Annotated in this window: 40 protein-coding genes and 1 tRNA gene (1 of these 41 running past the window's edge); 21 read left to right on the forward strand and 20 right to left on the reverse strand. The window is 69.4% G+C overall.

Going from position 1 to position 57,671, the window contains the following annotated elements; genetic code table 11:
• The 12 genes from tuf to fusA form a co-directional block, all read left to right on the forward strand.
• Window positions 1-125: elongation factor Tu (gene tuf, locus IT371_07105; GenBank protein MCC6747408.1), on the forward strand; the 125-nt coding region annotated here is incomplete at its 5' end.
• 45 nt (window positions 126-170) lie between these two features.
• Window positions 171-243, forward strand: a tRNA-Trp gene (locus IT371_07110).
• Window positions 244-264: 21 nt separating this feature from the next.
• Window positions 265-621, forward strand: coding sequence for a preprotein translocase subunit SecE (secE, locus tag IT371_07115; GenBank protein ID MCC6747409.1), 357 nt, complete (start codon window positions 265-267; stop codon window positions 619-621).
• Window positions 622-686: 65 nt separating this feature from the next.
• Complete coding sequence (gene nusG, locus IT371_07120; protein ID MCC6747410.1) at window positions 687-1,214, forward strand: transcription termination/antitermination protein NusG; 528 nt, start codon at window positions 687-689, stop codon at window positions 1,212-1,214.
• Between the two features lie 76 nt (window positions 1,215-1,290).
• Window positions 1,291-1,713 (forward strand): 50S ribosomal protein L11, encoded by a 423-nt coding sequence (gene rplK / locus IT371_07125; GenBank protein ID MCC6747411.1) that lies wholly within the window; start codon window positions 1,291-1,293, stop codon window positions 1,711-1,713.
• A 9-nt stretch (window positions 1,714-1,722) separates the two neighbouring features.
• On the forward strand, window positions 1,723-2,436 hold the full coding sequence (locus tag IT371_07130) for a 50S ribosomal protein L1 (protein ID MCC6747412.1): 714 nt from the start codon (window positions 1,723-1,725) through the stop codon (window positions 2,434-2,436).
• A 9-nt stretch (window positions 2,437-2,445) separates the two neighbouring features.
• The gene (gene rplJ, locus IT371_07135; protein MCC6747413.1) at window positions 2,446-2,970 is read left to right on the forward strand and encodes a 50S ribosomal protein L10; all 525 of its coding nucleotides are present in this window, start codon (window positions 2,446-2,448) and stop codon (window positions 2,968-2,970) included.
• A gap of 91 nt (window positions 2,971-3,061) precedes the next feature.
• The gene (gene rplL / locus IT371_07140) at window positions 3,062-3,445 is read left to right on the forward strand and encodes a 50S ribosomal protein L7/L12 (protein MCC6747414.1); all 384 of its coding nucleotides are present in this window, start codon (window positions 3,062-3,064) and stop codon (window positions 3,443-3,445) included.
• Between the two features lie 212 nt (window positions 3,446-3,657).
• Complete coding sequence (rpoB, locus tag IT371_07145; GenBank protein MCC6747415.1) at window positions 3,658-7,857, forward strand: DNA-directed RNA polymerase subunit beta; 4,200 nt, start codon at window positions 3,658-3,660, stop codon at window positions 7,855-7,857.
• 80 nt (window positions 7,858-7,937) lie between these two features.
• Window positions 7,938-12,152, forward strand: a complete 4,215-nt coding sequence (gene rpoC / locus IT371_07150; GenBank protein MCC6747416.1) for a DNA-directed RNA polymerase subunit beta' — start codon at window positions 7,938-7,940, stop codon at window positions 12,150-12,152.
• 26 nt (window positions 12,153-12,178) lie between these two features.
• On the forward strand, window positions 12,179-12,346 hold the full coding sequence (gene rpmG, locus IT371_07155; GenBank protein ID MCC6747417.1) for a 50S ribosomal protein L33: 168 nt from the start codon (window positions 12,179-12,181) through the stop codon (window positions 12,344-12,346).
• A 154-nt stretch (window positions 12,347-12,500) separates the two neighbouring features.
• Window positions 12,501-14,609 (forward strand): elongation factor G, encoded by a 2,109-nt coding sequence (gene fusA / locus IT371_07160; GenBank protein ID MCC6747418.1) that lies wholly within the window; start codon window positions 12,501-12,503, stop codon window positions 14,607-14,609.
• Between the two features lie 15 nt (window positions 14,610-14,624).
• Here fusA and IT371_07165 read toward each other — a convergent pair whose 3' ends face one another.
• From IT371_07165 to IT371_07175, 3 genes are all read right to left on the reverse strand, one after another.
• On the reverse strand, window positions 14,625-17,273 hold the full coding sequence (locus IT371_07165) for a protein kinase (GenBank protein ID MCC6747419.1): 2,649 nt from the start codon (window positions 17,271-17,273) through the stop codon (window positions 14,625-14,627).
• 61 nt (window positions 17,274-17,334) lie between these two features.
• Window positions 17,335-17,931, reverse strand: coding sequence for a hypothetical protein (locus IT371_07170; GenBank protein ID MCC6747420.1), 597 nt, complete (start codon window positions 17,929-17,931; stop codon window positions 17,335-17,337).
• Between the two features lie 10 nt (window positions 17,932-17,941).
• Window positions 17,942-18,541 (reverse strand): hypothetical protein, encoded by a 600-nt coding sequence (locus tag IT371_07175; protein ID MCC6747421.1) that lies wholly within the window; start codon window positions 18,539-18,541, stop codon window positions 17,942-17,944.
• 242 nt (window positions 18,542-18,783) lie between these two features.
• Here IT371_07175 and groES point away from each other — a divergent pair, with 242 nt between their 5' ends.
• The gene (gene groES, locus IT371_07180) at window positions 18,784-19,074 is read left to right on the forward strand and encodes a co-chaperone GroES (GenBank protein MCC6747422.1); all 291 of its coding nucleotides are present in this window, start codon (window positions 18,784-18,786) and stop codon (window positions 19,072-19,074) included.
• A gap of 80 nt (window positions 19,075-19,154) precedes the next feature.
• Entirely contained in the window at window positions 19,155-20,834 is a 1,680-nt protein-coding gene (gene groL, locus IT371_07185; GenBank protein MCC6747423.1) for a chaperonin GroEL, read from the forward strand.
• Between the two features lie 101 nt (window positions 20,835-20,935).
• On the opposite strand, the gene IT371_07190 is transcribed toward groL, so the two are convergent.
• Both IT371_07190 and IT371_07195 read right to left on the reverse strand, forming a co-directional pair.
• Window positions 20,936-21,685, reverse strand: coding sequence for a hypothetical protein (locus IT371_07190; GenBank protein ID MCC6747424.1), 750 nt, complete (start codon window positions 21,683-21,685; stop codon window positions 20,936-20,938).
• Between the two features lie 106 nt (window positions 21,686-21,791).
• Window positions 21,792-22,400, reverse strand: coding sequence for a sigma-70 family RNA polymerase sigma factor (locus tag IT371_07195; protein ID MCC6747425.1), 609 nt, complete (start codon window positions 22,398-22,400; stop codon window positions 21,792-21,794).
• Between the two features lie 121 nt (window positions 22,401-22,521).
• Here IT371_07195 and IT371_07200 point away from each other — a divergent pair, with 121 nt between their 5' ends.
• Window positions 22,522-23,715 carry a hypothetical protein gene (locus IT371_07200; GenBank protein MCC6747426.1) on the forward strand — a complete coding sequence of 398 codons (1,194 nt, stop codon included), beginning with the start codon at window positions 22,522-22,524 and terminating at the stop codon, window positions 23,713-23,715.
• A gap of 24 nt (window positions 23,716-23,739) precedes the next feature.
• On the opposite strand, the gene IT371_07205 is transcribed toward IT371_07200, so the two are convergent.
• From IT371_07205 to rplM, 6 genes are all read right to left on the reverse strand, one after another.
• The gene (locus tag IT371_07205; protein ID MCC6747427.1) at window positions 23,740-24,858 is read right to left on the reverse strand and encodes a hypothetical protein; all 1,119 of its coding nucleotides are present in this window, start codon (window positions 24,856-24,858) and stop codon (window positions 23,740-23,742) included.
• A gap of 245 nt (window positions 24,859-25,103) precedes the next feature.
• On the reverse strand, window positions 25,104-26,477 hold the full coding sequence (locus tag IT371_07210) for a sigma-54-dependent Fis family transcriptional regulator (GenBank protein MCC6747428.1): 1,374 nt from the start codon (window positions 26,475-26,477) through the stop codon (window positions 25,104-25,106).
• Window positions 26,478-26,508: 31 nt separating this feature from the next.
• Window positions 26,509-27,933 (reverse strand): HAMP domain-containing histidine kinase, encoded by a 1,425-nt coding sequence (locus IT371_07215; GenBank protein MCC6747429.1) that lies wholly within the window; start codon window positions 27,931-27,933, stop codon window positions 26,509-26,511.
• Window positions 27,930-28,151 carry a hypothetical protein gene (locus tag IT371_07220; GenBank protein MCC6747430.1) on the reverse strand — a complete coding sequence of 74 codons (222 nt, stop codon included), beginning with the start codon at window positions 28,149-28,151 and terminating at the stop codon, window positions 27,930-27,932. Before IT371_07220 ends, IT371_07215 begins: the two co-directional genes overlap by 4 nt.
• A gap of 78 nt (window positions 28,152-28,229) precedes the next feature.
• Window positions 28,230-28,628, reverse strand: coding sequence for a 30S ribosomal protein S9 (gene rpsI / locus IT371_07225; GenBank protein ID MCC6747431.1), 399 nt, complete (start codon window positions 28,626-28,628; stop codon window positions 28,230-28,232).
• A 1-nt stretch (window position 28,629) separates the two neighbouring features.
• Window positions 28,630-29,058 (reverse strand): 50S ribosomal protein L13, encoded by a 429-nt coding sequence (rplM, locus tag IT371_07230; protein MCC6747432.1) that lies wholly within the window; start codon window positions 29,056-29,058, stop codon window positions 28,630-28,632.
• Between the two features lie 220 nt (window positions 29,059-29,278).
• Between rplM and recN the strand changes: the two genes are divergently transcribed.
• Both recN and IT371_07240 read left to right on the forward strand, forming a co-directional pair.
• On the forward strand, window positions 29,279-30,994 hold the full coding sequence (gene recN / locus IT371_07235) for a DNA repair protein RecN (GenBank protein ID MCC6747433.1): 1,716 nt from the start codon (window positions 29,279-29,281) through the stop codon (window positions 30,992-30,994).
• Window positions 30,995-31,193: 199 nt separating this feature from the next.
• Window positions 31,194-32,552 (forward strand): peptidoglycan DD-metalloendopeptidase family protein, encoded by a 1,359-nt coding sequence (locus IT371_07240; GenBank protein MCC6747434.1) that lies wholly within the window; start codon window positions 31,194-31,196, stop codon window positions 32,550-32,552.
• Window positions 32,553-32,567: 15 nt separating this feature from the next.
• Here IT371_07240 and IT371_07245 read toward each other — a convergent pair whose 3' ends face one another.
• From IT371_07245 to IT371_07270, 6 genes are all read right to left on the reverse strand, one after another.
• Window positions 32,568-34,118: a bifunctional metallophosphatase/5'-nucleotidase gene (locus tag IT371_07245; GenBank protein MCC6747435.1), complete on the reverse strand. Its 1,551-nt coding sequence runs from the start codon at window positions 34,116-34,118 to the stop codon at window positions 32,568-32,570.
• Between the two features lie 244 nt (window positions 34,119-34,362).
• Window positions 34,363-35,196, reverse strand: coding sequence for a trypsin-like serine protease (locus tag IT371_07250; GenBank protein MCC6747436.1), 834 nt, complete (start codon window positions 35,194-35,196; stop codon window positions 34,363-34,365).
• Window positions 35,197-35,487: 291 nt separating this feature from the next.
• The gene (locus tag IT371_07255; protein ID MCC6747437.1) at window positions 35,488-36,807 is read right to left on the reverse strand and encodes a 2-oxo acid dehydrogenase subunit E2; all 1,320 of its coding nucleotides are present in this window, start codon (window positions 36,805-36,807) and stop codon (window positions 35,488-35,490) included.
• 13 nt (window positions 36,808-36,820) lie between these two features.
• Window positions 36,821-37,858: an alpha-ketoacid dehydrogenase subunit beta gene (locus tag IT371_07260; GenBank protein MCC6747438.1), complete on the reverse strand. Its 1,038-nt coding sequence runs from the start codon at window positions 37,856-37,858 to the stop codon at window positions 36,821-36,823.
• Window positions 37,855-38,928: a pyruvate dehydrogenase (acetyl-transferring) E1 component subunit alpha gene (gene pdhA / locus IT371_07265; GenBank protein MCC6747439.1), complete on the reverse strand. Its 1,074-nt coding sequence runs from the start codon at window positions 38,926-38,928 to the stop codon at window positions 37,855-37,857. The genes IT371_07260 and pdhA overlap by 4 nt, the downstream gene beginning before the upstream one ends.
• A 116-nt stretch (window positions 38,929-39,044) precedes the next feature.
• The gene (locus tag IT371_07270) at window positions 39,045-41,450 is read right to left on the reverse strand and encodes a hypothetical protein (GenBank protein ID MCC6747440.1); all 2,406 of its coding nucleotides are present in this window, start codon (window positions 41,448-41,450) and stop codon (window positions 39,045-39,047) included.
• Between the two features lie 439 nt (window positions 41,451-41,889).
• Between IT371_07270 and IT371_07275 the strand changes: the two genes are divergently transcribed.
• The 4 genes from IT371_07275 to carB all read left to right on the forward strand — a co-directional run bounded on the left by IT371_07275 (window position 41,890) and on the right by carB (window position 47,687).
• On the forward strand, window positions 41,890-42,492 hold the full coding sequence (locus tag IT371_07275; GenBank protein ID MCC6747441.1) for a fasciclin domain-containing protein: 603 nt from the start codon (window positions 41,890-41,892) through the stop codon (window positions 42,490-42,492).
• A gap of 35 nt (window positions 42,493-42,527) precedes the next feature.
• Complete coding sequence (locus IT371_07280; protein ID MCC6747442.1) at window positions 42,528-43,307, forward strand: NAD-dependent protein deacylase; 780 nt, start codon at window positions 42,528-42,530, stop codon at window positions 43,305-43,307.
• 74 nt (window positions 43,308-43,381) lie between these two features.
• Window positions 43,382-44,485, forward strand: a complete 1,104-nt coding sequence (gene carA / locus IT371_07285; protein ID MCC6747443.1) for a glutamine-hydrolyzing carbamoyl-phosphate synthase small subunit — start codon at window positions 43,382-43,384, stop codon at window positions 44,483-44,485.
• Window positions 44,478-47,687, forward strand: coding sequence for a carbamoyl-phosphate synthase large subunit (gene carB / locus IT371_07290; GenBank protein MCC6747444.1), 3,210 nt, complete (start codon window positions 44,478-44,480; stop codon window positions 47,685-47,687). The genes carA and carB overlap by 8 nt, the downstream gene beginning before the upstream one ends.
• On the opposite strand, the gene IT371_07295 is transcribed toward carB, so the two are convergent.
• From IT371_07295 to lon, 3 genes are all read right to left on the reverse strand, one after another.
• Entirely contained in the window at window positions 47,684-48,616 is a 933-nt protein-coding gene (locus IT371_07295) for a Ppx/GppA family phosphatase (protein ID MCC6747445.1), read from the reverse strand. The genes carB and IT371_07295 overlap by 4 nt on opposite strands.
• Before the next feature lie 3 nt (window positions 48,617-48,619).
• Window positions 48,620-56,440, reverse strand: coding sequence for a hypothetical protein (locus IT371_07300; GenBank protein MCC6747446.1), 7,821 nt, complete (start codon window positions 56,438-56,440; stop codon window positions 48,620-48,622).
• A gap of 134 nt (window positions 56,441-56,574) precedes the next feature.
• Window positions 56,575-57,671, reverse strand: the end of a protein-coding gene (gene lon, locus IT371_07305) for an endopeptidase La (GenBank protein MCC6747447.1). 1,330 nt of this gene lie beyond the right edge of the window; 1,097 of the gene's 2,427 nt are visible here — the last part of the coding sequence; its start codon lies off the right edge, out of view — the gene reads right to left on this strand; its stop codon occupies window positions 56,575-56,577.

Below are 57,671 nucleotides of genomic sequence, written 5' to 3' on the forward strand. Positions count from 1 at the left end.
GCGACAACGTGAATCTGGTCGTCAACCTCATCACCCCGATCGCCGCCGAGAAGGGTCTTCACTTCGCCATCCGCGAAGGCGGCCGCACTGTCGGCGCCGGCGTGGTGACGGAGATCATCGAGTAGGAGTCGAGAGTGCCGAGCCGAGGCCGTCATGGGCGGTTCGTGCATAGGGCAGTAGCTCCAATGGTAGAGCGGCGGTCTCCAAAACCGCATGATGGGGGTTCGAGTCCCTCCTGCCCTGCCGAGAAGTGAGCGCGACGCCATGGGCAACAATAAGTGGGTCCATCTGACATTCGTCGGCCTGTTTCTGGTCCTGGCCTTTCTGCTGGTTCGCACCACAGATTGGGTCTGGGGCTATTTCGCCAAGCCGAAGGACCTCTACCTGGTGCCGCCGGCCCTGCTGGTCGCAGGCGTGGTGTCCTTCATGGCCTGGCGCAACCAGGTGTGGTTCACCCGAGCCTCGGAGATCATCCTCGAGCTGGCCAAGGTGACCTGGCCGACGCGCAAGGAAACATCGGCGGCGACCTTGGTCGTGATCGTGACCGTGATCGTCTTCTCGTTGATCCTGGGCCTCTTCGATCTGTTTTGGTCCTGGGCGACGGGGATCGTCTATAGCTAGAGCAGCCGCCGGTGTCGCGGACCGTGACTGAGGCGGGGCTGTTCTCTGCCGATAGGATGATTTCGATGGCCATGAAATGGTACGCGGTCCACACCTACTCGGGCCATGAGAACAAGGCGCGTCTGACGCTGCAGGACCGGATCCGCTCGCACAACCTGCAGGAGAGGTTCGGAGAGATCCTCATCCCCACGGAGTCGGTGGTCGAGCTGGTCAAGGGGCAGAAGCGCACGACAACGAGGAAGTTCTACCCGGGGTACATGTTCGTCCAGATGGAGCTCTCCGACGAGACCTTCACCCTCGTCAAGAACACGCCGAAGATCACCGGCTTCCTCGGGGGCACGAAGCCCGTGCCGGTGCGGGACGAGGAGATCGCCGGCATCAACAAGCAGATGACCGAGGGGGCGATCAAGCCCAAGCCTCGGATCGTTTTCGAGGAGGGCGAGAACATCCGCGTGGTGGATGGGCCGTTCTCGAACTTCACGGGCATCGTCGAGGAGGTCCGGCACGAGAAGCAGAAGGTGCGGGTCCTCGTCAGCATCTTCGGCCGCGCGACGCCCGTCGAACTCGACTTTGCACAGGTAGAGAAGGCGTAGCGACGCCGAGTAGATGTTTCCCGCGGGAGGCAATGGGGACTACGGCCCCGCCGCTTGAACCGCACAGGAGCGTACGATGAAAAAAGTCACCGGTCTGGTGAAGCTCCAGATCCCGGGAGGCCTGGCGAACCCCTCACCCCCTGTGGGACCGGCACTCGGTCAGCACGGGGTGAACATCATGGAGTTCTGCAAGGCCTTCAACGCGAAGACGCAGCAGATGAAGGGGACGATCACTCCGGTGGTCATCACCATCTATGCTGACCGATCCTTCTCCTTCATCACCAAGACGCCTCCGGCGGCCGTGCTGCTGAAGAAGGCGGCGGGGATCGAGAAGGGTTCGGGAGAGCCGAACAAGAGCAAGGTTGGCAAGGTCACCTGGAAGCAGGTCCGAGAGATCGCGGAGACCAAGCTGCCCGACCTCAACACCGAGAACGTCGACCAGGCGATGCGAACCATCGCCGGCGCGGCCCGCTCCATGGGCCTCGACGTGGTGGACTAGGGGGAGCCGATGCCACAACGTGGAAAGAAGTATCGCGAGGCTTCGAAGCTCATCGACCGGCAGAAGAAGCACACGCTCGAGGAGGCCTGTCAGATTCTCCCCAAGACGCGCATCGCGAAGTTCGACGAGTCGGTCGACATCGCCGTGCGCCTGGGCGTGAATCCGAAGTACGCCGATCAGATGGTTCGCGGCGCGGTGGTCATGCCGCACGGTACGGGCAAGAGCATCCGCGTGGCCGTCTTCGCCAAGGGCGAAAAGGCGAAGGAGGCCGAGGCGGCCGGAGCCGACGTCGTCGGAGCCGAGGACCTCGTGGAGAAGGTCCAGGGCGGTTTCCTCGACTTCGACGCGACGGTGGCCACGCCGGACATGATGGGCCTCGTCGGACGGCTCGGACGCGTGCTCGGTACGCGCGGCCTGATGCCGAACCCGAAAGTGGGCACCGTGACCCTCGACGTGGGCCGCGTCGTGCGCGAGTTGAAGGGTGGACGCGTGGAGTTCCGCGTGGAGAAGGCGGGCATCGTCCACGCGCCCGTGGGACGCATCAGCTTCGGGGCCGAGAAGCTCAAGGAGAACGTGCTCGCCATCATGGAGCTCTTGGTGAAGCTCAAGCCGGGCTCGGCCAAGGGGACCTATGTGCGGAGCGTGGCCTTGTCGAGCACGATGGGACCGTCGGTTCGGCTCGACGCGGCGGAAGTCGTCGCGCTCGTAACGAAGGCGACGTAGGAGCGCGCCATGAACCTTCAAGAAAAGATCGATACCGTAGACGAGCTGAAGGCGACGCTGGCCAGGGCCCAGAGCCTGGTGCTGGCGGACTTCCGGGGTCTCACCGTCGAGCAGACGAACGGGCTGCGGAGAGACCTGCGGCGGGCAGGCTGTCAGTATCGCGTCATCAAGAACACGATGGTCAAGCGCGCCATCGCCGGGACCGGCATGGAGCCGCTGAAGGGGCTCTTCAAGGGCCCGACGGCGATCGCTTGGTCGGATGCCGATCCGTCGGCGCCGGCCAAGGTGCTCGACAAGGCCGCCGACGCGATCGAGAAGCTCAAGGTCAAGGGGGGCTTCGTCGACGGAAAGATTCTGGACGTCCAGGGGGTCAAGAGCCTGGCCCAGATGAAGGGCAAGGACGAGCTCCGAGCGGAGCTCCTGATGCTCTTCCTGGCACCCGCCACCGAAATGGTTCGGCTGCTCGCCGCGGGTCCGACGAACTTCATGTACCTGCTGGGGGCGCGCGAGCGCAGCCTGACGGGAGAGTCATAGGACTACGACACGTCGTCCCGGCGTGCTTGTAGGAGGCCTGGCAAGGCGAGAGCCATGCTGCCGCATCGATAGGAGAAGGGTAATGCCTGAGATCACGAAGGAACAGGTCATCGACTTTCTGAGCAGCCTCTCGGTCATGGACATTGCGGCCCTGACCAAGGAGCTCGAGGACAAGTGGGGCGTGAAAGCGGCGCCCGTGGCGGTCGGCTTTGCGGCGGGCCCAGGGGCCGGCGCGGCTGCCGAGGCGGCCCCCGAGCCGACCGAGTTCAACGTCATCATGACGGGCTTCGGCGCGAACAAGATCGGCGTGATCAAGGCGCTGCGCGAAGTGACGAACCTCGGTCTCAAGGAGGCCAAGGAGCTCGTCGAGGCAGTGCCGAAGCCGGTGAAGGAAGGCGTGGCCAAGGCCGACGCCGAGCAGATCGCGGCCAAGCTCAAGGAGGCCGGCGCCACGGTGGATATCAAGCCGGCCTAGCGTGCAGCGTAGTGCCGCACGCGCAGTGTTCGCGCCGCTCCGGTTTCCCGGTCGTGACCTGGGAAGCCGGGGCGTCGGTGTGTTTTGAGCTGCGGTAGCCCGCGTTGAGCAGGCGCCCCGAGCGGCCGGCACCTTCAGGTGCCGCGCCCGTCTTGGGACTCGAAGCTCCAGCCGAGATAGTGTGGGCCGTGATGGCCCGCCGAGGAGAGTCGATGGGACGCGTGATCCAGAACAACTTTCGAGTTCGCAAGCACTACGGGCGGATCCACAAGATCATCGACATCCCGAACCTGATCGACATCCAGAAGCGCTCCTACGAGAAGTTCCTGCAGAAGGACGTACCCGCGAGCAAGCGCGAGGACATCGGGCTGCAGGGCGTCTTCAAGAGCGTCTTCCCGATCCGCGACTTCTCGGAGACGGCGTCGCTCGACTTCGTCAGTTACAACCTCGAGAAGCCGAAGTACGACGTGGACGAGTGCCGTCAGCGCGGCATGACGTACGCCGCGCCGATCAAGGTCACGATCCAGCTCGTCCTGCGGGACGTGAACGAGGAGACCGGGGAGCAGTCCGTTCGCGACGTGAAGGAGCAGGAGGTCTACTTCGGCGAGATCCCGCTGATGACGGAGAACGGTACGTTCATCATCAACGGGACCGAGCGCGTCGTCGTCAGCCAGCTCCACCGCAGCCCGGGCGTCTTCTTCGACCACGACAAGGGGCGTACCCACGCCACGGGCAAGCTGCTCTACAGCGCGCGGGTCATCCCGTACCGCGGTAGCTGGCTCGACTTCGAGTTCGACCCGAAGGACCTGCTCTACGTGCGCATCGACCGCCGGCGGAAGCTCCACGCCACGGTGCTCCTGCGCGCGCTCGGCAACTCGACGGAAGACCTGCTGAACGAGTACTACAGCACGGAGACGATCTTCCTCGAGGCCGGCAAGAAGTACGCGAAGAGCATCGAGTACGACATCCTCCCCGGCCAGCGGGCCACGCGCGACATCCGGCACCCGGAGACGCGCGAGGTGATCGTGCGGAAGAACCGCAAGTTCACCAAGATGGCGATCCGCAAGCTGCAGGAGTCGGGGCTCGAGCGGTTGCCGATGGCGATCGAGGAGCTCGTGGGCAAGGTCGCCGCGCACGACGTCATCGACGGCGAGACCGGCGAGGTGCTCCTGCAGTGCAACGAGGAGGTGAGCGAGGAGCTCCTCGACCGCCTGCGCGACCACGGCATCGGCGAGTTCAAGATCCTCTTCATCGACAACCTGAACGTCGGCAGCTACCTCCGGGACACGCTGCTCGCCGACAAGCTCAACACGCCCGACGAGGCGATCATGGAGATCTACCGGCGCTTGCGGCCGGCGGATCCACCCACCCTCGACACGGCGCGCACGCTCTTCCAGAACCTGTTCTTCAACGCCGAGCGCTACGACCTCTCCAAGGTCGGCCGGCTGAAGTTGAACTACAAGTTCAAGTCCGACGAGCCGCTCGACAACTGCGTGCTCACCAAGCGCGACATCATCGAGACCGTTCGATACCTCATCGAGCTCAAGAACGGCCGCGGAAGCATCGACGACATCGACCATCTCGGTAACCGGCGGGTGCGGGCCGTCGGCGAGCTGATGGAGAATCAGTACCGGATCGGTCTCGTGCGCATGGAACGCGCCATCAAAGAGCGCATGAGCATGTCGCAGGAGATCGAGTACCTGATGCCGCACGACCTGATCAACGCGAAGCCGGTCAGCGCGGTGGTCAAGGAGTACTTCGGGTCGAGCCAGCTCTCGCAGTTCATGGACCAGACGAATCCGCTCTCCGAGGTCACGCACAAGCGGCGCCTCTCCGCGCTCGGGCCAGGCGGACTCACGCGCGAGCGAGCGGGCTTCGAGGTGCGCGACGTGCACGCCACGCACTACGGTCGCGTGTGCCCCATCGAGACGCCGGAAGGTCCGAACATCGGTCTCATCGCGTCGCTCTCGACCTACGCGCGGGTCAACGAGTACGGCTTCATCGAGACCCCGTACCGCACGGTGAAGGAAGGGCACGTTCTCGAGGAGGTCCGGTTCTTCTCGGCCCTCGAGGAGGAGGGGCACTACATCGCGCAGGCCAACGCCGACCTCGACAAGCACGGCAAGTACCAGGGGGACGTGGTCTCGGCGCGCTTCAACGGCGACTTCGTCATGGCGCGACCGGAGGACGTCTCGCTGATGGACGTCTCGCCGAACCAGCTCGTGTCCGTGGCGGCCTCGCTCATCCCGTTCCTCGAGAACGACGACGCGAATCGCGCCCTCATGGGTTCGAACATGCAGCGGCAGGCGGTGCCGCTGATCAACACGCGGAGCCCGCTGGTCGGGACGGGGATCGAGGGGATCGTGGCGCGCGACTCGGGCGTCACCTGCGTCGCTCGGCGCGACGGGACGGTCGTGTCCGTCGATGCGTCGCGCATCGTGGTCAAGCCGCTCGAGACCGACGACTCGGACACGCTCTCCGCGAAGCCCGACATCTACAACCTGATCAAGTTCCAGCGCAGCAACCAGAACACCTGCATGAACCAGAAGCCCATCGTCCAGAAGGGCGATGTGGTGCGACGGAACGACGTCATCGCGGACGGCGCGGCGACGGAGTGCGGCGAGCTGGCCCTCGGGCAGAATGCCCTCGTGGCCTTCATGCCCTGGGGTGGGTACAACTTCGAGGACTCGATTCTGGTCAGCGAGCGGCTCGTACGCGAGGACGTCTTCACGTCCGTGCACATCGAGGAGTTCGAGTGCGTCGCGCGCGACACGAAGCTCGGTAAGGAAGAGATCACCCGCGACATCCCGAACGTCGGCGAAGAGGCGCTGGCCGATCTGGACGAGAGCGGGATCGTACGCATCGGCGCCGAGGTGAAGCCGGGCGACATCCTGGTGGGGAAGATCACCCCGAAGGGTGAGACGCAGCTCTCCCCCGAGGAGAAGCTGCTGCGCGCGATCTTCGGCGAGAAGGCCGGCGACGTGCGCGACAGCTCGCTCAGGGTGCCGCCGGGCGTGCAGGGGATCGTGATCAACGCGCGCGTCTTCGCCCGCAAGGGGACCGAGATGGACGAGCGCTCTCGCGACATCCTCGACCAGGAGAAGGAGAAGCTCCTGGCGGATCAGCGGGACGAAGAGAAGATCATCAGCGAGTCCTACTACGACAAGATGTCCGGTCTGCTGGCCGGGAAGACCACGGGCGCTCGCCTGGTCGACGACCGCGGGAAGGTCCTGCTGCAGAAGGGCGTCAAGATCGACGCGCCGTCGATGATGGAGGTGCCGCGCAAGTACTGGGCCTCGATCCAGGTGGTCGAGGGGGGCGGCAAGGTCGAGGACGATCTCGAGCAGCTCTCGAGCCGGCTCGAGGACGACGTTCGCGTCATCCGGGAGCTCTATGACGAGAAGATTGGCAAGCTCACGAAGGGCGACGAGCTTCCGCCGGGCGTGATCAAGATGGTCAAGGTGTACGTGGCCATCAAGCGCAAGCTGTCGGTCGGCGACAAGATGGCCGGCCGTCACGGGAACAAGGGCGTGATCAGCCGCATCCTCCCCGAGGAGGACATGCCGTACCTCGAGGACGGGACGCCCATCGACCTGGTGCTCAACCCGCTCGGCGTGCCGTCGCGCATGAACGTCGGGCAGATCCTCGAGACGCACCTCGGGTGGGCGGCACGCGAGCTCGGACAGCAGATCAACCGCTACCTGGAGACCCACTGGAGCCCCGAGATCCTGCGCGGGAAGCTGAAGAAGGTCTACATGACGGAGCAAGCGCACCAGTTCCTCGACTCGCTCGACGACGAGGACGTGGGGCACTTCGCGTCGAAGGTGCGGCGCGGCGTGTTCATCGCGAGCCCGGTCTTCGACGGCGCGCGCGAGATCGACATCAAGGACGCCCTCGCGATGTCGGGACTGCCTCGCTCGGGTCAGGCGGTGCTCTTCGACGGGCGCAGTGGAGAGCCCTTCGACCAGGACGTCACCGTCGGCGTGATGTACATGCTGAAGCTGCACCACCTGGTCGACGACAAGATCCACGCCCGGTCGATCGGGCCCTACTCGCTCGTGACGCAGCAGCCGCTCGGCGGAAAGGCGCAGTTCGGCGGTCAGCGGCTCGGCGAGATGGAGGTGTGGGCGATGGAGGCCTACGGCGCGGCGTACGGGCTGCAGGAGTTCCTCACGGTCAAGAGCGACGACGTGGTGGGGCGCACGCGCATGTACGAGAGCATCGTGAAGGGCGAGCACGTGCTGGAGTCCGGCCTGCCGGAGTCCTTCAACGTGCTGCTCAAGGAGCTCCAGAGCCTGTGCCTGAACGTGGAGCTCATCGAGGAGGGTGGAGCGGTGCGCGAGCCTACGGCCGAGCCCTCGGTGGTGCCGGCGATGAGCGGCGTTTCGCGCGGGGGGTTGCCCGGGCTGTAGGAGTCGGTTGACCCCCGAGGACCGTTTTCGACGATGAGATGACGGGTCCGCGTGAGCGGGCCACACCCATAGGAGCCGTCGTGAAGGACATCTTCAACTTCTTCGAGAAGCCCAAGGACCCGCTGAGCTTTTCGGCGATTCGGATCTCTCTGGCGAGCCCGGACAAGATCCGCGAATGGTCGCACGGGGAGGTGAAGAAGCCTGAGACCATCAACTACCGGACCTTCAAGCCGGAGCGCGATGGCCTCTTCTGCGCGAAGATCTTCGGACCGGTCAAGGACTACGAGTGCAACTGCGGCAAGTACAAGCGCATGAAGCACCGCGGCGTGGTCTGCGAGAAGTGCGGCGTCGAGGTCATCCAGTCGAAGGTTCGCCGCGAGCGGCTCGGCCACATCAGTCTGGCCACGCCGGTGGCGCATATCTGGTTTCTGAAGAGCCTGCCGTCCCGCATCGGGAACATGCTGGACATCACGCTCAAGGACCTGGAGAAGGTCCTCTACTGCGAGTCCTACATCGTCATCGATCCGAAGAACAGCGGCCTGGCCAAGGGTGAGCTCCTGTCCGAGGAGCGCTACCAGGCGTCGCTCGACGAGCTGGGGGACGACGCCTTCACCGCCGCGATGGGCGCCGAGGCAGTCCGTGACCTCCTGCGCGAGATTCCGATCGTCGAGCTCTCGCAGCAGCTCCGCAGCGACATGAAGGAGACCTCCTCCGAGGCGAAGCGCAAGAAGATCTCCAAGCGCCTGAAGGTCGTGGAGGCCTTCCGCGACTCCGGGAACCGTCCCGAATGGATGATGCTGGAGGTCGTGCCGGTGATCCCGCCCGACCTGCGCCCGCTCGTTCCGCTCGACGGCGGTCGGTTCGCCACGTCGGACCTCAACGACCTCTACCGGCGTGTGATCAACCGCAACAACCGGCTCAAGCGCCTCCAGGAGCTCAACGCGCCGGAGATCATCATCCGCAACGAGAAGCGCATGCTTCAGGAGGCGGTGGACGCCCTCTTCGACAACGGTCGCCGAGGGAAGACGATCACCGGTCCGAACAAGCGCCCGCTCAAGTCGCTCTCCGACATGCTCAAGGGGAAGCAGGGGCGTTTCCGTCAGAACCTGCTCGGCAAGCGCGTCGACTACTCGGGTCGGTCGGTCATCGTGGTGGGTCCCGAGCTGCGGCTGCACCAGTGCGGGCTGCCGAAGAAGATGGCCCTCGAGCTGTTCAAGCCCTTCATCTACAACAAGCTGGAGGAGCGCGGGCTCGTCACGACGATCAAGTCCGCCAAGAAGCTCGTCGAGAAGGAGAAGCCCGAGGTCTGGGACATCCTGGAAGAGGTGATCAAGGAGCACCCGATCCTCCTCAACCGCGCTCCGACGCTGCACCGTCTCGGCATCCAGGCCTTCGAGCCGGTGCTGATCGAAGGCAAGGCGATCCAGCTCCACCCGCTCGTCTGCGCCGCGTTCAACGCGGACTTCGACGGCGACCAGATGGCCGTGCACGTCCCGCTCTCCCTCGAAGCGCAGATGGAAGCGCGGGTCCTGATGATGTCGACCAACAACATCCTCAGCCCCGCGCACGGCAAGCCGATCATCCTGCCATCGCAGGACATCGTGCTCGGGCTCTACTACATGACCCGCGAGCGCGCCTACGCCAAGGGTGGGCTGCGCGAGAGCGGCGAGCTGAGCATGAAGGACGGCACCGCGCTCCAAGGGGTCTACGCCTCCCCCGAGGAGGTGCGGATGGCCTACGACCACAGCGAGGTCGATCTGCAGGCCGCGATCAAGGTTCGCATCGGCGGCAAGCTCGAGAAGACCACCGTCGGTCGCGTCCTCCTCTTCGAGGTGGTTCCGCGGGAGCTCTCTTTCCGCATCGTGAACCGGGTGATGGGGAAGAAGCAGCTGACCGAGCTCATCGACTCGTGCGTCCGCATCTGCGGCGAGAAGAAGACGGTGCTCTTGGCCGATCGGCTGCGCACGCTCGGGTACACGCACGCCACGATGGCGGGTGTGTCGATCTGCATCGACGACATGATCATCCCCGCGAAGAAGGTGGAGCTGCTCAACAAGGCCACCGAGGAGGTGCGGGAGATCGAGGAGCAGTACACCGAGGGTCTCATCACCGACGGTGAGCGGTACAACAAGGTGGTCGACATCTGGGCCCAGGTCTCGGAACAGATCGCGCAGGAGATGATGGGCGAGATCGGGATCGAGGACGTCCACGACGAGTACGCGGGCACGAAGAAGAGCATGCCCAGCTTCAACCCGATCTACATCATGGCAGATTCCGGCGCGCGCGGCTCGGCGCAGCAGATCCGGCAGCTCGCCGGCATGCGCGGCCTGATGGCGAAGCCGTCGGGCGAGATCATCGAGACGCCGATCACGACGAACTTCCGCGAAGGGCTGTCGGTGCTGCAGTACTTCATCTCGACGCATGGTGCCCGTAAGGGTCTGGCCGATACGGCGCTCAAGACGGCCAACTCGGGGTATCTGACGCGTCGACTGGTGGACGTGGCTCAGGATTCGATCATCGGTGAATTCGACTGCGGCACGCTCGATGGGATCGAGATGACGGCCCTCGTCGAGGGCGGCGAGATCATCGAGCGGCTCGGCGACCGCATCCTCGGCCGCGTGGCGCTCGAGGACATCCTCGACCCGCTCAACGGCACGGTGGTGGTGCGGGCCAACGACGAGATCGACGAGGACAAGGTTCGGGAGATCGAGGACGCGGGTATCGACCGGGTCAAGATCCGGTCGGTGCTCACCTGCCAGAGCCGGCGCGGTGTATGCGTCGAGTGCTACGGCCGCGACCTGGCGCGCGGACACAAGGTGAACATCGGCGAGGCCGTGGGGATCATCGCGGCGCAGTCGATCGGCGAGCCGGGAACGCAGCTCACGATGCGTACGTTCCACATCGGCGGCGTCGGGCAGATTCGCCACGAGGAGTCGACGCTCGAGTGCCGGACCGAGGGCACGGTGCACCTCGAGAACTGCAACACCGTGGCGTACAAGAGCGGCAACAAAGACGTGCTGGTGGTCATGAACCGGCACGGCGAGATCGTCGTGCAGGACGACTCCGGTCGCGAGCGCGAGCGGTACGGCCTGGTCTACGGCGCGCACGTGCGCGTGAAGGACGGCGGCCGCGTGACGCCCGGTACGGTGCTCGCCGAGTGGGACCCCTTCACCATGCCGATCGTCACGGAGGTGGGGGGCAAGATCCAGTACGCGGACGTGATCGACGGCGTCACGATGCAGGAGGCGCTCGACGAGGTCACCGGCCTCTCGCGAAAGGCGATCATCGAGAGCAAGGACGCGGAGGTCCGGCCCGCGATCGTCATCGTGGACGACGAAGGCACGGCGAAGCACCTGCCGGATAGCACGGCGGCTGCGCGGTACTACCTGCCCATGGGGGCGAACATCTACGTCGGCGAACAGGACGAAGTCGTCGCCGGCGACGTGATCGCGAAGATCTCGCGCGAGACGACGAAGACCAAGGACATCACGGGCGGCCTCCCGCGCGTGGCCGAGCTCTTCGAGGCCCGCAAGCCGAAGGAGCACGCCGTGATCAGCGAGATCGACGGCGTGGTTTCCTTCGGCAAGGACACCAAGGGGAAGCGGAAGCTCTTGATCACGCCGGAGATCGGCGAGGTCTCGGAGTACCTCATCAGCAAGGGCAAGCACCTCGCGGTGCGCGAGGGCGACCGGGTGCGCGCGGGGGAGGCGCTGATGGACGGAGCGGCGAATCCGCACGACATCCTGCGGGTGCGCGGCGAGAAGGAGCTGGCGAAGTACCTGGTGGACGAGGTGCAGGAGGTCTACCGACTGCAGGGCGTGAAGATCAACGACAAGCACATCGAGGTCATCGTGCGGCAGATGCTGCGCCGCATCCGGGTCACCGACGTCGGGGACACGAACTTCCTCGTGGACGAGCAGGTCGAGAAGTTTGTCTTCGAGGAGGAGAACCGGCGCGTGGTGGCCGAGAACGGGACCGCGGCGAAGGGCGAGCCGCTCCTCCTCGGCATCACGAAGGCATCTCTCTCCACGGATAGCTTCATCAGCGCTTCCTCGTTCCAGGAGACCACGAAGGTGCTGACAGAGGCGGCGATCTGTGGCAAGACGGACCACCTCAGGGGCCTGAAGGAGAACGTGATCATGGGCCGCCTGATCCCGGCCGGAACGGGGCTGGGGGCGTACAAGCGGCTGCACGTGGAGATCGACGTCGCGGAGGCGGACGATCTCCCCCTGACGCCGGCGATGCACGCGATGGCCGGCGGTGCGATGGCAGTGTCGTCCAGTCTGGACGATTGACAGAGAAGGTTTGAAGGGAGCGCGTCATGGCAGGCAAGGTTCGTGAGAAGATCAAGCTCGTCTCGGAGGCCGACACGGGCTACATGTACACGACGACGAAGAACAAGCGCACGACGCCGGACAAGCTGCGCTTCAAGAAATACGACCCGATCGTGCGGAAGCACGTCTGGTTCAAGGAAGCGAAGATCAAGTAGGGCCCCAGCCAACGACGTGACCCGCAGTGCATGAGGCGCGGGGCCCCCCGCTTTGGGGGGCGCCGTGGGAGCCTCGGACTCACCCACGCACTGTCCATCGACGAGCCAAAGACGTGACTTCGGCGCGTGTCGAGCGCCAGAGAAGGAAATTCGCATGTCCCTCATCCATCAGGTACGGAACATCGGCATCGCGGCCCACATCGACGCCGGCAAGACGACGGTCACCGAGCGGGTGCTGTTCTTCACCGGCGTGACCCGGAAGCTCGGCGAGGTTCACGACGGGGCGGCGACGATGGACTTCATGAAGCAGGAGCAGGAGCGAGGGATCACCATCGCCTCTGCGGCCATCTCCTGCCGGTGGAAGGACTACCGGATCAACATCATCGACACTCCCGGACACGTCGATTTCACCGTCGAGGTGGAGCGGTCGTTGCGGGTCACCGACGGTCTCGTGGCGGTCTTTTCCGGGGTCGACGGCGTGGAGCCGCAGTCCGAGACGGTGTGGAACCAGGCGGACCGGTACCGTGTGCCGCGGCTGGCCTTCGTGAACAAGATGGACCGCGAGGGCGCCGATTTCGCGCACTGCCTCCATTCGATGGACGAGCAGCTCGATGCGCGTCCCGTTCCGCTGCAGATGCCCATGGGCTCCGGGGCGGAGTTCGAGGGCGTGATCAATCTGATCGACATGCAGGCGGAGCTCGTCACCGACGTGGACAAGGCGCGGCAGCAGGCCTCGGTAGCGTTCGCGCCGATTCCGGAGAAGTACCTCGCCGAGGCGCAGACGATGCGCGGGCACATGATCGAGCGGCTGGCGGAGTTCGACGAGCAGATGCTCGAGCAGTTCGTGGAAGGGCACGAGATCGATGCGGAGACGATCTGGCGCGCGGCGCGGCGCGGCGTGATCCGATCGCTCTATACGCCGGTCCTGTGCGGTGCGGCGTACAAGAACCGGGGCGTGATCTTCTTGCTCGACGCGGTGGGCAAGCTCCTCCCCTCGCCGATCGACCACGGCGCGGTGGTAGGAGAGGATGTCAGCGACGCGGAGAAGACGCACAGCCGGACGCCGAGCCCCTCGGAGCCCTTCAGCGCGCTCTCGTTCAAGATCATCCACGACCCGTACGTGGGGCAGCAGACCTTCACGCGGATCTACTCGGGGACGCTCTCGCCGGGGCAGACGGTGCTGAACGCGACGAAGGACAAGAAGGAGCGCGTGGGCCGGATCCTGCGCATCCGCGCCAAGGAGCGGGAGGAGGTCGAGCAGGCGGGGCCGGGGGACATCGTCGCGCTCGTCGGGCTCAAGATGACCACGACCGGCGACACGCTCTGCGACCCGGACAAGCCGCTGCTGCTGGAGAAGATCCACGTGCCCGCGGCGGTGATCAGCATGGCCGTGCGCCCGGCGGACTCGAAGAGCGAGGAGGCGATGGGGAAGGCGCTGGCGAAGATTCGCCTCGAGGACCCGTCCTTCTCGCTCAAGGGGGACGAGGAGACGGGAGAGACGATCATCTCGGGGATGGGGGAGCTGCACCTCGAGGTGATCGTGGACCGCATGAAGACGGACTACGGCGTCGAGGTCGTCACGGCGGCGCCGCGCGTGGCGTTCCGCGAGACGATCACCTCGGCGGCGGAGGTCAACTACCGTCACGTCAAGCAGACGGGCGGTAAGGGGCAGTTCGCGCACGTCGTGCTGCGGCTCGAGCCCAATCCGGGGGGGGGCTTCGAGTTCAAATCGGCGGTCGTGGGAGGGCGGGTGCCGAGGGAATACATCCCGGCGATCGAGGAGGGGTGCGAGGAGGCGCTCGAGCGGGGAGTGATCGCGGGCTACCCCGGCGTCGACGTGAGGGTGGTGCTCGAGGACGGATCGTTCCACGCGGTGGACTCCTCCGAGATGGCGTTCAAGATCTGTGCCTCGAAGGCCTTCAAGCAGGCCTTCCTCAAGGCCGGGCCGCAGATGCTCGAGCCGACGATGAAGCTCGAGATCGCGAGCCCCGACGACTACCTGGGGGACATCATCGGGGACCTGAGTCGGCGGCGCGGGAAGGTGACCTCCATGCGCCGCTACCGCAAGGGGTCGCAGAAGGTGTCCGGCAAGGCGCCGCTCGCGGAGATGTTCGGTTACGCCACGACCCTGCGCTCTCTCTCCTCGGGGCGAGCCAACTACTCGCTCGAGTTCGAGGCCTACACGGCCATGCCCGCGGCGCTCGCCGAGAAGGTGATCGAAGAGGCGAAGAAGCGGATGAAGGAAGAGGCGGAGGACCGCTAGGCAGGCTGGCCCGGCTCAGGCCAGGGCCAGCGACTCGTCGAACGGCTCGAGCTCGTAGACCAGCCGCAGCGCCTCGATCGGCGAGGCCTGCCCCTTCACCGCGACCACCGGCCCGGGCTCGGTGGTCAGCCCCTCCCCGAGCCCCTTGGCCAGCTCCGCGCTCAGGAGGATCTCGCCGCCGGAGGCCACCTCCTGGAGCGCCTGGGCCACCTGCGCGGCTTCGCCGACGACCGTGTGGACCATCCGCCGCTCGCCGCCCACGTTGAGGACCAGCACCTCGCCCACGTGGAGTCCGATGCCGGCCTCGAAGGTGGGTCGCCCGGTGCGCTGCCGTTCGCGACTCACGGCGTCCAGCCGACGGTGGAGCTCGATCGCGGCGCGCACGGCGGGCAGGCAGGTGTCGCCCCGCGGGACGAAGTAGACCAGCGCTCCGTCGCCCACGACGACGTCGATGATCCCTCCGTGGTGGAAGACGGCGTCTCCCACCGTGCGGATGTAGTCCGTGAGGAGCTCCACGACCCCGGTCGGCGGGAGCTCCTTGATGAGGCTGCGAAAGCCACGGATGTTGACCGAGAGGAGGACGGCGCGGCACGTCTGGCCGTCGGGGCGGAGCGGGGCGCGCTGCCGGAGGATGCGGTCCACCACGTCGCGCGAGACGTAGCGGCTGAAGCACTCGATGATCTGCTCGCGCTCCGTCACGTCGTCGAGGATGAAGAGCATCCCGAGCGGGTGTCCGTCCACATCGACGATCGCGTCGCCCCGCACGTAGACCGCGCGCTCGGGTCCGGAAGCGAAGCGCATGCGCAGCTTGCGGAGGCCGACCTGCCCGTGCATCCGGGCCTGCTCGAGGAATTCCTCCTGGGGCACGCCCTCGACGAAGGTCAGGACCTCCTCGATCGGGCGGTCCAGGATCTGGCTGCCCGGGACTCCGCTGATGCGCTCCATGGCACGGTTGAAGAGCAGCACCTTCCTCGTCGAGCGATCGACGAGGACCAGGCCCGACGAGATGCTGTCGATGACGTGCGCCTTGAGCTGCGTCGCCTGGGCGAGCTGGCTGGTCGCATCGCGCACCTGATCGGCCAGCGTGGCGCGGAGCTGCTGGAGCTCCTCGTTGCGCTGGGCCAGCGCCTCGTTCAGCTTCATCAGGCGACCGTGGACGCTCGAGACGTAGTACTCGACCATCTTGAGGAGGAAGGGGAGGATGCGCTGATCCACCTGATCCTCGAGCGCCGCGTAGCGCTCGAGGTCCTTGCCGGCCGCCTCCTGAAAGACGGGACGGCAGACGGCGAAGCCGGTCCACAACGCCCCCACGAGCTCCGTGAGGCTGAACTGCTGCTCGGCGCGCTCGTCGGCGATGAGCCGGAGCCCCGCCGGGAGGCTGGGCGACGCGTCGTCCGCGAGGAAGTCGATCGCCGTGCCGAGGAGGAGCTCGACCGCCTTGCCGAGCAGCGCGCTGTCCATCTTGCGATAGCGAGGAAAGGCCTGCTTCAGGGAGGCGACCATGCGGTCGGCGAGGCCGGCGCGTCGCTCGACGGCCAGGCGTCGCAGCTCCGCGAGGTCGGGCGAGGTGTTGGGGACGGCGATCGTCCACCCGATGGAGAAGGCCTGAGGGTCCTTCTCCGCCTCCGCCGCTCCCGAGGGGTGCGCACGGAGCTCCGGTCCGCCCGGGGCTGCCGGGAGGTCGAGCGCGTGAAGCGACACCCCTGCGGCCTGGGCCACGCGATAGACCTCCTCCATGAACTCCGCCATCGACTGGAAGCGGTCGTTCGGGTCCTTGCTCAGGGCCTTGAGGAGCAGGAGCTCCGCCGCCGCCGTGATGTCCACGGGGGGCGTGAGGGTGCGCGGCAGGGGGACGGGCTTCTTTCGCTGGGCGTCGATGACCTCGAGCGGATTGTTCCCCTCGAAGGGCGGGTGCCCGACGAGCAGCTCGTAGAGCAGGGCCCCCATGCTGTAGATGTCCGAGCGCGGGTCGAGCGGCTTGAACATCGCCTGTTCGGGGGACATGTACCAGGGCGTGCCGAAGGCCATCCCCGCCGTGCTGAGGGTCATGAACTCCTCGGCGGTGTGCGGCTCGTAGGCCTTCACCAGGCCGAAGTCGAGCACCTTCACCCGCCCGTCGGGGAGCAGGCGGACGTTGCTCGGCTTGAGGTCCCGGTGGATGAGCCCGTGGCCGTGGGTCGCCGAGAGCGCGGAGGTCAGCTGCACGGCGATCTGGCAGACCGTGGCGAGCGGCATGCGTCCGTGCTCTCGCACGTACTGCCCGAGGCTCTGGCCGTCGAGGAACTCCATCACCAGGTAGCAGCCGGCGACCTCGTCGTCGCCGTAGTCGAGGATCTCCACCACGTTGGGGTGCAGGATGCGCGAGGTGGCCTGCACCTCCCGGAAGAGGCGCATGCGCATCTTGGGGTCTGAGTGCAGCTCGCGGTGCAGCACCTTCACGGCGCAGCGGCGTCCGATACGGAGGTTCTCCGCCTCGTAGACCACGCCCATCCCGCCCTTGCCTGCCACGCCCGCGAGGCGATAGCGGTAGTCGAGGATGTGACCGGTCAGCTCACCGGGGCGCCCCCCGGCGGTGAGGTGCCCTTCGACGAGCGGCAGGCCGTGGACGGCGCAGAAGCGTTCCGTCGAGACGAAGGGGCGAGCGCAAATGGGGCACCAGCGCATGGGAGCTGATCGTTGCACGGCGATTTCGGGGCTGTCAAAGGGAGGTTCGGCCGATCGCCGATTAGGCGGCTCGCTGGATGAGCTCCTGCTTGGCCCAGTAATCCATGCGGTAGAAGCGTCGCAGCTCTGTGAGCATGGCGGGGAGTTGCTGCCGACGGACGAAGCGTCGGTCGAGGCGACGCGTGTAGCGGCGCGCGAGGGTGTTGGCCTGCTGGTACCGCTCCTCCTCGTCGGGAGAGAGACCGTCGACGAGTCGGTAGGCCGAGAAGAGACGGTGGTGCACCTGCTCCATGGGCAGGCTCGGGCAGCGCTGCGCCAGCATGAGGCTGGCCACGTACTTGTCGACCTCGGCTTGAAGCTCGAGCTCGAGAATCGTGATCGGGCGTTCCTCGCGGACGCGGTGCATGACGCAGAGGAAGTGACTCACCCCTTCCACGGCGAGGCAGAACTCCTGCAGGTTTCCAGCGGCGAGCAGCGGGTCGAAAAGGCGCCGGACAACTTCCGGGTCGAGCGCGAGTCCGAGAAAGAGATCCTCCTCCTGGACGATGATGAGCTCCTCGCGCTTGTTCCCCTCCGCCGGGACGAGGAAGCCCGTGATCTTCGGCGCCGGGTCGAGGCGGTAGAGGTCTTCGAGACTCTCCTGCAGCTCGATCAGCATGCGCCGCGCCTCAATTCTTGTCCTCGGGGAGACCGGCCGATCGTCGGACCACGTGCATTCCGGCCTGGTGCAGGCGGCGTTCGACGGCGCGCTGACCGGTCTGCAGCCACTGCTCGTAGAGCGACCCGACGTCGGTGGCGGTGCCGTCCGTGGACCCCCGTACCTCGGCCAGCACCTCCACGAACTCGGGGAAATCGGTGGAGAGCTCGCCGTAGACCTGGCAGAGGCGCGGGGCGTCTCCACGGCGGTCGAGGAGCTCGCTCAAGCGGCGATACGCTGTGCCGCCCAGCGTGGCGTAGTACTCCACGTCGAGCTGGCGACGTCTCAGGCTCTGCCCGAAGAAGCCCGCCACGTAGAGCGCCTGGTCGCCCACCTGTTTGAGCTGGTGCAGCCGGGGCTCGGTCAGATTGGCCTCACTCTGGGCCATCACGACCCCGAGCGGCCGGTCGAGTGGGGGCGCGGCGTGGGTCATGTACTCGCAGAGCAGGTCCACGAGGTACGCCGCCGTCGCCTCGTCCGGCGTCAGCTCCTGGCGCTTGATGGCCTCGGCAATGGCCGTCTCGAAGAAGTCCCGAACCGATGCAGTCGTCAGCAAGCCTCTCGAGGTCATTTGGTAAAGAACCTCCCGAATTTATGGTGCCGAGTTCTGCGCCGGAACGCAATTTTCCTCTCCAAATACAACGACCGGGGCCGGCCCCCCTTTAATTCACTGGTTCGACCTTTTCCCCCCTTGACGGACGGCGGCCGCGTGCTTATAGGTAGCTGGCGTTAGCACTCAGAGAAGCGGAGTGCTAACAACGCGTCCAACAACGACGACAAGCAAAAACAAATCAATCTGTTGAGGAGGAGAGCATGAACGTCCGGCCACTGCACGACCGCCTGTTGGTCAAGCGCCTTGCGGAGGAGGAGAAGACGAAGGGGGGGATCATCATCCCGGACTCGGCCAAGGAGAAGCCGATCGAGGGGCGGGTGATCGCCGTGGGTCAGGGCAAGATGCTGGAGGACGGGAGCGTTCGGCCTCTCGACGTCAAGAAGGGGGACCGCATCCTCTTCGGCAAGTACTCCGGCACCGAGATCAAGATCGAAGGCGACGAGCACCTGATCCTCCGCGAGGAGGAGGTGCTCGGGATCATCGAAGGCTAGTTTCGCGCAGCTCAACCACACAACTTGCGGTGCGACTCGGGCCCCCCGAGCGGCCGTGCTGATTGCAGAGGGAGACCAAGATGGCAGCCAAGGAAATTCGGTTCGATGAGAAGGCCCGCGCGGCGATCCTTACCGGCGTGAACACGCTCGCCGACGCGGTTCGCGTGACCCTCGGGCCCCGCGGTCGCAACGTGGTGCTCGAGAAGTCCTGGGGCTCTCCCACGGTGACCAAGGACGGCGTCACGGTGGCCAAGGAGATCGAGCTCGAGAACAAGTTCGAGAACATGGGCGCCCAGATGGTCAAGGAGGTCGCCTCCAAGACCTCCGACGTGGCCGGCGACGGGACGACGACGGCGACCGTGCTCGCCCAGGCGATCTTCCGCGAGGGCAGCAAGATGGTGGCCGCGGGCCACAACCCGATGGACATCAAGCGCGGGATCGACATCGCGGTCGAGAAGGTCGTGGACCAGCTGAAGAAGATGTCCAAGCCGACCAAGGGCCGTCAGGAAATCGGCCAGGTGGGCACGATCTCGGCCAACGGGGACGAGACGATCGGCAACATCATCGCCGAGGCGATGGAGAAGGTGGGCAAGGAAGGGGTCATCACCGTCGAGGAAGCCAAGTCGATGGAGACCACCCTCGAGGTCGTGGAGGGGATGCAGTTCGACCGCGGCTACCTCTCGCCGTACTTCGTGACGGACGCCGAGCGGATGGAAGTGGCCCTCGACGACTGCTACATCCTGATCCACGAGAAGAAGATCTCCAACATGAAGGACCTGCTCCCCGTGCTCGAGCAGATCGCGAAGAGCGGCCGTCCGCTGCTCATCGTGGCCGAGGACGTGGAGGGCGAGGCGCTCGCCACGCTGGTGGTGAACAAGCTTCGTGGCACGCTCTCCTGCTGCGCCGTCAAGGCCCCCGGCTTCGGCGACCGCCGCAAGGAGATGCTGAAGGACCTCGCCATCCTGACGGGCGGCCAGGCGATCACCGAGGACCTCGGGCTCAAGCTCGAGAACCTGACCCTGAAGGACCTGGGTCGCGCCAAGCGCATCACGATCGACAAGGACAACTCGACGATCGTCGACGGCGCCGGCAACAAGAAGGACATCCAGGGCCGTTGCGAGCAGATCCGCCGGCAGGTCGAGGAGACCAGCTCGGACTACGACCGTGAGAAGCTGCAGGAGCGGCTGGCGAAGCTGGTCGGCGGCGTCGCGGTGATCAAGGTCGGCGCGGCCACCGAGACCGAGATGAAGGAGAAGAAGGCGCGCGTCGAGGACGCGATGAACGCGACGCGCGCGGCCGTGGAAGAGGGGATCGTTCCCGGCGGCGGCGTGGCGCTCCTGCGTTGCCAGGAGACCCTTCGCAAGCTGTCCACCGCCGAGGAGATGAAGAACGACGAGATGAAGGTGGGCGTGGCGATCATCGGTCGCGCGCTCGAGGCTCCGGCGCGCTACATCGCGGAGAACGCGGGCGTCGAGGGCTCGATCGTCGTGCAGAAGGTCAAGGAGGGCAAGGACGCCTTCGGCTACAACGCGGCGAACAACACCTACGAGGACATGGTGAAGGCCGGCGTCATCGACCCCACCAAGGTCGTGCGTACGGCGCTGCAGAACGCCGCGAGCGTGGCGGGGCTGATGCTCACCACGCAGGCGATGGTGGCCGAGAAGCCCAAGGACGAGGAGAAGGCGGCCGGCGGCCACGCGCATGGCGGCGGCATGGGTGGCATGGGCGGTATGGGCGGCATGGGCGGCATGGGGATGTAAGCCGGCGGCCGCGAGGCTGACGGACCGAGAGGCCGCTCCGGACGCGTGTCCGGGGCGGCTTTTCTCGTTTTTGGGGTTGGCGTTCTAGGGGGAGGGCGAGGCTACGCCGGGAGGATGGTGACGGCGAGACGCCCGAGCCCCTCTCCGGCTTCCAGCAGCTCCACCTCGTACCGGGCGGGCTCGAGGTCGAGGAAGCTCGCCGCGCCGTTCTTGAGCTTCACGGACTCGACGAGCTGGCCCTCTCGCTTCAGGGCGGCCCGGCCGTCGGCCACCGGCACGCCGGAGTGCGAGAGCTCTACCCGCAGCTCGGCGCCCCTGGCCGGCACGGCCTCGAGGTGCACGAGGGCGCGATGCTCGCCGAAGACGTGCTCGAACTGATGGAGGGTGTCGGTGGTCGCCGTGGCGTCGGGGCCCCGGAGGGCCAGCGCCGCCGCCTGCAGCGCGACGGGAAGATGCGTTCCGCGGAGAAAGTGCAGGGCTTGCGTGGCTCCCTGCCCCAGGGTGGCGAGGCGGAAAACCATGCGCGCGAGGTAGCCGGGCTGGCTGTCGGGACTCAGGCGGGCGCGCGACTGCTCGCTGGCCTCATCCGAGAGCGCCTCCGCCTCCGTCTCCGCCAGAGCCTCGGCCAGGATCTCGAGTCGCTCGCGGCTGAAAGGGAATGTGGTGAGCAGGGCCTCGAAGGTGGTCTTCTCGGCCCCTTCCATCTGCCCCTCCGCGTAGCGCAGCAGCTCTTCGTCCGACGGTTCCCCCGGCGCCGCGAGAGGGAGGGGTCGCCTCAACGCGATTCGCTTGAGCGCACGGCCGAGTCGGCGGTCCAGGTCGTCGCGCGCTATGGGGTTCGTTCCGCTCATGATCACTACCGTTTGATACGCGGCTGTCCGGGCTTCCTTCCTGCGGCCGAGGCCGCAGGTCCCTGCCCGCGCAGGGCGTGGGCACGGCGCTCGCTCGGCTTGGGGCCTAGCCTGACCCCAGCTCCTGAATGATGCGCTGCAAGTTGGTGCGTACCTTGTTCTTTCGACTGTAGACGGTGTTGACGCTGATGCCGAGGAGCTCGGCGATCTCCTCGGGCTCCAGCTCTTCCTGGTAGTAGTAGCGCAGGAAGGCCTGCTCGGAGGGGCTGAGCTGCTTCACGGCCTCGTTCAGGACCGCGAGCTGTTCGCGACGCGCGGTCAGCTCGGCGGGATCGTCCCCCTCCTCGGTCAGGTCGGGGACGCTCGCCGAGGGGTCGTCGAAGGAATACGTCGTGGGACCCCGGCGACGGAGGGCGTCGTGGGCCGCGTTGGTGGCGATGAGCCCCACCCAGCTCGAGAGGCGGTAGCCGCGGCCCGGGTCAAAGCGCCTGAGCTTGTCGTAGTCGTCTCGCACGAGCTGCAGGCAGACGGTGTTGACCACGTCTTCCAGGTCCGCCTCGGAGCAGGGGCCCGCGTAGCGCACCAGGACCTTGCGGATGCAGGCCACGATGAGGCGCGCGTAGCGGCCGTAGAACGCGTTCCAGGCCCCCGGGTGCCCTTGGACCACGGACAGAAGCAGCGTCGTCTCGTCCGGTGGGGGCGGCTTCCCCTTCATCGGCGTCAGTGTAGAACGCTTTGCGGGCGGAGCGCGCCTGTTTTCTGCGCGGGGTTAAGCCGCGTCCCTGGTGAAATTGGGCAGAGGGCGAGCGTCCGCCCGCGGAGTAGAATGCCGGGCGATGCGGATGCCCAGTCCCGGCGTGTGGGTCGTGCGCTTCGCCGTGCCGGTACTTCTCGCGGGGGCGCCCGAGCGCGCGCTCGGACGCGGGGAGTACGGGGCGGCCGTGGAGGCCGGGCCGGAGCTGGACTCGAATCCGCGCCGGTTGCCGCAGCAGGGGGCGGACTCGGCGCAGAGCGCGCCGCTCCTGCGCGTGACGGCCAGCGGACGGGCGCAGGTCCCCCTGGGAGATCGATTCCGGCTCGGCGCTCAGCTGAACGGCGGGGGGAAGGTCTTCTTCACCGAGGCCGGTCGCCCGGCGGACGAAGCGGTGGCGGGCGGGCAGCTCGAGGTCACCTCGCGCGTGCGCCGCGCGCTGGCCCTCGCGGCCGCGGGGAGCTACTACGACGCGTTCCAGCGGCAGTCCGAGCGGGACTTCCGCACGGGGAGCGCCTTCCTGCGCCTGCACCTCAGTCACCCCGCGTCGGCCACGAGCGGGATGCTCCAGCTGGGCTACCTCGGGCTACGGTACAAGCCGGTGCCCGACTACAGCTTCCATGGCCTCGTGGGCGGCGTGGCGCTCACGCGCGAGCTCAGCTCGGGGCGAGAGGACGAGGTGGTGAACTGGCGCCTCGGGGTGTCGTACGCCGCGACGCTGCGCGACTACGACGGCCCGCTCATCGGGGTCCGCGAGCGCTGCGATCCGGCGCCGGGGGCGCTGATGCTCTGCAACTACCCGAAGGAGGGGAGCCGCTACGACGTCGGGCAGGTGCTCCGCGCCGAGGTGAGCTATCTCGGCAACGCGGCGGCCACGCTCTGGTACAGCGCCGAGCTCAACCATTCGAACAGCTACGGCGAGAGCTTCGTCCGGCAGGTGCTCGGGTTGAAGTTCACCACGCATCTGCCCTGGGGGCTCTTCTTCACCGTCAAGGGAGCGCTGCAGTTCAGCCGCTTCCGCGACCCGTACTTGACGAGCCAGGTCGCCACCCAGACCTTCGTCAGCATCGACGACGAGAACCGATCGAACCTCGTGCTCCACGTGGGGCGCGACCTCTGGGCTCGCTGGTCCGTCGGCCTGCGCTACAACCTCTACGTGAACGAGTCGGTCTCCTCGGGGAGTCCGGCGGCGGCGGCGACGACGCGCCTTCCGGGCTTTCTGCGCCACACGCTGTTCGTGGGGCTGCGCTTCGAATACGAGAGTGCGGACGGCTCGTGAGGCCGGGGCGCGGAAAGGGCGCGGCTACTTGTGGCGGCGAAGCGTCTTGGCCCGCTGGCGCAGCGTCTCGGCCCGCGCCGCTAGCCCCCTGGCCAGCTCGTCGAGCTGCTGACTGGCCTTCTTCAGGGCCGCCACGCGGGCCTTGAGGTCCCCGCGGGCGCCGGCTCGCTCCAGCTCGCGGAGGGTGGCCGGGTCGAGCACGTCTCGCACCGTGACGCCCACCTGCGGCGAGGACCCGACGGCGCTCGGCGCAGCGGTGGCACGCGCCGGTTCCGACGGAGCGCCGCTGCCGCCTGCGTGACCGCCGGCAGAGGCGCCGCCGCTGAAAGAGCCCGGCGCCGCCGGCGGGGCGGGCGACGCCGCAGCCTCGGGGACGCTGTCGGAGTTGTTCCCCTTGTCCTCGCCCCGAGTCGTCGCACCGGCCGCAGGGGGGGCCGTAACCTTCTGCCCGCTCGGCGCCTTCGGGGCCGCCGCGCCGCTCGAATCCCCGGTGGCCGCTGCGCCCACGATCTTCGGGCGCGCGGTTCGACGAGGGGCGTCCTCGACGAAGGGGTTGTCGTCGGCGGCGCGGCTGTGCCGTTCGAGGCGCGCCTTGTGCTGGAGCTGGCCGAGCTGCGCCTGCAGACGGCGGAGCTGCTTGCGGACCTTCTCCTCGGAATCCTTGAGCAGGTCGGCTTTCTCCTCGAGATCCTCGGCGCTGTCGTGGGGGCTCACCTGCCCGCCGGTCACGATGCGCGCGTTCTGGCTGGCCCGCTGCTGCTCCGCGAGGAGAGCCTCTCGACGGCGGCGCAGCCGGTCGCGTTCCTGCGCATCCGTGGTGCGAGCCGCGGCGAGCACGAGCGCCGACGCGAGCTGTCCTCGGACGGTGCGTAGCTCCCCGTCGATGCGGGTCAAGCGTCCAGCGAGCTCCTGGCTCACGCGCAGGGCGGCCTGGAGCTGGTAGTCGCGCTGAAGCCCCGCGGTCTGCGCTTTCAGCCGCGCGATCCGGCGCCCGTGGTCGGTGAGCGCCGCCTCGAGGCGGGCGCGGTGTCCGCTGAGAAGCTGGTAGCGCTGCTCGAGCTCTCCGGCAGACGGCTCGCTCCACGCCCGGGACGAACCCAGGAAGAGGAGGAGAGCGAGGAGGCTGGCGGTCAGAGCGCGCATCGCATGAATTCTACAGCAAGCTACGTGCCACGGCTGCTACCGGGCTCGGTCGGGACTAACGCCGTAGATCGCCAGCTGATCCGGGTTCGGCCGCGTCGTTGGGCCCCCCTCAGAAATTTGAGCCGTGGGGAGGGGGGCCTCAGATTCCCGACGCGGACGATGTGGGATTCACTCGGTGATCTCGGTACGTTGGGGCGGCGGGGTCCACCCGCGCCGCGAGCTTCTCGACGGCAACAAGACAGGCCTCACGAGATGCCGTACTTCTCCAGCTTGTAGTAGAGGGCCGAGGTCTTCACGCCCAGGCGCCGCGCGGTCTCGGTCTTCACGCCGCCCGCGTCCTTGTAGGCCTTGAGGATCAGCTGCCGCTCGAGGTCCTCCAGGATCTCGGGGAGGGACATCTGCCCCTTCGGCAGGGCCAGCGTCTCGCCCGCGGGCTCTCCCCGGACGAACTCGGGGAGCGACGAGAGCGTGACGGTATCCCCGTCGGCGAAGACCAGGGCCTGCTCGATGGCGTTCTCGAGCTCGCGCACGTTGCCCGGCCAGGGGTAGGCCATGAGCCGGCCGAGCGCGTCGTCGGCAATGCCGGTCACCTTGGGGTTCGTGCGTGGGGCGAGCGTCTCGATGAAGTGTCGCGCGAGCTGCGGGATATCCTCGCGACGCTCGGCGAGGGGCGGGATGTGCAGCGGTACGATGTGCAGGCGGTAGTAGAGGTCCTCGCGGAAGCGTCCCTCGCGCACCTCCTGCTGGATGTCTTTGTTCGTGGCGCTGACCACGCGCACGTCCACGTGCACCGTGCTCTCGCCGCCGACGCGCTCGAACTCCTGCTCCGGCAGCACGCGCAGGAGCTTCACCTGCAGCGCAGGCGTGATGTCGCCGATCTCGTCGAGGAAGAGCGTGCCGGCGTCGGCGAGCTCGAAGCGTCCGAGGCGCCGCTTCACCGCGCCCGTGAACGCCCCCTTCTCGTGGCCGAAGAGCTCGCTCTCGAGCAACGTCTCGGTGAGCGCGCCGCAGTTGACCTTGATGAACGGTCCCTGGGCCCGTCGACTGCGCTTGTGAATCGCTCGCGCGACGAGCTCCTTTCCCGTGCCGCTGCCTCCGGTGATGAAGACCGACGAATCGGTCGGGGCGACCTTCTCGATGGCGCGGTAGAGGGCGAGCATGAGCGGCGAGCTGCCCACCAGGTCGTCGTAGCGGACGTGCGCCTCCTCGCGCAGAAGCTCGTTCTCGCCTTGCAGGCGCTGGCTGGCTCGACGCGTGGCACGGAGCTCGAGCGCGCGTTCCACCTTGAGGCGGACCACCTCGGGGGCGAAGGGCTTCTGCAGGAAGTCTAGGGCTCCGAGCTTCATCGCCTCGACGGCGGTCTCCACCGTGCCGAAGGCGGTGACGATCATGGTGGGGCAGTCCGGGTCCCGCTCCGCGACCTGCCGGAGCACCTCGACCCCGTCGATCCCCTCCATCTTGAGGTCGGTGATCACGAAGTCCACCTCGTGCTGTTTGAAGAGCTCGAGCCCTTCCTTCCCCGAGGCGGCGATGAGGGTCTCGTGCCCCATCTTGCGGATCACCTGCTGCAGGCCGAAGCGGATGGTCTCGTTGTCGTCGATGATGAGAATTCTGCTCATGACGTCCTCGCTGGGCGTTTCCGGATGGAGCTCATCCGGCCGGCCGCAGTGTAACGCGAACCCGGGTCCCCTGGCCGACCAGGCTGGCCACGGCGATACCCCCGCCGTGCTGGTCGACGATCTTCTTGGAGAGGGCCATGCCGAGCCCCGTCCCCTTTTCCCGCGTGGTGAAGAAGGGCGCGAAGATGCGCTCCAGCAGCTCGGGGGCGATCCCGCTGCCGGTGTCCTCGAGCTCGAGGAACGGGGTGCCGTCGTCGAGGCCGCAGCGCAGCGTGATCGCGCCCCCCTTCGCGGTGGCCTGTATCGCGTTGCGCGCCAGGTTCAGCACCACCCGACGGAGCTGCTCGCCGTCGCCGATGGCCGGCGTGGAGGGGAGCTCGCGCCTGAGCACGAGGCCGGCGGTCGCGGCGTCCGCCTCCACGACCTGCGCGAGCTCCTCGAGGAGCGGGGCAAGGTCGAGCTCCTGCAGGTGGGGTGGGGCCTTTCGCGCGTAGTCCAGGAACTCGCCCACCACGTTTTTCAGGTAGCCGAGCTCGCGTTCGATCCGCTGGACCATCTCGAGCTGCTCGGGCTTGTCGGCCAGCTCCTCGCGCAGCAGCCCGGCAAAGAGGGCGATGCCGCCGAGCGGGTTGCGCACCTCGTGGGCGATCCCGGAGAGCATGAGCTGGAGCTGCTGCTCTCGTTCGTGGAGCTGCTGCCGCATCTCGTTCATGGTGCGCGCGAGAAGCCCCACCTCGTCGCCTCCACGCACGGGGATCTCCCGGTCGAGCTCCCCGGCCCCGATGCGCGTGGCCGCGCCGGCGAGCTCCCGCAGGGGACGGCTGATGCGCCGGGCGACGAGCACGGTGACGCCCACGAGCACCACGGCGACGACGCCGGCCGAGAGGACGAGGTAGGTGCGCAGGCGGCGAAGGTCGGCGAAGAAGGCAGCGCTCCCGGCCGCTCCGAGGACGGCCACCACGGTCTGCCCTTCCCGGACCGGGGCGTAGCCCGTCTTGTAGGTGCGTCCGTCGTTGCCTTCGAAGAGGACCGACGAGGCCGCCTCTCCGCCGAAGACGCGCCGCAGCTCCGACCGATCGGCCTCGGCCTGGTAGTGGCGGTCCCCGATGCGGACGCCCGCCTCGGTGTCCGTCCGGCTGCGGAGCTCGCGGTCCAGGACGAAGATGCGCGCCACGCCGGTGCGGTCGCGGAGCTGGAGCAGCTTGTGCCGCAGGCGCTGCGCGGTGCGGCTGTCGTCGTCCCCCGGCGCGAGAAAGGCCACGGACTCGGGGCTCACCTGCGTCGCGGCGGCCTGCGCGATGCCCATCAGCCGCTCGCCGAGCGCCGCCTCGAGGTAGTGCGCGGTGGCGCGAGAGGCGAGCCACGCGAAGAGCGCGAGGAGGCCGAGAGTGGGGACGAGGTACGCGACGAGGAGGCGGAGGCCGAGAGAACCTGCTCGGGGCCTCCGGAGCCTCAACGGCTAGCGCCCGTGCACTGGTAGAGCCGGTAGGCCACCACCCCTAGCGCGGCCGCGAGCAGGACGTAGGTGAGCGCGCGGCTGAGGGGGCCTTCCTTCTTCTTGGACCCCGCTCCGACGAGACCCTTGAGCCCGCTGCGGAAGCCGGACATGGTCCCGCTCCCCGACGCGGAGTCGCCGCGCTTTCCGGACCGCTTCTTGGATCGCTTGGAGCTCATCCCAGGGCACCCCTCGGGCGGCCAGGAGACGTGGAGGCGGCGGGCCGCGCGGGCCCCCGCCCTCGCGGAGACCGGCGGCTAGCGCTTGCTGAACTGGAACCGCTTGCGCGCGCCCGGCTGACCGTACTTCTTGCGCTCCTTGGCGCGGGAGTCGCGCGTCAGGTAGCCGGCCTTCTTGAGCGTGCCGCGCAGGGCGGCGTCGTACACGAGGAGGGCGCGGCTGATGCCGTGCTTGATCGCGTCCGCCTGGCCGCTGTGGCCGCCGCCGCAGACGTTCACCCGCACGTCCATCTTCCCCTCGGTCTCCGTCAGGGCGAGCGGCTGCGACATGACCATGCGGTTCGTGACGCGCGGGAAGTAGTCGTCCATCGGACGGCCGTTGATCATCACCTGACCGGCGCCGGGCGTCATCCACACGCGGGCGACCGCTTCCTTCCGTCGGCCGGTGCCGTAGTACTCTTGAGCGTTCGTGGCCATCTTAGATCTCCACCGGAGTCGGTTGCTGCGCCTCGTGCGGGTGCCCGGGCGCGGCGTATACCTTGAGCTTCTTGATCATGGCGCGCCCGAGCGGGTTCTTGGGCAGCATCCCCTTGACCGCCAGCCGAACGAGCTCCCCCGGCTTGTGCGCCAGGAGCTGCTTGGCGGTCCAGCTCCGCAGTCCGCCCGGGTACTGGCTGTGGTGATAGTAGATCTTGAGGTCCCACTTGCGGCCGGTGAGCTGCACCTTGTCGGCGTTCACCACCACCACGAAGTCCCCCGTGTCCACATGCGGCGTGAACTCGGGCTTGTGCTTGCCGCGCAGGATGCACGCGATGGCGCTGGCGGCCCGGCCGAGGGTCTTGCCCTGGAGGTCTACCACCACCCACTTGCGAGTGACCTCGCTCGGTTTGGCGCTGATCGTCTTCATCGATGATTCCTAACTGGTTTTCCCCCAGATTCCCTGGGTCTGCGAAACGCACTTATCTATGATCTGCGGCGGCCGCTGTCAATCTTTAAGAATAGCCGACGCCTCCGGCGGGGCTCGGGCAGGGCCAGTACCGCCCCCGGCGGGGCCAATCCTTAGAATTCTTCGGCCGCTACGTCAAGGGGGGACAAGGCGGGGGCGCCTTTGCTAGAAGATGGCGCAGATGCTGGCGCACCTGCGGATCCTGAACCTGGCCATTATCGAGGGGGTGGAGCTCGAGCTCGGCCCGGGGCTGAACGTCCTGACCGGCGAGACGGGAGCCGGCAAGTCCATCATCGTGGAGGCGGCGGCGATCCTGCGGGGGGCGCGGGCGAGCGCGGAGATGGTCCGTACCGGCGCCCCCGAGGCCACGGTGGAGGCGCAGTTCGACCTGGCCGGTGCCCCCGAGGTGCTGAAGGCGCTCGAGACGGCCGGGTTGCCGCTCGACGGCGAGGAGCTCCTGGTGCGCCGGGTGATCTCGGCCTCGGGGCGGGGGCGGATCTACATCAATGGGGCGCTCTCCACGGCGGCGGTGCTCTCCGAGGTGACGGCGCGGCTGCTGGACATCAGCGGGCAGCACGAGCAACAGCTCCTCGAGGACCGGGGGGTTCAGCGGCGACTCCTAGACGCGGCGGGGGTGCCGGAGGGTCTCGTCACGCAGATGGCCGAGGCCTACGGACGGCTCAGCGCGGCGTGGGAGGGCCTCGCCCGGTTGCAGCTCGACGAACGGCAGCGGGCCGAGCGGGTGGACTACCTGCGGTATCAGGTGGAGGAGCTCGCGGGGGTGGACCCGCGGCTCGGAGAGGACGAGGCGCTCGAGGCGGAGCGGCGGCAGCTCGGACGGGCGGGGGAGCTGCTCGAGGCGGCGGCGGGGGGAGAGGCGGCGCTCTACGGTGACGAGGGCTCGGTGTCGGAGCGGCTCGCCGCGGTGGAGACGCGGCTCGACGAGCTCTCGGCGGTGGACGGTCGACTCGGGGCGCTGGCGGCGCAGCTCCGCGAGGCGCGGGTCCTCGTGGAGGATGTGGCCCAGGGGCTCGCGCGGTACGCCGGCGCGATCGAGGACGACCCGACCCGGCTCGAGGAGGTCGGGGAGCGACTCGAGGCGCTGCACCGGCTGAAGCGCAAGTACGGCGGGGAGCTCGCGGAGGTGCTGGCCCGGGGAGAGGCGATGCGCGCCGAGCTCGAGGAGCTCGAGGCCTACGAGGTGCGGCTGGAGGCGGCGGAAGGGCGGCTCGCGGAGGCGCGGAGCGAGGTGGAGCGCGCGGCGGAGGAGCTGTCGCGCGCGCGACAGGCGGCGGCCGGCGAGCTTTCAGCGCAGGTGGCGAAGGAGCTTTCGGCGCTCTCCATGAAAGGGGCGCAACTGGCGGTGGAGCTGACGCCGCTCGCTCCGCGCGAGGACACCCCGAAGGCGATGCTCTTCGACGGGCGGCGCGTCTCGCGGGAGGGGTGGGACCGCGTCGAGCTGCTCGTCGCGGCGAACCCGGGCGAGGCTCCGCGACCGCTGGCCAAGACCGCGTCGGGGGGCGAGCTCTCGCGCATCATGCTCGCGCTGAAGCAGGTGCTCGGGCGGCACGACCCGGTGCGGAGCTCGATCTACGACGAGGTGGACGCGGGGGTCGGGGGCGCCGCGGCGGATGCCGTGGGCCGGTCCCTCGCCCGGGTGGCGAAGGCGCGGCAGGTGCTCTGCGTGACGCACCTCCCGCAGGTAGCGGCCTACGCCGACCGGCACTTCCACGTGGGCAAGGCCAGCCAGAAGGGGCGTACCCGCACGGCGGTGGCGCTGCTCACGCCCGAGGAACGGGTGGAGGAGCTGGCCCGGATGCTCGGTTCGGCCCGCGTGACGGACCAGGCCCGGGCGAATGCGCGCGCCCTCATCGCGTCGGCGGGGCACGCCGGATGAGTCCGGGTGGGTTGCGTTGGCGCGCTCGGCGACGGATCCGCTCACAAAATTGACACCTTGGGGGACGCGTGATACCAGGGTGAGGCCTCGTCGGGTCTTCCCCGCGAGCCCATCGAAGGAGCGGACGACCGCAGTGCCCCGTCCCACGCTACAAGGTCTCGGACCTTCTCCTCGTCGCCGCCCCCGTCGTCGCGAAAACGTGCGCGCCAGCCTCCGGCTCGGAGCCCTCTTCGCCGCGCTCGTGGGGATCAACGTCTACGTCTTCTTCTTTCGCGGGGGCACCTCGATCCGCGACGTGATGAAGACCTCGGCCATCAAGGGCCAGGCCGTGCAAGCGGGCAAGACCGCCTCGCCCACGGCTTCGCTCGCGAGGGAACTCCCGGTCGATGCGCGGCTCGTCCGCGGAGGGATGGCCGGGCACCTCGGGCTGGCCGCCGCGCTCGCGCCGCTCGGGCTGGCGCCGGCCGACCAGAGCGCGCTCGTGGCGGCGCTCAAGCGCGAGCTGAACCTGCGTGCGCTGCGAGCCGACCAGTCCTTCGAGGCAGCCCTCGACGGGCGCACCGGGGCGCTCTTGCGCTTCAGCTATCGCATCTCGCCGATCTCCTCGGTGGAGGTCACGCGGTCGCGGGCGGGCGCGCTCCTGGCGCGCAAGCTGGAGTCGAAGCTCGAGGCGAAGACGGTCCGGGTGGGCGGACGCATCGACTCGTCGCTCAACCGCGCGCTCTCCGAGGCGGGGGAGTCCGGGGCGCTCGTGGCGCGCTTCGTGGAGCTCTTCTCGTGGGACATCAACTGGTACCTGGATCCGCGCGAGGGGGACGAGGTGCGCGTGGTCGTGGAGAAGCACTACCACCAGGGAAAGCTGCACCGCTACGGCCGGATCCTGGCGGCGGAGTATCGCGGGCGCGCCGGGCGCTTTCAGGCCTACTGGCACCGCGCGAAGGGGGGCGAAGAGGGCTACTACGACGCCGAGGGGCGCTCGATCCGGCGCTCGTTTCTGAAGACGCCGCTCGTCTACCGGCGCATCAGCTCGCAGTTCACCAAGCGGCGCTTCCATCCGGTGCTGCATCGCATGAAGGCCCACCAGGGGGTGGACTACGCCGCCGCGCGCGGAACGCCCGTGTGGGCCGCCTCCGACGGGACGGTGGTGTCGGCCAAGCCGTCGGGCGGCGCGGGCAACATGGTGGTGCTGCGGCACACGAACGGGATCGCCACCCTCTACATGCACCTCGACCGCATCGCGCGCGGGCTCAAGCCCGGGATGAAGGTCAAGCAGCGGCAGGTGATCGGCACGGTCGGGATGACGGGACTCGCCACGGGGCCGCACCTGCACTACGGCGTGACGCAGGGAGGTCGCTACGTGGATCCGCAGCGCCTGCCGGTGCAGCGCGGCGCGTACCTGCCGGGAGCGGAGCGGTTGCGCTTTCTGGCGGAGCTCGCGCGACGCCGGGCCGAGCTGGAGCAGGTGGCGATCGCCGCGCCGGGGGCGGGCGGGCCGTCGAAGAACGTGGCGCAGGGACCCGGGGCGAAGGCCCCCGCCGGTCCGTCGTCGCATCGCTGACGCGAGCTACGCGCGCTACTTTCGCGGCGTGGCGTCCACCTTCGCCTCGAGGGGATTCGCCGCCGAGGAGCCCTGCGCGACCACCCAGTCGATGACCGGCTGACGCCAGTCGATGGTGGTGTCGTAGCCCGCCGGGTCCTGCCGCTTGAAGCGGAAGCCGTCCCCTCCGCCGTACATGAAGCTGTTCACGAGGACGCGGTAGGTGTGCGTCGCGTCTAGCTCCTGACCCGTGCTGGTGAGGATGGCTCGGCCGTGGTCCAGGCGCAGCCCCGAGGTCGCCACGCCGCCGCAGCACGAGAGGTTCTCGAGCACCTGCGCCCCCGTCAGGCGGAGGTCGTAGAGGGTGTTGTCGAAGGGCATGAGCCCGACGAGCTCGGCGAGGGTGATGTCGCCGGCGTTCACGTCTTGGCGGAGGGCGCCGGTGTTCGAAAGCGCGAGCTCCGCCTGCGGGTAGGCCCAGCGCCAGGCGTCGGTGACGAGGTTGGGGAGCTGCGCGGTCCGCGTGAGACCGGTCCGGGTATAGCCGATCACCTTGCCCAGCTCGGCCTCGGTCTTGGTCTGCCAGCCGTCCACGATCGCCTTGACGTCGGCGTCGGGGACGGTGGGGGGGGCGAGCCAGGAGATGAAGCTCGGCAGCTTGATGGAGCTGTTGGCGATCGTGGTTGCGGCAGCCTTCGTGACGCGCCCCGAGGCGCGCTCGACCGAAAGGGTGACGCGAGCGTAGCGCTTGAAGAAGCTCCCCGGCGCGACGAGCCAGGTGTTGCCCACCTTGCGCGCGCCGGTCTCGTGGCAATGCGCGCCGAACATCACCGGGAGCTCGAGGTCCGCGACCTCGGCGGCCAGCTTCTCGAGGTCCTTCAAGCAGACGTGCGCGAGGACGATGACGACTTGCGCGCCTCTGGACCTTACCTCCGGCACGTAGGTGCGCAGGGCCGGGGCGTAGTCACCGAAGGAGAGCCCGGCCACGGCCGTGGCCTGGGTCACCTGCGGCGTCTCCTTCAGTGCGAGGCCGACGAGGCCGATCTTCACCCCGTCCGCCTCGAGGATCGTGTACGGCTCGGCGAAGCCCAGCGGGCCGCCGTCGGCGCGCACCACGTTCGCGGCCAGGAAGGGAAAGTCCGAGGCGGCGCGTCGCGTCTCGAGGACGCTGCGCCCGAAGTCGAATTCGTGGTTGCCGAGGGCCGCGGCGCGGTAGCCCATCGCGTTCATGACCTCGGCCGTGGACTCCCCCTTGAACCAGGTGGAGATGGCGGGGCCGGTCCACATGTCTCCGCCGCTCAGGAGGACCGTGCCGGCGTCCTTCTCGTAGCCCTCCTTCTTCTTCAAGCGGGAGAGCAGCTCGGCCGCGCCCCCTTCGGTGGCGTTCGAGTTGCTCGTGGGACGGAGCCAGCCGTGCTCGTCGGCGGTGTAGAGGAGCGTCAGCCGCGCGGTGTCGGCGCGGGCCGCGGAGCGGTCGAGGTCTGCCTCCTCCGGGAGCTCCGCGTCGGGGCCGCTCCAGCCGACGCACCCGCTGGCGCCGAGGGCGGCGACCAGAACGAGCAGCAGCAGGCGGCGTGGGAGCTTCATCTTTTCGGGGCCTCGCCGCCTGGCTCTTGCAGGGTCCGTGCCGCCGTGGCGCGCCGCCCGGATAGCGCGGATGGGCGTGCAAGTGCAGCCGGCTTGCGGGTTTGCGGGCGGCCAGCGGGGGGCGGGCTCGGCCGCCGCGGCAAGGCGGGGGGTCGTCCGTCCCCACGAACTGGCCCCCTGGGCCGCCAGGCGGGGGCAGCCTCGAGTCGCGGGAGGGGGGGACTGGCGAGGGGAGGGCGCGATGCTACGGCAGGGTCACGTACGGCGCGAGGAAGTCCCGCGCCTGCGCCAGGTCGGTGCGGGAGGCCAGGTAGAGCGTGCTGCACGAGGCGTCGCCGATGGTGGCGGTCCCGACGAGGGTCTCCACGCCGTCGATGGTGTAGAAGAGCGGCCCGCCCGAATCGCCGAAGCAGACCGTGCCGTCGCCCCCGAGCCGGCGCGTGGCCTTGATCATGGACTTACCGGTGAGCGCGTTGAAGTCCATCTGCGCCCGTCGCCGCTCGTTGCTGAGCGCCCAATAGTTGGAGCCGCCGCCCATGCCGTTGTTCTCGGCCAGGCCGTACCCCACGGCGGTCATGTCGCTGCGCAGAGAGAGCGTTCCGTTCTTCGCCAGCTGGTCGATGACGCCGGCGCTCGGCAGCGTGGCGAGGGGGAGTCCCGGGGCCTCGTCGAGGAGCAGGACCATGTAGTCGAAGCGCTCGCGCGATCCGTCGCCGCCTGCGACGTAGTTCGGGTGGCGGACCGCCGTGCCCTCGAAGACCGGGGCGTCGGCCGGGATGGGATTCCCCGGCGCGATGTTCTGGATGAAGGTCACCGCCATGCGCTCGGCGCGCATGCAGTGGCCGGCGGTGAGAAACACCTTCGGCGCGACGAGCGTCCCCGAGCAGGTCAGACGCCAGAGCCCCGAGGTGGGGTCCCTGCGGAGCACGGCTCCGACGTTGGTGTGCGTGAAGTCCGAGGTGCCGTCCGAGATGGACGACGACTTCGAGCCCGTCGGTTCGCTGCCTTGCGGATTGCCGCAGCCGACCAGCGCTGCGGCGACGAGCGCCAGCATGGAGAACAGCCTTCTGGATGACATCGCTACTCCTCACTTCCTTCCAGGTTCGGTCTCCACCGACGGCGAGCCGTCGGGCCCCGACCGAAGAACACACCTCGTTCGTCGCCGCCTCTGAGGGGCGTTGGAATCGCGCGCGGCGACGTGTTGTCGTCGGCGCCCTAGCAACATGTGTTCCGACCGGAAGTCAGCGGACGTTGTATCGGGAAGGACGGCGTTGCCGCGGGACGTCAGGCGCGAGGGGGGGAGCGTTTATTGCGCGCTCGGGAGGCGCGTGCGCTGAACTTCGGAGGATGGTCGGACGCGGGATCCGGCTCAGAGCCGCAGCATGAGCAGGTCGGGGTGCTCCACGAGCTCGAGAAGCTGGGCCATGAAACGGGCCGCCACGGCTCCATCCACGACACGGTGGTCGTACGAGAGCGACAGGTAGAGCAGCTTGCGCGGCACCACGGCGCCGTCCACCACCGCGGGGCGATCCTTGATGGCGTGGACGCCGAGGATCGCTACTTCCGGCTGGTGAATGATCGGGGTGGCGAACGCGCCCCCGAGCTTGCCGAGGCTGCTGACGGTGAAGGTCCCGCCGCGGAGCTCGTGCACCTGCAGGCGTCGCGCGCGGCCCCGCGCCCCGAGGTCGGTGACCTCGTCGGCCAGGGTGACGAGGTCCTTCCGGTCCACGTCCCGGATCACCGGCACCACGAGCCCTTCGGGGGTGTCGACCGCGATGCCGAGGTGGTAGTGGCGTTTGAGCAGGAGCTCGCCGCGCGCCTCGTCGTAGGACGCGTTCAGGTAGGGATGGTCCTTCAGCGCCGTCACGACGGCTTTGAGGAAGTAGGGGAGGAGCGAGAGCTTGTGCGCGCCGTCCGCCTCGAGGTGCCGCTTGGCGCGGGCGTAGGTGGCGAGCAGGTCGGTCACGTCCGCTTCGTCCACGTGGGTCACGTGGGCCGCGGTGCGCGTGCTCAGCGACATGGCCTCGGCGATCACCCGGCGCAGGTGACTCACGGCCACGCGCTCGACGGGACCATCCTCGCTGGATTCGAGGGTCGGGGTGGAACCCGTGCGGAGTGAAGGCGTCCGTGGCGGCAACGGGGACGACGACGCCGACGGAGCCGGCGCGGCTGACGGGCTCGTGGCGACCGGCTGACCGACGGAGGCAGGCGCGATCTGCCCCGCCGCCCGGTGCACGTCGGCGTCGGTGATCTTCCCGCCGCGACCGGTCGGCGCCACGCGGGTCAGGTCGACCCCCAGGCGTCGCGCGAGGGCCCGGGTGTGGGGCGTCGCGCGAAGGCGGCCGGCCTCGCTGGAGGCCCGCGCGGTCGGGGGCGACGTATCTGCCGCGCCGCTCGAGCCGTTGCCCCCGGAGCGCAGCCTCGCCGCGTCAGCTCCGGCGGCGCTCGGCGAGCCGTCCTCGAAGGTCACGAGCACCTGACCCACCTGGATCGCCTCGCCGGCCCGCGCGTGCAGCCGCGAGACCTTCGCCGCGCGAGGGGCGGGTAGCTCCACCACGGCCTTGTCGGTCTCGACCCGCGCGAACGGCTGGTCGAGCTTCACCGACTCCCCCTCGGCGACCAGCCACTCCACGAGCGTCCCCTCGTGCAGGCCTTCCCCGATGTCCGGCAGCTTGAACTCGAAGGACATGGTGGGCGCCTCGCTACTCTTCCAGGGTTCGACGAACGGCGGCGAGCACGCGCTCGACGCTCGGCAGGTAGTGATTCTCGAGCGGCGCCCCAGGGAATACCGTGTCGAAGCCCGTGACCCGCTCGACGGGCGCGAGGAGGTCGAGCAGCACGTGCTCGTTGATCTGCGCCACGAGCTCTGCCCCCAGGCCGCAGGTGCGCGGCGCCTCGTGCACCACCACGGCGCGCCCGGTCCTCGCGACCGAGGTCAGCACGGTGGCGGTGTCCATGGGCACGATCGATCGCAGGTCCACGACCTCCACCGAGATGCCCTCGAGCCCGGCCGCCTCGGCGGCCTTGAGGGCCTCTTGCATCATCGAGCCCCAGGCGATGACCGTCACGTCGGTCCCGCTCCGAGCGACCTTTGCGGCACCGAGGGGCACCTCGTAGCTCGCGGCCGGCACCTCCTGCCGGAACGCGCGGTATAGCCGCGTCGGCTCGAGGAAGACCACGGGGTCGGGGTCGCGAATGGCGGCCACCAGGAGCCCCTTCGCGTCGTAGGGGTTCGAGGGGACGACCACCTTGAGCCCTGGGGTGTTGGCCAGCATCGCCTCGTAGCTCTCCGAGTGATGCTCGGGGGGATGAATGCCGCCGCCGTACGGCGTTCGCACCACCATCGGCACGGGGTAGCGTCCGCGGGTGCGGTTGCGATACCGCGCGGCGTGCGCGAAGAGCTGGTTCACCGCCGGGTAGATGAAGCCCATGAACTGGATCTCGACCACCGGGCGGAAGCCGGCCAGCGCGAGGCCGATGCCCAGGCCCACGCCGCCGCTCTCGGCGAGGGGCGTGTCCATCACCCGGTCCGGGCCGAACTTCGCGAGCAGCCCCTCGGTGACGCGGAAGACGCCGCCTCCGCGACCGATGTCTTCGCCGAGGAGGAGCACGTTCGCGTCGCGGGCCAGCTCCTGTTCGAGCGCCTGGTTGATGGCCTGGACGAGGTTCAGGCGCGCGAGCTGGGTCGTTGTCGCGGCGGCCGCTTCGGAGGCAGAGGGGGCGTGGGTCTCCGGGGTCATCGGCCGAGCTCCTTGAGGAATTCCGCACGCTGGGCCGCGAGGGTCGGGGGCAGCGTCTCGAACGTGTGGTCGAAGAGGTCCACCGGGTCGGGGGCGGGGAGCGTCTCGAGCTTCTCCACCTCCGCCTCGACCTCGACCGCGAGCGCCTCGAGGTAGCGCGACTCGGCCGCCGCGCTCCAGAGGCCGCGACGCTCGAGGTAGCGGCGCATGCGCACGATGGGGTCCTTGCGGAGCCAGGGTTCGAGCTCTTCGGCCGGCCGGTAGCGGCGATGGTCGTCGGCGGTGGTGTGGCTCTCCACGCGATAGGTCTCGGCCTCGAGGAGAAAGGGGCCCTTGCCGCTGCGCACGTGGCCCAAGGCCTGCTCGGCGGCCACGTAGACGGCGAGGACGTCGTTGCCGTCCACTTGCAGCCCCGGCATCCCGTAGGCGTGCGCCTTCTGGGCGAGAGTCTCGGAGCAGGTCTGCTGCCGGAGCGGGATCGAGATGGCCCAGCCGTTGTTCTGCACGTAGAAGAGCGTGCGTGCGCGAAAGACCGCGGCGAAGTTCAGCGCTTCGTGGAAATCGCCCTCGGAGGTGGCACCGTCGCCGCAGAACCCGACGGCGGCGGCGGACTCCTCGCGCAACCGCAGCGCTAGCCCGATCCCCGCGGCGTGCACGAGCTGGCTCCCGATGGGGATCGAGGGGGGCAGGACCCGCGGCAGGTCGCACATGCGGTTGGCCCACTCGTCTCCTTTGCAGAAGCGCAGGAAGTTGTGCATGGGCAGGCCGCGCAGCTCGAGGACTCCCTGCTCGCGAATCGACGGGATGAGCCAGTCCGTCGGTCGCAGCGCGAGGGCCAGGCCGACCTGGGCCGCCTCCTGACCGCGGAGCGAGCCGTAGGTGCCGAGGCGACCCTGGCGCTGCAGATTGAGGGCCTTCTCGTCGAAGGCGCGCAGCCGCAGCATCTGCTCGAGCAGGCCCACGAGAGCGGACTCCGCAAGCGCCGGGAGGAGCGTCTCGTCCGCCACGCCGTCGGGGTCCAGGATCTCGAGCCGCTGGGTGACGGCCTGGTACACGGTGGTCAGCGGCATCTCGTCTCCTCGGCGGCGCGCATCATCGATACAGGCGAGAGTGAAGTCAATGAGGGGCCCCGCCCCCCGCCACGCAGGGACGGCGCGTGTCGACTACGCCGGGGGAGGGGGTGGGGCTACGGCCTGCGCGGCCGTCGCCGTCGGCGCGCGAGGGCGAGCCCGAGGAGCGCGAGCAGCGAGAGCGGGGTCCCCGCGCCGCCTGGACTGGCCTGACAGGTGCAGCCCCCCGCCCCGGTGGCGAGCAGCTCGCGGTGCGAGCGCTCCGAGGTGAGGCATACCCCTTCCTTGCAGCGGTAGCGGTCGGGACAGCGTACGGTCTCGCATGGGTCCGGGCCGCACTGCCCCGCGCGACAGAGCTCGCCGCTCAGACATTTCGTGGCGGCGCAGGGGTCCTCCACGCAGCGTCCCTCCCGGCAGACCGCGCCCGCGCCGCAGAACACCTTCGCGCAGGGGTCGGGGGTGCAGCGGGTGACGGGCGAACCGGCCTCCTCGACGAGGCGGCAGGTCTGGTCCGGACCGCAGCCCAGCACCTCGCAGAGCGCGACGCAGCGCCCTTTCACGCAATAGGTGCCTTCGCCGCAGCTCGTCGCGGCGCAGGCGTCTTCTGTGCAGATCCCGTGCACACAGCGGCTGCCCTTGGGGCAGCCCTTCGCGTAGCACGAGTGGTCCACGCACTGACCCTTGACGCAGGTCTCGTAGAGGTTGCACGTCACGCTGGCGCAGAGGTCTACGCAGTCGCCCGCCTTGCAGACCCCGCCCCGCTCGCGGCAGGCCGCCGCGTCGCAGGTATCGGGTATGCACCAGCTGTTCTTGCAGACCTGCCCCTTGGGACAGGCGAACTCCGAGAGCCCGCAGGCCCGCGTGCACTGGCCGTTCACGCACTGCGAGCCCCCGGGGCACTCGGCCTGCTCGTCGGTCTGGCCGTCGCAGTCGTTGTCGAGCCCGTCGCACCGCTCGGCCGTCGGACCCACCGCCCCCTGGCAGCTGGCCCAGAGACCTGCAGTGCAGCTTCGCACGCCGAGCCGGCAGACCCCCTGGCAGGTGCCCGCCTTCGGGTCGCACCCCGTCGCAAACGGAAAACAGATCTCGCTCATCCCGTCGGTGGTGCCGTCGCAGTCGTTGTCCAGTCCGTCGCAGAGCTCCGGAGAGCCGGCCTGGCCCCCCTGGCAGACGATCTGTCCGCCGACGCACGCGGTGGCGCCCCCCTTGCACACGCCGAGCGTGTTGCCGCACGGACTCGACGGGACATCCTCGTCCACCTTCCCATCGCAGTCGTCGTCGATGCCGTTGCAGACCTCCGCTTGCGGAATACACGCCGTGCACCCGCCGGGGATCTCCTCGTCGATGCTCCCGTCGCAGTCGTCGTCGAGGCCGTTGCAGACCTCTGCGGTACCGGTGACGCTCGGCGCGTTGCACGTCACACCGGTGCCGTCTCCCTTGCAAACGTAGGCGCCCGGGCGCCGGCAGACCCCGACGCGTCCGTTGTCGCAGGGGCGCCCCTTCAGCGGGAAGTCCTCGTCGACCTGGCTGTCGCAGTCGTCGTCCTGCCCGTTGCAGGTTTCCGACGGGGGCAACGACTTGGCGATGATGTCGAGGAAGGCCTTCTTCAGGGCGGTGCTGTTCCCGATCACCGTGACGTAGGTGCCGTGGCCGGCGCTCGCGATATTCGACAGGATCGTGGAGTTGATGTCGATCGCGACGGTGTGCGTGACCACCCCCAGGTTCGCGTGCAGGTTGCCGGCCCAGGTGGTGGGGTAGTAGGCGTCGGTGGTGGTGATGTTGCAGGTCTCCTCGCCGTCGGTGAAGAGCGCGATGACCAGCCGTTCGCACTTCTTGCGGTAGTCCCCCGCCGGGAGCGCCACCTCGCGGTGGAAGTACCCGTGCGCGTAGAAGAGGCTCTTGCCGAGGGGGGTGTAGGAGATGGCGCGGATCTCGGGGTTCGCGAGCGGACCCTGCGTGCCGGAGTCCTCCTGCTGGTCGAAGTACCACATGAGGTTCTCGACGGGCTGCCCGAAGGGGACCTTCAGCGCCTCGCTCTTGTACTGCGTGTACCAGGCGGAGCAGGGGTTGTTCGCGGCGCCGCAGTGAGCGCTCATGTCCACGTAGGGCCGGTGGGTCGACACCTTGCACCCCTCGTGGGGCGCGCCGTAGAAGAGCATTTCGGAGTTCTGCGAGGGAGCGAGGTAGTAGTGGCCGTCCGGGCAGTCGGGCGTCTGGCTCGGGTCCACCATCTGCGGAAACGTGGCTAGCGAGAGGTCCACCTCCTTCGTACCGAGCCCTTGCAGCGCGTCGAAGAGGGCGGACTTGAGCTGGTAGAGGCGGCTCTGCTTGCCGCGACCGCCGCAGAGGGGGGAGCCGTCCTCGTCGTCGTCGGTGAGCATGCTCCCCGAGGTGTCGAAGAGGATCATGACCTTCGGTTTCACCTGGGCCGCGGCCTGGCGGGGCGAGAGAACGAGCGCCGTGGCCAGGGCGAAACACGCTCCAGCCCGCCGGAGACTGGATCGACCGTCGAGTCGTTGCATCTCGTCGATCTTAGGGGTCGCCGGGGGAGCGGTCAAATCGCCCCAGGCAGCGGCGGCTCGTCGCCGGGTAGCGGTGCCCGGGCCTGGGGTGCGCGGGGAGCGGCGGTCGCTCTGGCACGGGTGGGACACCGGCGCAGGGTGCGCGCCCGGCAGGCGGGCCGTCTTGCGCCGCTCCGGGGATGACGGCGCTCCGGGCAGGAGCATTTTGGCCCGCCGCCGAAGCGAGAGGTCCGCTCCCTCCGGTCGCTGGCTGCGCGCCCCGCTTTCGCTCGGTTCTCGTCGGTGCGGAGGACCTGGCGGCGGTCTTCGTTGGGGGTACCGTGATGCGCTTCCCGACCTGGCTCGCTACGTGCTTGCGCCCTCGGATGGCAGGGCGGCGTGGCGGGATCCAGTTCGTGCGGAGCGATGGCGAATGCTCGCCTCAGAAAGGACATGCATCATGCAATGGGAACGGCGTAGCGCTTCAGCTGGTCGGGCGGTGAGAGGGGTCGTGTCGGTCGGGATCGTGGCGTTGCTCGCGAGCGCGTGCACGAAGACCGAGCCGACGGCGCCTGACAAGCCCGCGACCCCCAAAGAGGAGGTCGTGTCCACCAATCCGTCGGATCCCAACCCCCCGCCACTCGACCCGAAGAACATCGTCAGCATCGCCATCGCATCGAAGGACCATTCCACGCTCGTTACGGCGCTCAAGGCGGCGGACTACGTCACCGCCGTCGCGAACCCCGGACCGCTCACCGTCTTCGCGCCGACCAATGCGGCCTTCGACAAGCTCCCGAAGGGGACCGTCGAGGGGCTCCTCAAACCGGAGAAACAGGCCGACCTGAAGGAGATCGTCAAGTATCACGCGACCACCTCCGTCTACGAGACGGGCGACCTGAAGGACGGCCAGACCCTTGGCATGTCGAACGGCAAGAAGGTGACGATCAAGGTCAAGGATGGCAAGGTCACCGTCAATGACGCGAACATCGTGGCCTCGGTTCGGGCCTCCAACGGGGTCGTGCACATCATCGACGCGGTGCTGCTCCCGCCGGCGGCGAAGTAGCCGACCAGACCCTTCCCACGGCCAGGGGTGAGCCGATGCCTCGCCGCGTCGCGCTCCCCGGCCTCCTCGTGGAACGACTCGCGCACGCGCGAAGCGTGGGCGTCATCACCGGCGCCGGCGTGTCGGCCGAGTCCGGTATCCAGACCTACCGCGGGAGCGGCGGGCTCTACGACGACCCCGACGAGGGAGATCGGACCGTCGAGGCGCTGAGCCACCACACCCTGGTTCGCGATCCCGACCGGACCTGGCGCACGCTCGCCGACCTCGCGCGGAGGGCGGAGGGGGCCGAGCCGAACGCCGGGCATCGGGCCCTGGTGGAGATCGAGCGCCGCGTGGAGCGTTTCGCGCTTCTGACGCAGAACGTGGACGGCCTGCACCAGCGCGCGGGCAGCCGCAACGTGATCGACATCCACGGCACGATCTTCGACACGCGGTGCATGGGGTGCGACGCGCCGGGGCGTCTCGAGGAGCTCGGCGCGCTCGCGGCCGCTCCACGGTGCGCGCGGTGCGGCGCCATCCTTCGTCCCGACGTGGTGCTCTTCGGCGAGCTTCTCGACCCGGAGAAGCTCCGTCGCGTGCACGAGGCGTTCTACGTGCGGGTCCCCGAGGTCGTGATCGTCGCCGGGACGACCGCCCTCTTCCCGTACATCGGGGAGCCGGTGGTGCTCGCGCGCGAGGCCGGGGCCCTGACCGTGGAGGTGAACCCCGAGCCGACGGCGGTCTCCCAGGCCGCCCAGGTCGTCCTGCGCGCTCCCGCCGGGGAGGCGCTCCCGCTGCTGGCCGAGGCCCTATCGCGGGGGGCCGCCGGGGGGTAGTATCCGGGCCCGCGTGGCCGGGGTAGGCCACCGACTTGACAGGCCCAGCAGGCCATGAGACTTGGGCGGACCAAATGACCGCACGTCGCGCGTTGCTGATGCTCGAGGATGGCCGGGCCTTCCGGGGAAAGACGATTGGGGCGCCCGGGGAAGCTTTCGGTGAGCTGGTCTTCAACACCAGCATGACGGGGTATCAGGAGATCGCCACCGACCCGTCGTACTGCGGCCAGATCGTGGCCTTCACCTGCCCGCACATCGGCAACTACGGCGTGTGCGACGAGGACGCGCAGGCTTCGCGACCGGCGGCGCGCGGGATCGTGGTGCGAGACCTGTCGCCCATGGCCAGTAACTGGCGGGCCAGCGGAGTGCTCCACGAGTGGCTCGCGGAGCGGGGCGTGCCCGGCATTACCGAGGTGGACACGCGGGCGCTCACCCGCCACCTTCGCGAGAGGGGTGCCATGCGCGCGGGGATCTTCCCCGAGCCCCCGACGGAGGCGGAGGCGCTCCGACGCGTGCGCGCCACCCCGTCGCTCGAGGGACGAGACCTGGCCGCGGAGGTGACGACGGCCGAGCCCTACGTGGTGCGTCCCGAGGGGCGTCGGCACTTCAAGGTGGCCGTTCTCGACTTCGGGGTGAAGCGCGGCATCCTCCAGCACCTGCTCCGGCGCGGCATCGAGGTACACGTGCTCCCGGCTTCCACCACGGCGGCCGAGGTGTTGGCGCTCGCGCCGGACGGGGTGATGCTCTCGAACGGCCCCGGGGACCCGGCGGCCGTCCGACAGGGGATCGAGACGGCTCGGGGACTGCTCGACAAGCTGCCGATCCTCGGCATCTGTCTCGGGCACCAGCTCCTGGGCCTCGCACTCGGCGGCAAGACCTACAAGCTCCGCTTCGGCCACCACGGGGGCAACCATCCCGTGAAGGACCTGCGCACGGGCGAGGTCTGGATCACGGCCCACAACCACGGCTTCGCGGTGGACGACGCGTCGCTCTCCGGCCTGGAGCTCGAAGTGACCCACAAGAGCCTGTACGACGGCACGCACGAGGGCTTCGCGGTCCCCAAGCGGCGGGTCATGGCGGTGCAGTTTCACCCCGAAGGAGCGCCCGGTCCCTCGGACGCGGCGTCGATCTTCGACCGCTTCCGCACCATGATCGAGCTGGGGCCCCGCCATGCCTAAGCGGACCGACATCCAGAAGATCCTCGTGCTCGGCTCCGGGCCGATCGTGATCGGGCAGGCCTGCGAGTTCGACTACTCCGGCACGCAGGCGGCGCGCTCGCTGCGGGAGGAGGGCTACCAGGTGGTCCTGGTGAACTCGAATCCGGCGACGATCATGACCGACCCGGAGGTGGCCGACCGGACCTACGTCGAGCCGCTGACCGTGAGCGCGGTGGCGAAGATCATCGAGCGCGAGCGTCCGGACGCGCTGCTCCCCACCGTTGGAGGCCAGACGGCGCTGAACCTGGCGGTGAAGCTCGCCGAGGCCGGGATCCTCAAGGAGAGCGGCACGCGCCTCATCGGGGCCAAGCTCGACACCATTCGCGTGGCCGAGGACCGGCGTCTCTTTCGCGCCGCCATGGTGGCCGAGGGACTCGACGTGCCGCGCTCGTTCGTGGCCGCCTCGGTCGAGGCCGCGCTGCACCACGCGGCGGAGCTCGGCTACCCGCTCGTGGTGCGCCCGAGCTTCACCCTCGGGGGCGAGGGGGGCGGGCTGGCTTATAACGTGGAGGAGCTGCGCGCCGTGGTCGCCCGCGGCATCGAGGCCTCTCCCGTGGCCGAGGTGCTCGTCGAGGAGGGCGTCGTCGGCTGGAAGGAGTACGAGCTCGAGGTGATGCGAGACTGCCGCGACCGTTTCGTGGTGGTCTGCTCGATCGAGAACGTGGACCCCATGGGGGTGCACACGGGGGACTCGATCACCGTCGCACCGGCCATGACCCTCTCGGACGTCGAGCTGCAAAAGATGCGCGACCAGGCCCGGCGCGTGATCCGGCGGGTGGGGGTCGAGACCGGCGGCTCGAACATCCAGTTCGCCGTGGACCCGGCGACGGGGCGCATGGTGGTGATCGAGATGAACCCGCGCGTCTCGCGTTCGAGCGCGCTGGCCAGCAAGGCCACGGGCTTCCCCATCGCCAAGATCGCCGCGAAGCTCGCCGTCGGGATGACGCTCGACGAGGTGCGGAACGACATCACCAAGGAGACCCCGGCCAGCTTCGAGCCGTCGCTCGATTACGTGGTCGTGAAGGTGCCGCGCTTCGCCTTCAAGAAGTTTCCCGGCGTGCCGGAGGTGCTGGGCACGCAGATGCGCTCGGTGGGTGAGGTCATGGCCATCGGGCGGACCTTCCCCGAGGCGCTGCAGAAGGCGCTCCGCTCGCTCGAGATCGGGCGTTCGGGGCTCGGCGCCGACGGCAAGGACGAATACCAGGCCGACCGTGTGCGCGAGATGCTGGGCAAGCCCCACCCCGCGCGGCTCTTCTGGGTGCGCAGCGCCCTCGCCGCGGGGATGAGCGCCGACGAGGTCCACCGCCTGAGTCGCATCGATCCGTGGTTCCTCGATCAGATCGAGGGGATCATTGCCCTGGAGCGCGAGGTCGCGCGGGCCGAGAGGCCGCTCGGGGCCGACCTGCTGCGAACCGCCAAGCGGGCTGGCTTCTCCGACCGGCAGCTCGCCGTGCTCACCGAGTGCGATGAGAGCGAGCTCGTGGCGCACCGTCGAGCGCTCGGGGTCGTGCCCACCTACAAGCGCATCGACACTTGCGCGGCGGAGTTTGCCGCCAGCACTCCCTACTTCTACTCGACCTACGAGGACGAGGACGAGACGGAGCCCACGAGCCGGCGCAAGGTCATGATCCTGGGGGGCGGGCCGAACCGGATCGGTCAGGGGATCGAGTTCGACTGCTGCTGCGTCCACGCGGTGCGTGCGCTCGGCGACCTCGGCTACGAGACGATCATGGTCAACTGCAACCCCGAGACCGTGTCCACGGACTACGACATCTCGGACCGGCTCTACTTCGAGCCGCTCACGGTCGAGGACGTGCAGGAGATCGCGGCTCGCGAGCGGCCGGAGGGGCTGATCGTGCAGTTCGGCGGGGCGACCCCCCTGTCCCTGGCCGCCCCGCTTGCAGCCTCGGGGCTGAAGATCCTGGGGACGCAGCCGGACGCCATCGACCTGGCCGAGGACCGCGGGCGCTTCGGCGCGCTCCTCGACCGGCTGGAGATCGCGCGCCCCGACTACGGGACGGCCCGCAACCTGGTCGAGGCGCGCGAGGTCGCGGCGCAGATCGGCTACCCGGTGCTCGTGCGGCCATCGTACGTGCTCGGCGGGCAGGCCATGGCCATCTGCTACAGCGAGACGCGCCTGGCGCAGTACCTCGAGGAGGCCGTGCGCGTCTCCGAGGGGCGACCGATCCTCATCGACCGCGTCCTCGAGGACGCGTTCGAGGTGGACGTGGACGCCCTCGCCGACGGCGAGCAGGTGGTGATCTGCGGCATCATGGAGCACCTGGAGGAGGCGGGGATCCACTCCGGCGACTCCACCGCGGTACTCCCCACCTGGATGATCAAGCCCGAGCACCTGCATACCATCCGGCGGCAGACGAAGGCGCTCGGCCTGGCCCTCGGCGTGCGCGGGCTGATGAACGTGCAGTTCGCGATCTTCGAGGACAAGGTCTACGTCCTCGAGGTGAACCCGCGCGCGAGCCGGACCGTCCCCTTCCTATCGAAGGCGCTCGGGATCCCGTTCGCGAAGCTCGGGGCGCGGATCATGGTGGGGCAGACCTTGAAGGAGATCGGCCTCGTCGAGGAGCCGAAGCCGAAGGGCTTCGCGGTGAAGGTGCCGGTCTTCCCCTTCGACCGCTTCCCGGAGTTCAACCCGGTGCTCGGCCCCGAGATGCGCTCGACCGGAGAGGCCTACGGCCACGACGTGGACTTCGGCCTGGCCTTCGCGAAGGGGATGATGGCCGCCGGCCAGGCGCTGCCGGTCCACGGCACGGTCTTCGTCTCGGTCAACGACCGCGACAAGCCGAAGGTGGTGCCGATCGCGCGCGACTTCGCCGAGCTCGGCTTCCGGCTCATCGCCACGCGCGGGACCCACGACCTGCTCGAGGACGAGGGGCTGCCGGTCGAGCTCGTGAACAAGGTCAGCGAGGGGCGTCCGCACGGAGCGGATCGCATCCTGAACGGCGAGGTGGAGCTGGTGGTGAACACGCCGCTCGGAGACGCGTCGTTCTACGACGAGCACGCGCTGCGGCTGGCGGCGATCCGCCGGAAGGTGCCGCTGCTCTCCACGCTCTCGGCGGCGCGGGCGGCGGTGGAGGGGATCCGGGGGCTGCAGGAGAAGGTCCTGACCGTCGAGTCGCTGCAGCAGAACCACGCCGAGACCTAGATCTCAGGGGGCAGCAGCTCGGCGGCGCGTCCCCACCGGACGCCGCGGTCGGAGACGGTTACGGCGCTCAGTCCGAAGTGCTCCGCCACGGTCTTCACGATGAGCGCGCCGGCCACGATCACGTCGGCCCGCGCCGGCTCGAGGCCGATCACGCCGCGACGCTCGACGAGGGGGAGGGCGGCGAGGCGGTCGATGACGCCGGCCACCTGCTCGCGCGACAGCACGCACCCGTTCACCCGATCGGCGTCGTAGCGGGCGAGGCCGAGCTCTACCGTGGCCAGCGTGGTGACGGTGCCGGCCACGCCGATGAGACGCGCAGGGGGGGACGAGAAGGTCGCGGGCAGGGTCGCGAGCGAGCGCGCCACGTCGGCGGCCACGGCGCGGAGCTCGTCGGGGGTCGGGGGGTCGTGGCGGACGTGCCGCTCCGTCAGGCGCACGCTGCCGAGCTGCAGGCTCGTCAGGTCGAGGAGTCGGTCCGCCTCGGCGAGGATGAGCTCGGTCGAGCCCCCTCCGACGTCGAGCACCAGAGTGCGGTCGGGGAGCCCGCCGAAGGCGCTCCGCACGGCAGAGAGGACCAGCGAGGCCTCGCGCTCGCCGCTGATCACCTCCACCTCGCAGCCGAGAACGCGCTGCGCCGGGCCCAGGAACGCCGCCCCGTTCTGCGCGTCCCGGAGCGCCGCGGTGCCGAGCGCGGCGCGGCGCTCGACCCCGAGCTCGTCGAGGATGCGCGCGTAGTCGCCGACCGAGGCGAGGGTGCGCGCGATGGCCTCGGGAGCCAGGGAGCCCGTGCGGTCCACCCCCTGGCCGAGGCGCGTGATGCGGACCTCCTCTCGCACGGCGCGTAGAGGCCCGCCCGGGCCGCGCTCGGCGACCAGGAGGAGCACCGAGTTGGTACCGATGTCGATCGCCGCGGCCCGCGGGAGGGGCACCGCTTACGCTCCGTCCGCGACGCGCGAGGTGCGCATCAGCTCGCCGAAGGAGGGGGAGGCGGCGAAGCCGACCAGGTCTTGCAGCACGGCCGACGAGGCCACGTACTCGTCGAGCTCGTCCATGCGGGCCACGACGCGGGGGCGGGGGACCTCCGGCTCCTCGAGGCGCGAGACCACGCGGAAGGCCTGACGGAGGTCCGCGCCGGCGAGCAGGCCCGCGCGGCGCGCGGTGTGACAGACCCCGGACCAGTAGCTGCGTCCGAGGGCCAGCGGGTCCTGGCCTTGCAGCGAACCCAGCCATTCGGTCCAGCGCGCGAGCGTCCCTTCGACGGCGGTCTCCCGGATGCGAGTGGCCAGCTTGGTGGCCTGCTTGCCCGCCTCGCGGGTGAAGCCGAGCGCGAGCCAGAGCGCGGGGACGAGCTGGTCCCGCCCGTCGCGTGGGAGCGCGGCGATGGCCCGGTGCCCCGGTCGGCAGAGCTCGAGCGCGTAGGCGAAGAGAAACCCCACCTCCGCGTGGACGAGCTGCTGCATCACCTCCGTGCGCACGATCACGCTCGGCCCTTGCTCTCCGTTCACGATCGCCACGCTCTCCGGCTGCTCTTGCGTCCGATAGAGCGTGCAGCCCGCGAGCTGCATCGCGTCCGCCAGCGCGGCGAAGGACTTGCCGAGGGTCGTGGCGGTGCTGATGCCGATCGCCGCGCCGTCTCCGACGGAATCGACGGTGGCGATGCCGATGGGCTTCACGGCCGCCTCGACCTCCGCCAGCACGGCGCGCAGGGCGTCGTGCGCGGGGGTGTGCGAGAGGAGCGGGTGGCGCTCCGCGGACGACGAGAGCATGGGCGGCCGCTCGTACTCCTTGCGCATGGCCTGGACCACGGCCTTCAGGTCGGGGTCGATCTGGCTCACCCCGAGGAGCGGCGAGAGCAGGCACCAGGCCCACCGCTTCTCCTCGGAGAGGAGGAGCTTCGCGAGCTCGGTGACGCGATCGAACCACGGTGGGCCGAAGGCGACCAGCAGGCCGAGGGCGTCGCGGCGTTCGCGCACGCGCTCCGGGGGCGTGGCGTAGATGCGCTCGAGCTGCTCGAGCGCGCGACGGGTGGGAGAGGCCTCGACCGAGGCGCGAAGGTAGTGCTCGGCGCGATCCGGGTCGCCGAGCTGGAGGCTGCAGATGTCGGCCATGCGCAGGAGCGCCTGGCTGCGCTGCTCGGGGGTGCCGACGTCGCAGCTCGCCTCGAGCACCTGCAGGAGCTGCAGCCAGTCGCCGCGCCGCTCGAGCACCATGGTGAGCCCCTCGCGCGCCTCCTGGCGGCTCGGGTCGTAGCTCAACGCCATGTCGAAGGCCTCGATGGCCTCGTTCTCCCGCCCCTCGCGCGCGGCGAAGATCTCGCCCCGCACGAGCCAGAGCGTGGCGAGCTCGTCGGCGTCGGTGGCGGTGGGGAGCAGGCCGTCCACCACCTCGAGGCTCTGGTCGAGGCGCCCCGTGCGCTGGAAATGTCGGAGCGCCCGGTGCAGGAGGTCGCGCTCGCCGAGCCCCTCGGCGAGGGCCAGCTCGTAACACGCGCCGGCCTCGTGGGTGGCCTTGAGCCCGTCCTCCCAGAGCACGCCGATGCGGTGGTAGAGCCGCGCCCGGCCCGTGGCGTCCTGCATCACGGTCAGCGCGCGGATCTGATACTCGAGCGAGGCGGCCACGCGTCCGGCCTCGGCCTGCAGCGTCCCCATCGACATGAGGCAGTCGGCGTTCAGGGGCGTGCGTTGGAGCGATTGGCGGAAGTCCTCCATCGCCTGGTCGCGCTTCCCCATGCGGCGGAGGGTGCGGCCGCGACCGAAGTAGGCCACGACCTTCTGATCCTCGCCGAGGTCGGCGAGGTGGTGGACCAGGATGTCGTCGAGCAGGATGTGCGCCTCGTCGACCTGATCGCGGTCGATGAGGTAGTGCGCCATGGCCAGCGCCGCGGGGGCGTACCCCGGGACGAGCTCGTAGGCCTGGCGAACGAGCTGGACGTAGACCTCCTCGTGCCCGGCGGCCCGGGCGCTCGAGGCGAGCACGTAGAGCCTTTCGGTCTCCTCGCGGAGCCGCTCGGGGGAGAGGGCCTCGGTGCGCTGCAGGGCGTAGAGCCAGGAGCGACCGGCGCGGAAGACGCCTCCCGGGTCGGGGAGCCGTTCGAGCGCCGCGGCGAGGGCTTCCCAGGCCGCGGCGTGGTCCGGATTCACGGCCGTGGCGCGGAGGTACCACTCCACGGCGGAGGGGAGGTCCTGGTCGAGCGACGCGTCGCCGAGGGCCTTCAGGCGCACCGCGCGCTCGGACGGAGAGAGGTCCCGCTCGCCGTCGAGGGGCAGGAGCGCCGCGGCCGGCCGAAGGTTCTTCAGGCGGCGGCCGATCCCCTTGAGAGCCTCCATCGCGGGGACGTTCTCGGCGTCGGTGCCGCGTGCCTCCCGGTAGAAGGGGAGCATGCGTTCGTGCAGGCGAGGCGTCTCGTCGCAGAGCTCGGCCAGGTGGCAGAGCACGAGGGCGGCCTCGCGCGGGGGCAGGCGTCGGGCTTGCTCGAGGCGCAGCTCGAGGTAGCGATCCAGATCGTTGCGCCCGAGAGCCCGGCGCGCGAGCGCGAGGAGCGCGCCCTCCTCGCCCGGCACCTCTTTCAAGATGCGCTGCCAGGTGTTCTCGGCGCGGTCGGGCTCCGACAGGCTGAGGGCCTGTAGGCGGGCGACCTCGTGGAGGAGCGCCACCCGCTCGCTGGGCTGCGGGGTGTGGTGGAGCTGTTCCTCGAGGACGCCGCACACGTCGGCCCAGCGCGCATGGTTTCGCAGCAGGCGGGCCAGGCGGACCCTGACCGCGCGATCCGTCGGCCGGAGCGTGAGGACGAAGCGGTAGAGCGCCTCGCGTAGCTCGGGCTCCGCCTCGTCGAGGTGGTCCTTGCAGATGGTGAGCGCCTCGTCCAGGCTCGCCAGCTTCAGGGCCGGGTCGGAGGCCTGCTCGGCGCGGCGCTTGAGGAGCACCACGAGCTCCTTGAAGCGCTTCTCCTGGCGCAACAGACGGGCGAGCGGGGCGAAGCCGGGGCCGTCGGCGCCGGTCTCCTCCACCAGGGAGGTGAGGGTCTCGATCGCGCCCGCGCCGTCCTGGAGCTCGTCTTCCTGGAGGCTCGCGATCTCGAGGCGCAGCTCGAGGGCGCGCACGGCGGTCGCGCGACGGAGCTCCATGCGCAGCCAGCGCAGTCGGAGCCCGGGTTCGGTGATGGAGAGGACGAGCCCTTCGAGGCCGCGACGGGCGTCGCGCTGCTCGGGGTCGAGCTCGAGCACCTGCCCGTAGGCCTCGAGCGCGGCCTCGGCGTCGCGCAGGTGTTGCTCGGAGAGGTGCGCCACCTCGAGGAGCTTGGGGACGCGGTTCTGGTGCGCCGGCGCCAGGCGGACCCACTGGTGCAGGCGGTCTCGCAGGTCGCGCCACTCCTTGCGCTCGCGGTGCCAGTCGAGCATCACGTCGAGCGACCGCATCTCCTCGGGCTTCAGGTCCAGGATCCGGCGGTGGATGTCGATGGCCCGCGCGGGAGCGTGCAGCTTCTGTTCGTAGATCGCGGCGATGCGATGGAAGAGGTCGAGCTTCACGTCGCCGTCGGGGAGCCGCGCGGCCGCCTCGCGCAACGTGTGAGCGAGCGTCTCGTAGCGGTCGATCCGCGCGGCGAGCTGCTCGAGCTTGCCCGGCAGGTCGGGGGCGACGGGGTTGCGCCAGAAGGCCTCGGAGTAGAGCGCGAAGCTGCGCTCCACGTCGCCGAGCTTCTGCTCGTAGAGCCCGGCGAGCTGACCGAGCTGGTCCGTGGGGGCCTCGTCGCCCTGCGCCAGGAGCGCCGCCTCGAGCTGCGGCAGCGCCCACTCCCAGCCGCCGAGCGCCTCCGCGTCCTCGGTGAGGAGGCGCAGCAGCTCGCCGTCGTCGGCCCGGATGCGGAACCGTCGCCAGAGGTGATCGAAGGCGGTGCCGCGGCTCTGCAGCTTCTGTCGCGCCACGCGGTCGCGGCGGGCCAGGAGCTCGAGCCGGTCACGATCCGAGTTGGTGCGGTCCCAGAGCTCGGCGAAGGTCGCGTCGAGCTGCGTCCAGAGCTGGTGGTCCGCGGCGAGGCGGTCGAGCTCGGTGAGGGGCTCCCAGTCGACCGCGTCGAGCTCGAGGAGGCGCCGGTACTCGTGGAAGGCGCGGATCGGGTCGCGCAGGTCCAGCTCGCAGATGGCGGCCCGCTCGCGGATCGCCTCCTTGCGTTGATGCAGCGGGAACTCCGGGGTGGCTAGCCGGTCGAGGACCCCGAGGAGGTCCTCGTGGCGTCGCGTGCTGCGGGCCAGGCGGCGGAGCTCGTCGAGACTCTCGGGGGCGGTCGCCGGCCCGAGGAGCGCCGCCTGCGCGGCGACGTAGGCGCGCCCCGGACCGTCGAGCTTCTGCTCGCAGAGCCAGGAGAGCTCCTGCAGGAGCTCCGCGCGCTCCACCGAGGAGGGCTGCTGGCAACCGAGCTGCGTAATGACCGCGGCCATCTCGGGCCAGAGACTCGGCTCGGCGTCGGCCTCGGTCTTGAGCTCCTCGATCACCTCGCGGTTCGCCGGGCCGAGAAAGAGGATGCGGCGGAGGAGCCAGAAGCGCGCGGTGTGGTCCTCGAGCGGCAAGAGCCCGAGGCAGGTGCGCAGGAGCTCGATGCGGCGAGCCGTGTCGAGCGTCAGCACGCTCGCGTGCTCGAGCGCGCCGATGGCCTTGCCCGTCTGGTTGTTCTGGCGGTAGAGACGTACCAGCGCCTCGAGCGCCGCGCCGTTCACCGGATCCCAGCGCAGCACGCGCTCGTACGCCGCGGCCGCGGCCCGGCCGGCCTTCTCCTGCTCCCAGAGGCGTCCCACCTGCAGCGTGAGCTGCGTCCGCGCCACCGGGTCGTCGGTGCTCTCGATCTGCTGCTCGAGGGCGGCGACGAGCTCCCGGCGCTGGTCGAGCGCCTGGTAGTGCCTCGCGAGGGCCTTGAGGGCCTGGAGGTCCTGCGGCGCGTAGTCGAGGACGCGCCGCCAGGCCTCGACCGAGCGCGGGGGCTCCTGGAAGTGCTCGTCGAGGTTCTCGGCGGCGATCCGGCAAAGGCTCTCCGCGCGTTCGCGGTCTTGCGTGAGCCAGATCTGACGGAGCAGGGCCGAGTTCAGCGCCTCGTAGGCGCCGCGCCGGCGGTGGAGCGCGATCAGCTCCTCGCGCACGAGCAGGTCGCTCGGGTCGAGGCCGAGGATCTCCTTCCAGCACCCCTCCGCGCGCTCGTCGTCCCCCATGCGCTGCGAGTAGTGATGCCCGAGGCGGCGCAGGAGCTCGATGCGTCGGCGGAGCTCCTTCGTCAGGGCGAGCTGCCCCTCGAGAGCGCGGGCGATGCCGCGGGCGTCGCCGAGCGCCTCGTAGATGCGGGCCAGCGCGTCGAACGAGGGGAGGTGCTCCGGATCGATGGTGACGCGCCTCTCCCAGAGGCGCACGGCCTGCGGCAGATCCTTGAGCTCGGTCTCGGCGAGCTGCGCGGCCTCGGCGAGGATCTGGGCCCGCTCGTCATCGTCGTCGGTGGAATCGGCCTTGGCCACGAGCAGCGCGAGGAGGTCGGCGTACTTCCCCGAGCGAATGAGGAACTCGCGCTTGCGGCTCGTCCCCTCGTGGTCCGCGGGGTCGGCCTCCAGGATGCGGTCGTAGGCCTCCACGGCCTGCGCCAGCCGCCCCGCCTGCCAGAGCGAATCGGCGACGAGCCGCAGGAGGTCCATCGCCGCCGCGGGCGGCACCTGCTCCGCCGCCGCGCGCTTGCCGAGGCGTTCGAGCGAGCCCCAGTCCTTGCGCTGGGCGTAGACGCGCGCGAGCTGCAGCGTCGCGATCGGGTCCTGCGGGCTCTGCTCGACGATCTGCTCGAGAACGCGACTCGCCTCGTCGGGGAGGCGCTGCGCCGAGAGCTTCACCTCCGCTAGCTGGCGCAGCACCACCAGCCGCGCCGCGCCCTGCAGGCGGTCGGCCTGTTGCTGGAGGAAGCTCGCCATGTCGGCCCAGCGGCCGGCCTGCCGGTAGAGCCCCGCGAGCGCGCGGCTCGCCTCGTCGATCGCGTCCCCGAGCTGCCAGAGGTGCTCCCAGGCCTTGATCGCCAGCTCCACCTGGCCGATGCGTTCGGTGGCGAGCGACGCCGACCGGCGGGTCCACTCCAGGCGATCGTTGGGATCCCAGGTGGCCTCCACGGCGGACTGATAGAGGTCGTAGATCGCCTCCCACGCCCCCTGTCGCTGGTAGCGATCCGTCAGGTAGTCGAGTGCCTCGGCGCTGGCCGGGTCGTCCTTGGCCAGCGCGGCGAAGGCCTGCTCGGCGCGGAGCTCGTCGGCCAGCCGGTCGCGGTACATGCGCGCGAGGTCGAGAAGCAGCGCGGTGCGGGTGGTCCCCGTCGCGTACTCCGCGCGCACGAGGGTGTGCCCGGTGACGGCCGCGAGCCGTCGCCACTCGCCCATGCGCGCGAGCCGCTGCGTGACGGTCTTGAAGACCTGATAGTCGCCGAGCCAGCTCTCCTCTCCCTCGAGGAGGGTCTGGTCGAGCGGTAGCGGCTCGATGGCGGGCCGGGCGTCGGGGCCGGCGGAGGCCTCCGAGGCGGAGGAGACGGCGGTGCGCACCTCGCGCGTGGTGGGCTTGGGGCGGGGCGGCGCGATCGCCGCCTGGATCGAGAGCGACGAGAGGGGGGGGACGCGCGGCTTGTCCTGCGCCGGGGCCGAAGGAGCGAACGTCGTGGGCGCGGAGGGGGCTCCCGTGACCGAGGTCGGTGGACGCCCGGCCGGGGGGGGCGTCGCCGTGGTGCGGAGCGGACCCGCCGGCGCGGGCGGCGCGGCCGAGCCGACCGCGCGCGTGCCGGCCGTCGGGGCCGTGGGCGACGGCGCGGACGTGGATGCCGACGCGGGCGGCGCCGCGACGGGCGACGGGGGAGCGGGGACCGGCGGAGCGCCCGTGCCCGGTTCCGTGGTGACCGTGCCGATGCCGCGGGCCGTGGGGCGCTGCGTGCCGCGCTCCTCGAGTTCGTCCGTCGCCGTCACGGCGAGTCGGGAGAGGGCCTCGTGGCTCGCTACCGGGGTCGCAAGCTCCTCGGGCTCGCCGGTGGCAGCGGGCTCCTCGAGGAGCTCGCCCCAGGAGCCCAGGTCGCGCAGCGCATCGGTCTGACGTCCGGCGCCGGGCGACGGACGCTCGGCGGAGAGCGCGGCCATCCCCGCCGTCGGTACGCTGTGCGCGAGCGGGGGGAAGGCGTCGGGCATTGCCTCGGGCTCGCTGAGCTCCACGTCCACCGAGACCGAGGCGAACGGGTCGGAGAGCCCCTCGTCGGCGCCCTCCGTTTCGGCGCCCTCCACGTCGTCGGGGCCGAGCGCGGCGTAGGGTTCGGTGGTCATGGGCGACGCGACCTCGCCCATCGGCGGGCGCGGTGGCGGTTCGGTGGTGAGGAACTCGCCCGAGGCCGAGGTGAAGACCGCGGGCACCGAGGGCTCGCGCCGGGCGGAGAGCTCCTCGTCGAGGGGCGCGCCGAAGTCGAGGTCCCCCGGCGGACCAAAGAGGTCGTCAGCCGGGTTCGCCGCGTCCTGCTCGAGGGTCACCTCGTGCGGCGCCTCCTCGGCGTCCAGGCGGTCCAGGTTCCAGAGCGAGGCCGTGCTCGGCAGCTCGGTCTCCCCCTGGGGGAGCTCGAACCCCTCGGGGGGCGTGCGGTCCGCGAAGGTGTCGTCCTCCCGCACCAGGGAGTCGAACTGCTCCCCCCAGCCCTGCAGGTCATCCTCTTTCCTCGGGGTCTTTCCGCTGGGTCCACCACCCGGCCCCGGGCGGGGTCGATCACCGGCCATGCGCGCTCCTCTGGGGGACGAAGATTTGTTTTTCGCGATCTTAGTCCCAGAGCGCAGTCGGGTCGAGCAGGATCCGCGGAGCTCCCGCGCTTCCGGCCGAGGTTGGGGCGCCGACGTGGGAAGGGAGACTTCTCCTACGGCACGGCGCGGAGCGGGACGGCGGCGGTCTCGAGCGTGACCTTGGGGAGCGCGACCTCCACCACCTCGGTCATGGTGCGCGCGCAGAGCACGGTGAGGCCGCGCCGCAGGTGCGGCTCGATGGCGAGCAGGTCGGGGCTGTTGTCGGCCGGCAGGATCAGCGTGCGCAGCCCGGCCCGCTGCGCGGCGATGACCTTCTCCTTGATGCCCCCCACGGGGAGCACGGCGCCGGTGAGGGTCAGCTCCCCGGTCATGGCCACGTTCTGCCGGAGCTGCTGCCCGCGCCCGCGCCGACGGAGTAGCGAGATGAGGGCCGTGGCGAGCGTGATGCCCGCCGAGGGGCCGTCCTTGGCCACCGCCCCCTCGGGGATGTGAATGTGCACGTCGTGGCGGGCGAGGAGCCGCGGGTCGATGCCGTACTGCACCGCGTTCGCCCGCACGTGCGAGAGCGCGATGGCGGCCGACTCGTTCATGACTTTTCCGACGAGGCCGGTCAGCTTCAGGCGACCCTTGCCCGGGACGAGCACGCTCTCGACGAGCAGCAAGCACCCCCCGTGCGGGGTCCAGGCCAGGCCGAGCGCCACGCCCGGTCGTCGTCCTCGGAAGTCCGGGTCGCGCGCGAAGCGCCGCGGGCCGAGGTAGCGCTCGAGGTGTTCCTTGCGGATCTCGAGCGTGTCGTCGGCGTTCCGGCGCCGCAGCACGATCTCTGCCGCCAGCTTGCGACAGAGGTGCCCGATCTGGCGCTCCAGCTCGCGCACGCCGGCCTCCTGCGTGTACTCCTCGATGACCTGGCGGGTCATCTTCCGTCCGAGGCGCAGGTGGCGCGCCTCGAGGCCGTTTTGCTGGCGCTGGCGCGGGAGCAGATACCGGGCGGCGATGGCCTGCTTCTCGGATTCCACGTACCCGGCGAGGCGAATGAACTCCATCCGGTCGCGCAGCGCCTCGGGGATCTGCTCCTCCACGTTGGCCGTGGCCACGAAGAGCACCGACGAGAGGTCGAAGGGGAGGTCCAGGTAGTTGTCCACGAAGGCGTGGTTCTGCACCGGGTCGAGGAGCTCGAGCAGCGCGTGCGTCGGATCGCTGCGCCAGTCGG

It is taken from the genome of Deltaproteobacteria bacterium (assembly GCA_020848905.1).
GTDB lineage: Bacteria > Myxococcota_A > Polyangia.

Bases quoted from the DNA above. Each gene is read 5' to 3' on its own strand.
- secE (MCC6747409.1), top strand. From the start codon at position 265: ATGGGCAACAATAAGTGGGTCCATCTGACATTCGTCGGCCTGTTTCTG.
- nusG (MCC6747410.1), top strand. From the start codon at position 687: ATGGCCATGAAATGGTACGCGGTCCACACCTACTCGGGCCATGAGAAC.
- rplK (MCC6747411.1), top strand. From the start codon at position 1,291: ATGAAAAAAGTCACCGGTCTGGTGAAGCTCCAGATCCCGGGAGGCCTG.
- IT371_07130 (MCC6747412.1), top strand. From the start codon at position 1,723: ATGCCACAACGTGGAAAGAAGTATCGCGAGGCTTCGAAGCTCATCGAC.
- rplJ (MCC6747413.1), top strand. From the start codon at position 2,446: ATGAACCTTCAAGAAAAGATCGATACCGTAGACGAGCTGAAGGCGACG.
- rpoB (MCC6747415.1), top strand. From the start codon at position 3,658: ATGGGACGCGTGATCCAGAACAACTTTCGAGTTCGCAAGCACTACGGG.
- rpmG (MCC6747417.1), top strand. From the start codon at position 12,179: ATGGCAGGCAAGGTTCGTGAGAAGATCAAGCTCGTCTCGGAGGCCGAC.
- fusA (MCC6747418.1), top strand. From the start codon at position 12,501: ATGTCCCTCATCCATCAGGTACGGAACATCGGCATCGCGGCCCACATC.
- IT371_07165 (MCC6747419.1), bottom strand. From the start codon at position 17,273: ATGCGCTGGTGCCCCATTTGCGCTCGCCCCTTCGTCTCGACGGAACGC.
- IT371_07170 (MCC6747420.1), bottom strand. From the start codon at position 17,931: ATGCTGATCGAGCTGCAGGAGAGTCTCGAAGACCTCTACCGCCTCGAC.
- IT371_07175 (MCC6747421.1), bottom strand. From the start codon at position 18,541: ATGACCTCGAGAGGCTTGCTGACGACTGCATCGGTTCGGGACTTCTTC.
- groES (MCC6747422.1), top strand. From the start codon at position 18,784: ATGAACGTCCGGCCACTGCACGACCGCCTGTTGGTCAAGCGCCTTGCG.
- groL (MCC6747423.1), top strand. From the start codon at position 19,155: ATGGCAGCCAAGGAAATTCGGTTCGATGAGAAGGCCCGCGCGGCGATC.
- IT371_07190 (MCC6747424.1), bottom strand. From the start codon at position 21,685: ATGAGCGGAACGAACCCCATAGCGCGCGACGACCTGGACCGCCGACTC.
- IT371_07195 (MCC6747425.1), bottom strand. From the start codon at position 22,400: ATGAAGGGGAAGCCGCCCCCACCGGACGAGACGACGCTGCTTCTGTCC.
- IT371_07200 (MCC6747426.1), top strand. From the start codon at position 22,522: ATGCGGATGCCCAGTCCCGGCGTGTGGGTCGTGCGCTTCGCCGTGCCG.
- IT371_07205 (MCC6747427.1), bottom strand. From the start codon at position 24,858: ATGCGCGCTCTGACCGCCAGCCTCCTCGCTCTCCTCCTCTTCCTGGGT.
- IT371_07210 (MCC6747428.1), bottom strand. From the start codon at position 26,477: ATGAGCAGAATTCTCATCATCGACGACAACGAGACCATCCGCTTCGGC.
- IT371_07220 (MCC6747430.1), bottom strand. From the start codon at position 28,151: ATGAGCTCCAAGCGATCCAAGAAGCGGTCCGGAAAGCGCGGCGACTCC.
- rpsI (MCC6747431.1), bottom strand. From the start codon at position 28,628: ATGGCCACGAACGCTCAAGAGTACTACGGCACCGGCCGACGGAAGGAA.
- rplM (MCC6747432.1), bottom strand. From the start codon at position 29,058: ATGAAGACGATCAGCGCCAAACCGAGCGAGGTCACTCGCAAGTGGGTG.
- recN (MCC6747433.1), top strand. From the start codon at position 29,279: ATGCTGGCGCACCTGCGGATCCTGAACCTGGCCATTATCGAGGGGGTG.
- IT371_07245 (MCC6747435.1), bottom strand. From the start codon at position 34,118: ATGAAGCTCCCACGCCGCCTGCTGCTGCTCGTTCTGGTCGCCGCCCTC.
- IT371_07250 (MCC6747436.1), bottom strand. From the start codon at position 35,196: ATGTCATCCAGAAGGCTGTTCTCCATGCTGGCGCTCGTCGCCGCAGCG.
- IT371_07255 (MCC6747437.1), bottom strand. From the start codon at position 36,807: ATGTCCTTCGAGTTCAAGCTGCCGGACATCGGGGAAGGCCTGCACGAG.
- IT371_07260 (MCC6747438.1), bottom strand. From the start codon at position 37,858: ATGACCCCGGAGACCCACGCCCCCTCTGCCTCCGAAGCGGCCGCCGCG.
- pdhA (MCC6747439.1), bottom strand. From the start codon at position 38,928: ATGCCGCTGACCACCGTGTACCAGGCCGTCACCCAGCGGCTCGAGATC.
- IT371_07270 (MCC6747440.1), bottom strand. From the start codon at position 41,450: ATGCAACGACTCGACGGTCGATCCAGTCTCCGGCGGGCTGGAGCGTGT.
- IT371_07275 (MCC6747441.1), top strand. From the start codon at position 41,890: ATGCAATGGGAACGGCGTAGCGCTTCAGCTGGTCGGGCGGTGAGAGGG.
- IT371_07280 (MCC6747442.1), top strand. From the start codon at position 42,528: ATGCCTCGCCGCGTCGCGCTCCCCGGCCTCCTCGTGGAACGACTCGCG.
- carA (MCC6747443.1), top strand. From the start codon at position 43,382: ATGACCGCACGTCGCGCGTTGCTGATGCTCGAGGATGGCCGGGCCTTC.
- carB (MCC6747444.1), top strand. From the start codon at position 44,478: ATGCCTAAGCGGACCGACATCCAGAAGATCCTCGTGCTCGGCTCCGGG.
- IT371_07300 (MCC6747446.1), bottom strand. From the start codon at position 56,440: ATGGCCGGTGATCGACCCCGCCCGGGGCCGGGTGGTGGACCCAGCGGA.